The following is a 57671-nucleotide window of genomic DNA, read 5'->3' as shown; positions in this document are numbered from 1 at the left end:
CACCAGAAGGACAAGAGCTGAAAACAACCGGGTTTGTAGGAAAATCCACGCCATGGCGTGAGGCTGACTCAGCAAAAACTAAGGTTCCTTTTGATAGCGGTAACTCCGTATCTGTTATATCAGATGGCATATTGGTCAATTATCATTCCAAAGAGAGATACGATGGGCATCAGAGTGATAATGTCATTGCTGTAAAAGTATCCGATATGTCGGCATATTCATTGCCTAATGATACCTATAGCGGACATTCTTTTAACCAAAGCCTGATTTACAGCAAGAAGTCATCAAGTCTTCTGTTTGCCAGTCATGGTGATGCGTACGCCCGCGGGTTCAGAGTTAATAATAGCTCCGGAAAATATGGCGATGACTCAGAAATATTGTTCCATTTCTATCTTGAAGCAAATGCAAACTATGATATGTATATAGTGAATACAACGTTTGCCCAGCTTGGAGGGCTTGCAGAAACAAGTAAAGGTGTCGCCTTGGTTGGTGCGTCTGCAAAATCAATAAGCGAGAAGGCAAAGAGTGAGAAACAAAATTTATTTGTACAAATCTTTGACCCGCAAGCAGCCCAGGTCTCTGAAGCTATGTTTATAGGTGGAGAAGTTCGTAGTGGTGCGCTTTCAACAGATATAAATGACAGGGATAATTCACCGCTCGAAAGTGTGACAGACTACGGTGTGCACTGGCTTACTGATTATAACGATACAGATGTTATTGCCCCACAGGTTGTATCGGCTAATGACCGCATTGTTATATTATGGTCAACCAATGAGGATACCTTCTACATGGTTTTATCTGAAGATGGAACAGTTATCACCCCCGCAACCTCACTAGGCGGACAACCGTTAAACTCATTTGAGCGTCCGGTGTATTATGATGGAGCTGTGTATTGGGCAGCTGTCAAAAACGGGCGATTAAAGATCATGAGTATTAGACCTTAAGCCTGCCTAAAAAAGAGACCTCAACACGCTCTGCTGAGCGGAATTGAGGTCTTTTTTCATACCACGGCTGCGGACCTTACTGTGGCACCCCCTGCGTCACCCCATGCACATAAGTCTGCCAAGGGGAGTCGAGTGCTCCCTGGCCCGGGTTGTAGGTGAAGAAGTACTCCACCGTGTCGCCCTGCTGGAGGTTCAGCACAGGGTAGGTGAAGTTGCCGTTGCCGGTAGAGGTCATGGCTACATTGATCTGGCCGCCGCCGTTGATTTTGTAGTGCAGGTCGGCGAAGGTTGCGCCGTTGACGTAGAATTGCAGGTTATTGCCGGTCTTTTTCAGGCCGCGTACGCTATCGCCGATGACTACGGTGACAGGCGGCGGGGTTACGACGGTGATGGTGCTGGAGGCGGTTTTGCCGCCGTCTGCGGTTGTGGCGGTTACCATAACGGTGCCCGCCGCGAGTCCGGTTACGCTGCCGCTGGCATTAACGGAAGCAACCGCCGGGTTGGAAACGGACCAGCTGACTGCCTTGTTGGTAGCATTCGAAGGCGCTACATTAGCGGCCAGCTGAACGCTCTGACCGACTTCAATCTGTGGGGACGCCGGTGTCACTGTGACTCCGCTGACCGCAACGTTGCCGGGGTTACCCGGATTGCCGCCGGTGCCTTCCTTATACACGCGTACATAGTCCACTTGCATAGTAGCCGGAATGTCAGACGCTGCCGGTACCCGGCCGCCGTCAAAATGTCCGCCGACTGCCAGGTTCATGATCAGGTAGAACGGCTGGTCGAATGGTGCATTCGGATTGTTTGGTGCGGCTACCGAATACCACTGCTCGCGGGTGACCTTGAAAAAGAACTGGCCGTCCACATACCATTTCATATTGTCATCTTCCCATACCATCGTATAGACGTGGTAATCGTTCGCGAATGTCTGCCCTTGCGGGAAATGATACTCTCCTGCAATGTAGCGGTTCACCGGCCACTGACCGCCAAAGTGGATCGCGCCGCTGGTTGTACCAGGGAGCCGTCCTTTGGCTTCCATAATGTCGATTTCACCGGAAGCGGCCCAGGCGCCGTAGGCGGCATCTTCAGGCAGCATCCAGAGCGCCGGCCAGATGCCGTCACCGGTAGGCAGCTTGGCGCGGATGTCTACCCGGCCGTACTGGAGGGACAGGTTATCTTTGGTGTTGATTTTGCCGGAGGAATATTCCGCATACCGGTTAGGGTCCTGCGGGAACGAACGGTGGTCGTTCAGGGCGCGGATGTTCAGCTGGCCGCCGGACACGAACACGTTCTGCGTGCTGTTGGTATAATGCTGCAGCTCGGCGTTGCCCCAGCCCCAGCTGTTCACGTCGTTGCTGATGTAATAGCCGGTCTCATAATTCCATTTGCTCGTATCAAGCGCGGTGCCGCTGAATTCATCCTGCCAGATGAGGTTCATGCCGGCGATGGCCGGGTCGCTTGGCGTACCGATAGCAATGTCCTCCTGGTCAGATTCATCCGGGCGGGGAGCGTTAGGATTACCGATAAAGTTGTAATAGACATAGTTGGTGCCAACATTGCCGCCGGTCTGTCCGTTCAGCGGATAGCCGATGCGGATTTCCATGTTCTCCTGGATGGGCTGGAACCACAGGCCGTAAATATAGTCAGCCCAGTATCCCCACTGGTTGGCGGCGGACATGTTATTGTACCCGTTGCCTGCATAGACAAAGCCGCTTTGGGCGGAGCTGCTGAGATCAACCCATACGCCGGCTTTTTTAATCTGATAGACGAATTTATTCAGCTCGCTGCCGATCGGCGCGCCTCCGTCAATTTTCGGGAGCGGGAAGCCGATGGAGCCGCTGTTGTCAGCTGTGTAAGTCGTATTACTGTCGTAGGCGGACAGCGTATACGAATTGCGGACCGGCTGACTGAAATTGATCGTGTAGACCAGGCTGGCCCCTGAGGTTTTGGATTCCAGCTTCACGTTAATAGATTCCGTTACTGTGAACCAGTAGCCGCCGCCCCCTTCGGTGAACTGGCCGAAGTTGCTGTCATAGATCCAGTCGCTGGCCGCATTGTTGTCGATGTTAACCCACTGGCTGCTGCTGACCGGCTTAACGGACAGCTTCAAATCCTGGGCTACTGCGGCGTAGATGAGGTTCGGATCATTGTTGAACACCGGATACGTAAAGCCCGCACTGCCAGTAAAGCCTGCAGTAAGCACCGGCCCCTGTGTGGCAGCCATCGACGTAATGGTCGCCGTGTTAACGTTTTGGAACGCCAATGTGTAATTCAGTGTAACGTTGCTGTTGGCTTTGGAGTAGAGCTGAATTTCAGTGGTCGTGCTGAGCGTGAACCAGTAGCCGTTCGCGCCGCCGTCGCTCCAGTGCCCCCAGTTCTGGTTGTAGACGAAGCCGCCTGCGCTGTCGATGTCTACCCAGTTGCCATTTTTCTTCACTTTGACGCCGACATCGCCGGATACATCATTCCAGGTTGCAGCACCGCCATTGAATATTGGCATAACAAACCCGTAGCTGGCTTGTCCTACACCTGATTTGGAGATGACCGGCCCGTCTGCCGCCGAGAAATAAGCCATAGACGATACCGTAGTAGCCGCTGCCTGAACCTTAGAAGCCGGTAGCAACCCTATGCCCGATAACATTACGAGCGCGAGAAACAGACTCCAAACCTTACGCGAGAACCGGAGCTCAGCCTTATACAATCGTTTCATACTTGCCCTCCTTTAGAATAGTCTGGCATTATGGAAACCGCTTACAATAGAGTACATCTTCATTCTAGCGAATGGGCTGGCCCGGTAAAAGGTACAGGATTTTATATACAGGCCCAATATTTTGGTTTTGGGGAGCTATAGCCCCTCCCTATAGCCAGATATGACATTTAGATGTTATCGGCCGGCCTCAGCCGCATGCTACAATCACAGCACGAAGAATTTGATGTGAGCATAACGGAGGAGGATTCTATCATGTGTAATAAATTTCAAATTGTAGGCAGCCTGTTACGGCCGTCGGAGCTGTTAAAATATAAAACGCAGATCGAGCACCGGGATGATATCAGCTATCCGTTTTATCAGGATTTTGCGGGTTATGAGACTTGCGAGGCTGAGGCGATTAAGAATGTAGTGAATAAGGAAATCGAACACGGTCTTTCGGTAATCACGGACGGTGAGTATTCCAAATCGATGTGGCATCTGGATTTTGTCTGGGGCTTTGAAGGAATTGAGCGTTATATCGCGGATCACGGGTACTTTTTCCGGGATACAGACGGCACTTCTAAATATGAGACGCGCAAGGATATCGGCCTGCGGATTACAGGTGAGCTGAGCGGGAAGAACCATCATTTTATCAAAATATTCAAGGAGTTCCAGGAGCATGCCGGTGACCGTGAAACGAAGCTGTGCGTTCCGTCACCGTCGCATATTTTTGGAGAGCTGTCCTGGTCTGACAACATTGGCGGCAAGGATGCCGTTTACAAGAACAGACAGGAGCTGAAAGCCGGCCTCGTTAAGGCCTATAAGGAATTCGTGGGGGAATTTGCGGCTCTTGGCGGAAAAATCATTCAGTTCGACGACTGCCTGTGGGAGCTTTTTGCAGACGATAACCCAAACTCCCCGTATACCGGCGAAAATATCAATCAGGAGGAAGTACAGGCGCTTGCCACTGAATTCATTGATATTAACAACACCGTGATTGATTACGGACATAGCCTTGGCCTGAAGGTATGGACGCACAACTGCCGCGGCAATTATGATTCCCGCAACATGGGCGGGGGCTCGTACGTTAAGATCGCCAACCTGTTCCTGAAGCAGCTGAAGTATGACCGCTTTTTCCTGGAGTGGGATGATGAGCGCGCGGGTTCGCTTGAGGCTCTCGCTGTCTTCAAGGATCGCCCGGATACCGAGATTGTACTCGGCCTGCTGTCCTCCAAGACCAATACGCTTGATGATGAAGAGCGCGTAGTCAGACTGCTGAATGAAGCAGCGACGATTATTGATAAAGACCGGCTGTTCCTCTCCCATCAATGCGGATTTGCCTCCTGCGACGGCGGTAATGAGCTGACAGAAGACGAGCAATGGGCAAAAATCAACCAAGGGCAGCGGATTGCCAAGCAATACTGGCAGACCCAGTCTGTATAAAAAAAGATGGCCTTAGTCCAGCGCTTCGCTGGATTAAGGCCTTTTTTCTGTGAAAACCGTCCGCTACCCCTGCTTGCGCCGCACCATCTGCCGGTACTCCGTGGGCTGCATGCCCATGACCTCGCGGAAGGCACGGGTGAAGCTTTTGTAGCTTTCGTAGCCGACCAGCGGCGTAATCTCGACGATCTTATACTCCGTTTCGGCCAGGAGACGGCGCGCCTTATCCAGCCTGACATCGCGCAGGTATTCGGCGAAGCCCTTGCCGACGTTTTTCTTGAACAGGTTGGAGAAATAGGCGTAGTTCAGCGACACATGGTTGGATACCATCGCCAGATCGAGCGGTTTGTGGTAATTCTCGTGGATGAAGCGGATTGCCTCGTTTAGGTCCTGGGAGTTGCGGTAGCTGCACTTAAATTCGTGATAGAACTGGCTTAGCCGCAGCATCTGCTGCTGGAGCGCTTGAATATATTCGCGGATACCCGGATGATCATAGAGATTGCGCAGCGGATCGATATCCAGCGCATCCTCGCCCATGTAGGGGCGGATTACCCATTCGTACTCCTCCAGCATCTGCACCACCGCCCGGCATAGCCGTTCTGTATAGCCGATGTGATAGCGCTGCAGTACATTTTTATGAAAAAGCATAGAGATGCCTTCGGTGATCCGGCTGCCGCTATCCGCTCCGATGAACCGGAACAGGGCGTACAGCTCCTCATGGGGGAGCTGCCACTGCTGCACCAGCCCTGCCGTCTTCTCAGGCAGAATGCAGCGCAGCTCAGGAAACAGATAGCTGTGCTTATGCAGCTCCTGCACCTCGGTGTAGGCACCGGGCAGCGCCTTTAAGCCCTGCTGCGGCCCGGTTATGGCCGCTGTCGCCGCGATCTGCGCAGCCTTAAGCGCCTCGGGCAGCTTCCCCGTATCTGCGGCGGCGTCTACCGCCAGAATCAGATGCGGGCGGCGCTGCAGGCAGATGCAGCCTCCGCTGCCGTACACGCTGTAGGCTAGCGACTCCATGCTGTGGGCGCTGCTCGCGCCCGGCTGGTTGATCCGCCGCTCTTCGCTCAGCAGGCACAGCCGGTAGCTGGCCCACAGCTCCGGATGCTGCTGCTCCGTCCCGAAAGTCCACGCTTCGTCGTAGGCCGAGCCCTGCATGTACAGGCTCAGCTCCTTGCGGTCCGTCTCCCGGGCCATCCGGGACAGCTGCTCCATATCGCGGGATAGCGCTTGCCGGGTCATGATCTCCTGCCACACATGCTCCACCGAGGCCTGCAGATCCTCGCGGTTCACAGGCTTGAGCAGATAACCCTTTGCTCCCAGGCCGATTGCCTTCTGGGCATAAGCAAAATCGCCATAGCCGCTAATGATCAGGTAATCGACGGTCAGCTGCTCCTCCCGGGTCCTTGCCATCAGCTCAAGGCCGTCCATATCGGGCATGCGGATGTCGGTAATGACAAGCTGGATGCTGTACTGGCGGAGCAGCTGCAGCGCTTCAATACCGTTGGCCGCGCTAAAGATACTGTCCGGCTGCTGCGGGAACTGGCTCACCATTGCCTGCAGCCCGTCGCGGATATGCTTCTGGTCGTCCACAATCAGCAGGTTCATCAACTTCTACCATCCTCCCAGATTGACTTGCTCCCAAGGCAAACGTATGGTGACACTGGTGTAGGCACCCTGTACACTTTCAATCGAAAGCCCGCTGCCTTTGCCGTAATGCAGCTGCAGCCGTTTATGCACATTAGCCAGCCCCAGCCCGTTGCGGCTGGCGACAATCGGCCGGTCGGACTCATCGGCCATTTCCTCCTGCAGGCGGCTGAGTGTCTGCGGATCAATGCCGGTGCCGTTGTCACGGATTTCAATCAGCAGCATGAAGCTGTTCTCTACCCTCACGTTCATTTCGATGGCTACGCTCCCTCCCGGAGGCGCCGCATGATGCACGGCGTTCTCAACAATGGGCTGCATGCACATTTTGGGGATCGGGTAGCGCAGCACCTCAGGCAGAAGCTCGGCACGCAGCTCGAGGCTGCTTCCCTCCATAAAGTTAATGAAGCGGATATAGCTGTGAATATTGGCCAGCTCATCGCCCAGGCTGACGGTATCCCCGCGCCACTGCATGCTGTAGCGCAGCAGTGAGCCCAGCGATACCAGCGCTCCGGCGATGGCCGGCTGCCGCTCTACCTCCGCGCGCATCCGGATCGATTCCAGCGCATTGTACAGGAAGTGGGAGTTGATCTGCGAATGCAGGGAATGGAGCTGTGCATTCTTGGCTATTAGCTGCTTATCAACCACCTGGGTCATCAGCCGCTGGATTTCGTCCAGCATGCTGTTATAGCTGACAGCGACATAATCAATTTCATCACCGGAATCACTATCGCTAAGTCCGGTATGAATTTTGGCATCCAGCTGGCCCTGACGCACCTTGCGCATAGAGGCCAGCACCATCTCCAGCCGGCGAAAGATCCGCCGGGTCATATAGGAGATCATGACCATCATCATCAGCAGGACGCATAGCGTAATAGCCACCACAAGAAAATACCAGTTCCGGGGCCCCTTCATCAGCTCCTGATGGGAGGTGATGTCGACGATATAGGCGTTCAGCGGTGCGATATACCGGTACAATGCATAGTAGGTCTGATCGCCGGAAGTGATCTGAACGGGTTCATCATGCTGCAGCACATCCAGCCGGCTGTGAACGCGGGTAAGGATATCGTCCAGCTGCCCGTCTGCGACGAGAGCCGACGCATGGGCGGTATTAAATACGCTGCGGGAAGGCTGGCTTCCATCCATAACGACGGAGAAAAAGCTGCCGTCCCTCTCCTCCAGCAAATCGCTGAAAATCGCGCTATGCCGGGCCCGGATCTCCATAATGGTCGGCCGTTCGTTCTGCTTGCCCTGAAGCCGGACCAGTCTATAGTAAGATAAAGTGTGTTCCCCCTCCTGCAGGGAAAATAAGCGGAACGCCGCCCCGTTCTCCTCACGCAGCGTCATCCAGTAATCCTGCGGCCAGAAACGGTCATAGCGGTAGATTTCCGGCCATATCTCATGCAGGCCGGGGTTATCGACATAGAAGCTGAGCTGGCTGACCAGATCGTAGCTTTGGATGATATTATGCATCTGCTCATACTGGTTCTGCCGGAACTTTACCAGCTGCAGACCGTCAGCCTGCATGTCAGAGTGGATGAAATCCACGAAGCCTTTCTGTGTCAGCGCGGTTGAGGAAGCGTTCTCAAGCATCGTCAGCCGGCTGCGCAGCTGCCCCTCCAGGCGGGACACATGACTGCTGCCCTCGGCCATGGCATCCTTGTACAGCTGGGCCTCCTGTGTGCGGATGAACAGAAAGGATATTACAATGGCCGGGATCGCAATCATCAGGCTGAAGGCCAGAAACAGCTTCTGTGAGATCCGTGAATTGCGGTAAAGCTTCCTTATTGTTGTCTGTACGGCCTTCATTCCCATACCTCCCCATATTTGTAATATACCATGTATTACAAAAATACAGGCAGGCAATCAGCAAAATGCGCCTATTCACAGCAGACTCCACAGCAGGCGCTGCAAAAGGCTCTGTATAAGCAGGCAATACCGGCCGCCCTCGGGCAGCCGGCATCTCTATTAACTAATTCGCCATTTTGGTCTTCCGTGCATCCAGCTCAGCCTGGCGGAACTCTGTTACCTGCTGGAAGCCGTATTCGTCACGGCGCTCAAGGAAGCTTGCAAACACCTTGTCAAAAGCAGCCTCATCCTTGGCTGTAATCAGCTCCGGCAGCACTTCCTCCCAGTTCTGCGAAATCCGTGACCAGGCTACCGCAACCTCGGAATCGCCCAGCGGGTCAAGGCCCTTATAAATGCCGCTGTCAATATCAGCCTGGGCATTAGCAAAGTCCTCCATCTGCTTGATTACCGGTGCCTTCTCCGGTCTCCACTGGTTCACGATAACCGGGTTACGCATCATCCAGTACGTATCCAGCACACCGTATTGCTTCTCCAGTGTTTCGATATCACTTGCAATCAGGTTCACCATATCTGCCTTCAGCTGAGGCTTGCCGTCCACAGTCTCCCAGGTTTCGCCTTCCTTGCCGAGGAACAGATCCTGCTGCCCCTCTTCGCTGGCGAGATAGCTGAGGAAGCGGATCGCCCGTTCCGGGTTTTTGGTCGATTTGCTGATCATCGTGACCATCCAGCCGTCCATGTTGCCGGGGAACAGCTTGGCGCTGTTGCCTTTGCTGTTCTGCGGGCCGTCTACAGCGATATAGTAGGAATCCGGGTTGGCGCTTGCAGCCAGCAGCGGATTGACCGCCGTCATACCGGTCCATTCACGGATCATCATGAAATAGCGGGCATTGTTCGTTTTCTCCTCCACCTGTGTATCGGAATCCACGAGGAAGTCGACATTGATCAGTCCGCGCTCGTAAGCGGTGCGGAAGGTTTTCAGCCAGGTGAGGTATTCGGGATCGGTTACGCGGTCATACACCTTGCCGTCTTTTTCATGCGGAACAGCGAGCAGATTCTGCAGATACTCAGTCATCCCGTAGGGCACATTCCCTTGGGCAAAAAACGGGCTCATCGGCTGTCCCTTATATTCAGGATACTTATCCTTCAGCAGCTGTAATGCGCCAAGGAAGCCTTCCGGTGTGCTCAGGTCCGGGCTGCCCATTTCCTCATACAGGTCCTTCCGCACCAGGAAGGTCTGATTGGCCGCCGTCATGCCGGTCTCATGCATCAGATTCGGGCTATAGGAATCATTCGGAACCCCGTAGGTGTTGCCATTCTCCTGGCGGTACCATTTCAGCGTGCCGTCGCCGGCTACTTTGTAGAAATAAGGATCGTACTGGTCGGCCAGCTCATTCAGGGCGAAGACGTGATCGCCTTCCCAGAGCTTTTTGACAGCGGTTTCCCAGGAGCCCATGGAGATGAGGTCAGGCAGCTGGCCGGAGGTCATCATCAGGGTGATATGCTCATTCGCTTCACCGGAAGGCACTTCAAGCTTGACGTTGACGCCGGTTTTTTCCGTAACGTATTTCGAGGTCAGGCTCTCCCCCCAGGAATGGGCGTACCAGTTGGCTCCGACGAACCAGGTCAGGTCAATCGGGCTGGTGTCCAGCTTCCAGGCCGGCTCATCGGGATTCAGTGTGGCTTCTTCCTGCGGTGCAGCAGTAGCATCAGCCGGAGGTGCCGCCGTCGGGGCGCTTTCGTTATTGGCGGAATTGCCGCTGCAGGCGGCCAATGACAACGAGAGCATTGCCGTCAGCAGCAGGGTCAGGCTTCTTTTAACGGATTTACGCTTCATTAGAAGATCATCCTTTCGGTTTGGTTATCCCTTAATTGCGCCGATCATAACCCCTTTGACCAGATAACGCTGAATGAAGGGGTAGAACAGCAGGATCGGCAGTGTAGCCACCATCATGGAGGCGAACTTGATCGAGTTGCCGGGCAGCCTTGCCCCGAACTGGGCCATCGCCTGCTGCTGCATGAACGACATGGAGTTTTCGGCGATGATTTTGTACAGGATCGTCTGCAGCGGTAAAATGTCCTGCGAACGGATATAAATAACGCCCTGATAATAGTCATTCCAGTGATAAACGGCGGAGAACAGCGAGATGGTAGCGATTACAGCCATACTGTTGGGCAGTACAATCCGGAACAGCACACCATAATCCGATGCCCCGTCAACTTTGGCCGACTCCTCCAGACTATCAGGAATGGTGCGGAAGAAGCTCATGAAGATCACCATATTGAAAAAGCTGTACATGCCGGGAATGACGAACACCCAGAAGTTATCATACAGCCCCAGCTTCGTCATCAGAATAAAGGTAGGAATGAGTCCGCCTGAGAAAAGCATAGTCACCAGGGCCACCTTCATGTACACCTTGCGTCCGATCAGCGTCGTCTTGCTCAGGCCATAAGCGATAATGGCGGTGAACAGCACATGTGCCGCCGAGCCGATTATGGTACGCAGCGTGGTGATCAGGAACCCGTTCATCATCGTTTTATCATTAAAAACAACACTGTAGCTGGCCAGCGACAGCTGCTCCGGGAACCAGTTGACGGTGCCCAGCAGTGCCTGCTCCGGCGCGTTAAGCGAGTTAATCAGCACGAACCACATCGGGTACAGCGTCAGAAAGCATACCCCCAGCATTACTAGGGTGTTGCAGACTTCAAATACGCCGATGCTCCTTAAGCCTATGCGTCTTTTCACCGGTCTGCCCCCTTTCTAGAAGATACTGTCCCCGGTCAGTTTTTTGGATGTCTGATTCGCCATGAACAGCAGCCCCAGCGCCACGATGGAACGGGCAAACAGTACAGCTGTGGAGAAGGAATGCCGCCCTGACACAAGCCCCATGTTATAAATGTACAGGTCGAGGCTTTCCGCCATTTTCATGTTCATGTTGTTTTTCAGCATAAAAATCTGTTCAAAATTACTGCCCAGAATACCGCTCACCGCGAGAATGAACAGGATGGCAATCGTCGGACGGATGCTCTGCACGGTAATATGCCACATCCGCTGCCAGCGCCCTGCACCATCAAGCTCCGCAGCTTCATATAATCCGGGATCAATGCCCGAGATAGCCGCAATGTAGATAATGGCACTCCAGCCCGTTTCCTTCAGCGTATCGGTAAAAAAGGTAATCCACCAGAAGTATTTGGCATCACTGTTAAAAAGAATTTCGCGGTCCTGCAGCCCGATCGCCATCATCAGCTGATTGACCACCCCGCCTTCGCCGAGCCAGTTGAGCGCAATCCCGCCGAAGATCGTCCAAGCGATAAAATGCGGCAGATACGATATGGTCTGCACCGTACGCTTGAAGCGCAAGCTGCGGATTTCATTAAGCAGCAGCGCGAACAGAATCGGAATCGGAAAGCCTAAGATCAGCTTGATGCTGCTCATCCCCAGTGTATTGCGGATCGAACGCCAGAACCGGTCATCGCTCACGAAGGCCTCAAAATGCTTCAGCCCGACAAACGGTGACTCGAGCATGGGCTTAGCGATACTGTAGTCCATAAAGGCGATAACGAGCCAGAACATCGGAAGATAACAAAAAATAACCATCCAGACAATGCCCGGAATAACCATGCTTTGCAGCTGCCACTGTCTAAAAAACGCTTTCATTTGTTCCCCCCGGAATCGAACCATGTCTTATGTCCCCCCTTTCCTCTTCATCGTAAGAAAAAAGGCGCAGGAAAAAAAGGCCACCGTTTTTGCCGCCATCCCAATTTTTTGGATTCCGATATCCGTTTTACCGAAGTGCAGTATGCTGTGTTTACATGAGAGGAGTGTGCCAAGCGATGAGCAAGCTGGTGTGGGAACAGGATTTTGTAAAGAACGGGGGCGATCTCAGCCTCTGGAACATCCGGACGGGCAATGATCTGCTCGACCTGAATGATAAGCCCGTCTATCCGGGCTGGGGCAATAATGAGCAGCAGTTTTATACAGGCCGTGCCGATAATCTGTACTTTGATGAGCAAGGGCTGAACCTTCGGGCATGCCGTGAAAAAATAGAGCAGGACGGGCGGAGCTTCAGCTATACCTCAGCCCGACTTGATACAAGAAACCATTTCTCCTTCTGCTACGGAAAATTAGTTATTCGGGCCAAGCTGCCTGTCGGCCAGGGCCTGTGGCCGGCAATCTGGCTGATGCCGCAGGATTACGCCTACGGCCCGTGGCCGGCGTCCGGCGAGCTGGACATGCTGGAGGCCAAGGGCCGCCTGCCCCGGGAGATTGCCGGTACGCTGCACTATGGCAAGGATCTGGACAGCAAGGTAGTCGAGGAATTTACCCATGAGCTTGCGGACGGTACGATCAGCCAGTTCCGTGATTACGGCCTGGAGTGGAGTGCGGATTCCATCCGCTGGCTGGTGGACGGCCACTGCTTCGCCGAGCGCCGGCTGGAGCCCGGTATGCCGTTCGACCAGCCGTTTTATCTGATCCTCAACCTGGCCTTGGGCGGCTGGTACGACAACAATGTAGCGGTGGATGAGGACAGCCTGCCAGGGGTGATGACGGTGGCTGGGATTTGGCTGTATGAGTGAGGCCGGTGACCGAAATGAAGAGCAAAAAGGCCTCTGATTTCGGCCCGGACAGCCAAATGGCCGAAATGAAGGGCAAAAGTGCCTCTGATTTCGGCCCAGAAGGCCAAATGGCCGAAAGGAAAGGCAAAAGTGCCTCTGATTTCGGCTCAGACGGCCAAATAGCCGAAAGGAAAGGCAAAAGTGCCTCTAATCTCGGCGCTACCATCCCCGGGCTTGCTTGGCCCAACCAAAAAGGTACCCAACCGGGTACCTTTTACACTTCTCTGCACATCAAATCCTCACTCCAGCTCCCGCACCGTCTCCCCCTCCACCAGCACCGGCTGGTAGTAGGTGCTGTTCCTCAGGTCTTTCTTACCCTGCAGCTTCTTGATTACCCATTCGGCGGCGTCGCGGCCCATCTGCTCCTGCGGGTGGGTCAGGGTGGTCAGCCTGATGTTGGCATTCTTGGCAATGTAGGAATTGTCCTGGCCGATGATGGACAGGTCCTCCGGGACGGAGATGTCCAGCTGGCGGCATACATTTACTGCCTCCAGGCCGACCTCGTCGTTGTAGCAGACGATGGCTGTCAGCATGTCCCTATTTTCGCTCAGGAATGTCTTGAGGCTGCCCTGCAGCACCTGCTTCGTCTCGGTATCAAAGGACAATACCTGCTCGGGATGGAACCGCAGCTTCGCTTCGCCGAGTGCCTTGATGTAGCCCTTCATCCGGTATTTGCCCTGCAGGTCATCCATCTTGGCAATGATGCCGATCTGGGTATGGCCCTTGGAGATCAGCTCCTTGGTAGCCAGATAACTGGACTGCACATCATCGAGGCAAAAGAACGGCACCTCCAGCTCCTCATAATACGCATTGATCATGATGAACGGCACGTCCTGCTCCTTGAAGGACAGGTAGTAGGCGATGTTAGGATTGTACAGGTTACTCTTCGTAGGCTCCACAATCAGGCCGTCGACCCCGAAGGACAGCATCATCTCCAGCGCCTTCTTCTCCTGGGCTACATCATTATTGGTGCTGGCCAGCAGCAGCGAATAATTATCCTCATTCAGCCGCCCCTCAATCCCGCGGATAATAGAAGGAAAGATATAATCTGAGAGGTACGTGGTAATGACCCCGATCGTCCGCTTGCTGGAGCCGCCTGCCGCTTTGGAACGGAACTGGCTGCTGACATAGGTGCCGGAGCCCTTTTCGCTGCGTAAAAAACCTTCATTAGACAGCTCCAGAATCGCCTTGCGCACCGTCTGCCGGCTGACGTTATAAGTCTCCTGTAAGGCCAGCTCGGTAGGAATCTGTTCGCCCACACTATAGGCTCCGGATAGAATATTGCTTTTTATATCATCAAAAATAATCTGGTATTTTGTCTTCATCGGACTCACTTCTTTCGAGGTAGTTCAGAACGGAATGTAATACCCGTGTAAAAGTTGTACGTACATATTGTAACACAGATATTAGCTTATTATAGTCTATGAGCGCATATGTATAAACATAAAGTTAATTTGTATGTATATCTTACAAGTTGTATTGACAAATGTACGAACAAAAAATATACTGGAGCTGTTAAAGGGAAGCGCCTTCTTTTTATTGTTAAAATTATAACAGGTTGGCTTAGGGAGGAGTAACGTGGGCATGGATCAGAACATCAGGCAAGCGATACTTGAGGGAGGAACCTCACTGGGTATCGAATTTGGGTCCACACGTATCAAGGCGGTACTGATTGACCGGAAGTTTGAGACGGTTGCCTCCGGCAGCTATGAGTGGGAGAACCAGCTGGTTGACGGATACTGGACGTATGATTTGAATGATATCATCAAGGGCCTGCAGACTGCCTACAGTGAATTGAAGCAGGAAGTACAGCAGAAATACGAAGTCACCCTGAGCAAGGTGGGGTCGATCGGATTCTCGGCCATGATGCACGGATATATGGCTTTTGACAGCAAGGGAGAGCTGCTGGTTCCGTTCCGGACCTGGCGTAATGCGACAACCGGAGCTGCGGCCAAGGAGCTTACTGAGGCATTCCAGTTCAATATTCCTGAGCGGTGGAGCATTGCCCATCTGTATCAGGCGATTCTTAACAAGGAAGAGCATGTGCCGGACGTTGATTTTGTAACCACACTGGCCGGGTACATCCACTGGCTGCTGACCGGAACGAAGGCAATCGGCATCGGCGATGCTTCGGGGATTTTCCCGATTGATGAAGCGGCGCAGGATTATAATCCGGCAATGGTCAAGCAGTTCGATGAGCTGATTGCAGCTAAGGGCTATTCTTTGAAGCTTGGAGAGCTTTTGCCAAAGGTGTATCATGCAGGCGAGCAGGCAGGCGTACTCACTGAAGCGGGTGCTGCGATTCTGGACGTGTCCGGGGACTTGCAGGCAGGTATTCCACTGTGCCCTCCTGAGGGTGATGCCGGAACAGGCATGGTTGCTACCAATAGTGTAAGAAAACGCACCGGTAACATCTCTGTAGGTACCTCTGTGTTCGCGATGATCGTGCTAGAGAACGATCTGTCCGCTGTGTATCCGGAGATTGATATGGTTACTACGCCGGACGGCAGTCCGGTAGGGATGGTGCATGCGAATAACTGCTCCAGTGACATCAACGCATGGGTTGGCCTGTTCCGTGAGTTTGCGGAGGCTATGGGCTTCCAGGCGGATTCCGGCAAGCTGTTCAGCGTGCTGTTTGGCAAGGCGCTTGAGGCGGATGCCGACGGCGGCGGTCTGCTGAGCTACGGTTATTTTTCCGGGGAAAATATTACAGGCATCGAGAAGGGACGCCCTCTCTTCGTACGCTCGCCTGAGAGCCGCTTCAATCTGGCTAACTTTATGCGTACGCACCTGTTTACCGCTTTTGCCGCGCTGAAGATCGGGATGGACATCCTCACGAAGAAGGAGAATGTCGCAATCGACAGCATTCTGGCGCACGGCGGCTTATTCAAAACACCTGTGGTCGGACAAAAGATCGTGGCTGCCTCGATGAACGTACCTGTCTCCGTAATGGCAACAGCCAGCGAGGGAGGTGCCTGGGGGATGGCGATTCTGGCCGCGTTCATGCAGAACAGGGAGCAGCAGGAGCGTCTGGACGATTTTCTCGATAACAAGGTATTTAAGGATACGGAAGGACAGGTCATTCATCCGGATGCAGCTGACGTTAAGGGCTTTGAGCTCTTTATGGAGCGGTATGTGGAAGGACTGGCGATTGAGCAGGCTGCTGTAGATCATCTGATAGAGAACGGGAGGGGTTAATGTGTTAGAGCAATTGAAGGAAGAGGTATTCCAGGCCAATCTGGATCTGCCTAAGCAAGGACTTATCAAGTACACCTGGGGTAATGTCAGCGCGGTTGACCGTGAGCGTAACCTGTTCGTCATTAAACCAAGCGGAGTCAGCTATGAGAAAATGAAAGCCAGCGATATGGTCGTTGTCGATTTTGACGGTAACGTTGTTGAGGGCGATCTTAGACCTTCCTCAGATACACCGACCCATGCTGTGCTGTATAAGCATTACAAGGAAATCGGCGGCATTGTGCATACGCACTCCATGTGGGCAACCGTCTGGGCGCAGGCGGGCCTTGATGTTCCGGTTATGGGAACTACACATGCTGACACCTTCTACGGCGCTGTACCTTGTACCCGGTTCCTCACACAAGAGGAGATTGACCGCGGGTATGAAGCAGAGACAGGGCATGTAATCATCGAGACGTTTGAGCAGCGGGGCATTGATATTATGGCGGTTCCCGGCGTACTGCTGAAGGGTCATGGACCATTCACCTGGGGCAAGGATGCCCATTCCGCTGTTATGAACAGTGTGGTGCTGGAGGAAGTGGCTAAGATGAACCATTTTGCCCGTGAGCTGAATCATTTCGCCGAGGAGCTGCCGCAGCGGATTCTGGATAAGCACTATTTGCGCAAGCACGGCAAGGATGCCTACTACGGCCAGAAGTAATATTGGGTACGGATTACCCTACTATCACAATTTAAGAGAAGAGGATGAATATAAATGACAACAGTTAGTGACAAGCAGTTCTGGTTCGTTGTTGGATCGCAGCATCTGTACGGAGAAGAAGCACTCGGAGAAGTTAAGGCCCACGCCCAGGAAATGGTCGATGCACTGAATAACAGCGGCGTTCTGCCTTACCCGCTTGTATTGCAGGATCTGGCAGTCAGCGCGGACAAAATCACCACCATCATGAAGGAAGTTAACTACCGTGATGAGGTTGCGGGTGTAATCACCTGGATGCACACTTTCTCCCCGGCCAAAATGTGGATCCGCGGCACCAAGCTGCTGCAGAAGCCTCTTCTTCACCTGGCTACCCAGTACAATGAGAGCATTCCTTGGGCAACGATCGACATGGATTTCATGAACCTTAACCAGGCTGCCCATGGTGACCGTGAGTACGGCTTCATCAATGCCCGCCTGAACAAACAGAATAAAGTGGTTGTAGGCTACTGGCAGCGCCCTAATGTACAGAAGCAAATTGCCGAGTGGATGGACGTAGCGGTTGCTTACAACGAGAGCTTCAACATCAAGGTTGCCCGCTTCGGCGACAACATGCGCAATGTAGGGGTTACTGAAGGCGATAAAGTAGAAGCTCAGATCCAGTTCGGCTGGACCGTTGACTACTTCGGTATCGGCGACCTTGTTGCTTATGTAAACGAAGTAACGGAAGAAGAGATCAATGCCTTGTTCGCTGAATATGCAGAGCAGTACGATTTCGATTACGGCAGCTACAGCAAGGAAGCATGGGAAGCGAGCGTTAAGGTTCAGGCCAGCTACGAAATCGCCCTGAAGCGTTTCCTGGATAACGGCGGCTACAATGCCTTCACATCGAACTTTGAAGACCTGCACGGCATGAAGCAGCTTCCGGGTCTGGCTGTACAACGCCTGATGGCACAAGGCTACGGCTTCGCCGGCGAAGGCGACTGGAAGACGGCTGCCCTTGACCGCCTGCTGAAGGTAATGGCCCACAACGTGAACACCGGCTTCATGGAAGATTACACGTATGAAATGGCAGAAGGCAAGGAAGCGATTCTGCAGTCCCACATGCTTGAGGTTGATCCAAGCCTGGCAAGCAGCAAGCCTAAGGTGCTGGTATCACCGCTGGGTATCGGCGACCGTGAAGATCCGGCCCGCCTCGTATTTGACGGCAAAGCAGGCGAAGGCGTTGTTGTATCGATGGCAGACTTCGGCACACACTACAAGCTGCTGATCAATGAAGTGGAAGCATTTGAGCCAGAGGTTGCAGCTCCTAACCTTCCGGTAGCGCGTGTTCTGTGGAAAGTTAAGCCTAACTTCCAGGACGGAGTGAAGGCCTGGATCGAGAACGGCGGCGGTCACCACACCGTGGTTTCCCTGAACCTGACTACCGACCAGATCGTCAGCTACGCTAAGCTCGTAGGCTTGGAATATGTAATCATTAAATAATCTAATTATTCAGAGGAGCGGGTAAGCGTTGGCTTGCCTGCTTTTTTTGTCGCTTTTTTAGGTTTGACAGCTTCTGTTCCCGATGATAAGATACGGCTAACTATGAAAAGGAGGACTGCGGCTATGACCCCATCCATGCGCTTGAGATGAGTACCCGAAAGAGCAATTTTCACCATTAAGGTGGGCTTTTTTGGGTTGCTTATCTGTACGTATGGACATAGGCCGTAATCCTGACGGTTTATATGCAGAGCCTTATTTGGCTATGCCCTGTTCCGACGCGTAAAGCAAGCAGACTCAAGCCCACTGGACTTGAGTCTGTTTTTTTTGACTAACGGCTTGGCTGCTTCAGAAACGAAATCCATTTACTTTTGGGAGGTACAATTTATGAATCATATGCACTGGAAGAGGACATTCGCTTTTATCTTTAGCGGTCAGATTTTCTCGATTCTGACTTCATCGATGGTGCAGTTCTCGATTATCTGGCATCTGACAGAAACGACAGGGTCAGCCTCTGTGCTGATGATCGCCGGGCTGGTCGGCTTCCTGCCGCAGGCCATCCTGGGGCCGTTCATCGGCGTCTGGCTGGACCGCTGGAACCGCAAGCGGACCATGATCATCTCCGACAGCATGATTGCTGTCACCAGCCTGATCCTGGGCGCTTACTATTTATGGGGCGACCCGAGCCTGTGGGTTGTGTATGTCGTACTGTTCATCCGCTCCGTGGCCTCTTCGTTCCACGCGCCGTCTTTCCAGGCGGCCGTCCCGCTGATTGCCCCGGAGGACCAGTTAACCCGGGTAGCGGGCTGGCAGCAGATGGTCTTCTCCGCTTCCAGCATCCTGGGACCGGCGCTTGGGATCGCCGTATACTCGGCTACATCGCTGGGAACCGTGCTGCTGCTTGATGTGGCGGGCGCACTGATCGCTAACGTCATGCTGCTGATGGTGAAGATTCATCAGCCGAAGCCGGAAGTGGTGCAGGCACCGTCCTTCCGGCAGGAGTTCATTCTCGGCTGGCGGACCTTTGTTTCCTCTAAGCAGATTGTCTTTATTACGATTGCCATGGCAGGCTTTAGTGTTGTCTTCATGCCGCTGGCCATGCTGTTCCCGCTGATGACGCTGGAGCACTTTGGCCGGGGCGGATACAGCGCGAGTGTTATAGAGGCGGTATTCGGCATCGGCATGATCATCGGGGGCGTGCTGCTGTCGGTATTGTCCTCCAAGTGGCGTGACTCCACCTATATGAGCGTAAGCCTTGTTATTATCGGCCTGACCTGTCTGCTGAGCGGAGTTGTCGGCAGCGGAGCCTTCGTGGCCTTTGCTGTGCTTTCCTTCTTCATGGGCGCTGCTGCGCCGCTGTTCAACGGCCCTTATATGGCTATGATCCAGAAGGCTTACGAGCCGGAAACGTTAGGGCGCGTCATTTCGCTCGTTTCCAGCATCGGGATGCTGTCTTCTCCAATCGGGCTGGCCCTGGCCGGGCCGGTTGCAGACCGGTACGGGGTGCAGGTGTGGTTTTTCTGGTCGGGCATCGTTGTAGCGGTGATCGGTATCATTGTTTTTCTCAAGTTTTACGGAAAGGCTGAGGAGGAGCAGGTACAGGGTTAGGCGCACGTTAAGTATAAAATTGGCAATGAGACTTTTTTCACAGCTCTAATACTCACACCGCGAGTAATATGTTAGAATATCAGAATGCATTAACGCTTCACCAACTTAATACACTACAGGCTATGAATGCTATGGATCACACTATAGCAGGAGCAGCTTCTGGAGAGACTGCGGGCTACCGCAGCGCCGAAGGGTTCACAATCTCAGGCAAAAGGACAGAAGAGTACTGAATATTTATCTGCCTTGCGGGCTGCTGCCCGCAGGGCGGGTAGTGTTTGATATTCTTATGAGCCGGGAGATTGGATGATCGTATCCAGTCTCTTTTTTTATTGGCAGCAGCAGGCTGTAATCATAAGGGGGAAACAGGCATGGCAGAGTTAAAGAGAGAGCTGGCTAACCGGCACGTACAGTTAATCGCAATTGGAGGAACGATTGGAACAGGGTTATTCCTGGGATCAGGGCGGGCGATTGAAAAGGCGGGTCCGTCGATCATGTTCACTTATCTGATTGTGGGAATCGCTGTGTTTTTTGTAATGAGGGCACTGGGGGAACTGCTGCTGTCCAAGGCGGGGTACCAGTCCTTTACGGATATAGCTGAGGATTATTTAGGGCCTAAGGCCGCTTTTGTCACAGGCTGGACGTACTGGTTCTGCTGGATTATGACGGCGATGGCCGATGTCATTGCGGTAGGGGTCTATGTGCAATACTGGTTTGATATCCCGCAGTGGATACCTGCCGTCATCTGTCTGATTATTCTGCTGGGACTTAATCTGCTGACCGTCAAAAGCTTCGGCGAGCTGGAGTTCTGGTTCGCATTAATCAAGGTGGTTACGATTCTTGCCCTGATCGGGCTCGGGATTGTCCTGCTCGTCATGGGCTTCAAGACAGATGCAGGAGCGGTAACGGTCCGCAATCTGTGGCAGCATGGCGGAGTATTCCCTAACGGCATCACAGGCTTCCTGTTCTCCTTCCAGATGGTCGTGTTTGCTTATGTCGGTGTAGAGCTCGTAGGGGTGTCGGCGGCAGAAACGGCTGATCCTGAGAAAAATATCCCGTCAGCGATTAACAAAATCCCGCTGCGGATTCTGTTCTTCTACGTTGGCGCGCTGTTCGTTCTGCTGTGCGTTAACCCGTGGACCCAGCTCAGCCCGGCGGAGAGCCCGTTCGTAAGAACCTTTAGCCTCGTGGGTATTCCGGTTGCTGCCGGGATTATCAACTTCGTCGTCCTGACCTCAGCTGCGTCGGCCTGCAACAGCGGGATGTTCTCGACCAGCCGGATTCTCTACAATCTGAGCCGCAAGGATCAGGCTTCTGCCCGGTTCGGCAAGCTGAACAAAAATCATGTGCCGGCCAATTCGCTGTTCATTTCTACACTGGTTGTTTCAGCCGGTGCGCTGCTGAGCAAGCTGGTTCCGGAGCAGGCCTTCGGCATTGTGACTACGGTCAGCGCCATTTGCTTTATTTGGGTCTGGGGCGTAGTGCTGGTATGCCACATCAAATACAAGCGGAACCGTCCGGACCTGCAGGCTGCCTCCAAATTCAAGGCACCGTTCACTCCGGCAGTTAACTATATGGTTCTGGCGCTGTTCGCAGCAATCCTGATCATTATGCTGATTGCCGAGGAGACCCGTCCGGCGCTGCTGTTCACTCCGGTCTGGTTCATCCTGCTGTTCGTCCTGTATCTGGTGAGAAGCAGGAAGCAGAAGAGCCGCGGGGAGACCGGAATTAATACCGGTGCCGGGAACCATATCCAGCTGTAGACACAATAAAAACCACTCCGTTAACCGGGGTGGTTTTATTTATATCGGGCTATCTGTATCCGCTAAGGAACAGGCACATAATCGGCGTGATAGCGTCCCTTGGGCACGATCATCGGCGAGCCGGCAACCGGGTCCTTGATTACCGCGCAGTCCAGTCCGAAGATGTCTTTGACCAGGGTGCTCGTAATAACCTTATCCGGTGTGCCTTCAGCAACCAGCTTGCCTGAATGAAGGGCAAAGATATGGTCGGCATACCGGGCCGACAGGTTAATATCATGCAGCACCATGACGATGGTAGTGCCGTGCTTGCGGTTCAGATCGGTCAGCAGGTCCAGAATCTCTACCTGGTAGGTGATGTCGAGGAACGTTGTCGGTTCATCAAGGAACAGGATATCGGTCTGCTGCGCCAGTGCCATGGCGATCCAGACGCGCTGGCGCTGGCCGCCGGACAGCTCATCAATATGATGATTGGCGAATTCCGTAATCTTCATAATCTCCATCGCTTCGGCAACGGCCTCATAGTCCTTTTTGCTCCAGCTGCCGAAGAGCGACTGGTGCGGAAATCTGCCCCGGCCGACCAGATCAGCTACGGAAATTCCCTCCGGAACAATCGGCGACTGCGGCAGCATTCCGACCGTGCGGGCCAGGGGCTTAGAGGCGATTTTGGCAAGCGGCTTTCCGTCAATCGTAATGGTGCCGGAGGAGGGCTTGATCAGCCGGGCCATCGTCTTCAGGAGCGTGGACTTGCCGCAGCCGTTGGAGCCGATAATGACGCTGATTTTGCTGCTCGGCAGCACAAGGCTGACATCCTGGATGACCGTTTTATTCTCATAGCCTGCTACGAGGCGTTCGACTTTAAAAGTATGCGCCTGATTCATTATAATTCTCCCTTCCGGTTCATCTGGATCAGCAGGTATATCAGATACGGCGCTCCGAGCAGCCCGGTGATTACACCTACCGGGAAGCGGGTCACGAAGGCGAACTGGCCGATCAGATCTGCCGCCAGAACCAGAACAACGCCAACCAGTCCTGAAGGGACAATGCCGGAGAAGCCGGCCCCGGTCAGTCTTTTGGCAATCGGTCCCGAAAGGAAGGAGACAAAGGCTATCGGACCTGTTGTTGCAGTGGCTATAGCAATCATGCAGACAGAGCCGACAATCAGCAGGATCCGGGTCTTGTCCGTATGTACGCCAAGTGAGGATGCAGATTGTTCCCCAAGCTCCAGAATATCAAGGTGCTTGCCCAGCAGAATTAGGATAGGCGCACAAATGATTACTGTAAGCACAAGCGGAGGCAGCTCACTCATCTGCGAGCCGTTGAGACTGCCGGTCAGCCAGCGGATAGCTGTAGGTACATCCTTCTCCGAGCTGATCAGCAGAAGATAGGAGATTATGGCATCGAGCATCGCCTGTACGCCAATACCAACAAGGATCAGACGCCCGATGGAAAAGGTTCTTCCTCTGGACAGGATATAGATCAGAATGACAGTAGCCAGACCGGCAAGGACAGCGGCCAGAGAAACCACAGCCCCGCCGGCATGAAGGATAACAATACAGAACACAGCAGCCGCACTGGAGCCGGACGTAATCCCGATGACATTCGGATTAGCCAGCGGGTTACGCAGCATCGTCTGGAAGGTGTAGCCTGCAACGCCAAAAGCAAATCCGGCAAACAGGCCGGCCAGCATCCGCGGCAGACGGATTGTACTCACAGCAAAGGAAACGCCCTTAATCTGCTCTCCCGAAAGGGCCCGGATTACCTCCGAAAGCGGATAGATGGTATTTCCGAGCAGCAGCATAGCTATACAGAGTGCACAGGCAAGAACGCCCAAAAGGCTGGTAACCAGTATCCAGCGGCGGCGTCTTTGCCGTCTGCCAGCCATGATAAATTCGGTTGAAGGTAGATGATTTGTCATAAGGACCGCACTTTCGATCTCATAGCTAATATGATTAATATCGGTGCTCCGATGAACGCTGTCACAACACCGACTTCAAGCTCTCCGGGGCTGCCGAGCAGCCTGCCGCCGACATCGGCTACGGTAAGAATAATAGCTCCGGCAACCGCCGACATGGGAATGACAAAACGCAGATCAGGGCCCAGAATAAGGCGGATAACATGGGTGGATAAAAGGCCGATAAAACCGATCGGGCCTGCAAGCGCCGTTGTTGCACCGCAAAGGACAACTCCTGCGAGAGCGGCGGTAAACCGCAGAAAGCCTGTCTTAACACCGAGTCCGGTGGCGACATCATCGCCCAGGGCCAGCGCATTCAGCGCAGGCGCTGTCAGCACGGCAATCAGCATGCCGGCGATCAGAAAAGGGATGAAGGTGGAGATGTTATCCCAGCTTCCTGAACCGACGCTGCCCACCTGCCAGAACCTGAATTTATCCATAACATAGGAACGCGGGATCATGATGGCAGTGACGAGAGACGAAAGGGCCGCGCTTGTCGCAGCACCCGCCAGAACGAGCTTAATGGGGGTGGCTCCGCCACGCCCCATTGAACCTATTCCGAATACGAATACTGCAGTAAGCGCAGCTCCGGCCAAAGCCAGCCAAATGAATTGGCTGGCTGAGCTTATGTTTAGAAAGGCAATTCCGCACACTACGAACAAGGCAGCGCCGGTATTGACTCCCAGTATACTCGGGTCCGCAATAGGATTGCGGGTGACCGATTGCATAAGCGCCCCGGATACGCCGAGCGCTGCACCGCACATTATGCTGAATACTGTCCGGGATATCCGCTTGCGGACTACGTTGGCTCCGAAGGACTGCACGTCCGGATGAAATAAACCGTCGAGCAGCTCTCTTAAGCTGGTCACACGCGAGCCCAAGGCCAGCGAGGCGACAATGCATAAGCCAAGCAGGATGAAGCAGAGGATCAGGACCAGCGTGAAATTCCGCGGGGTATGCAGGGCTGGCTTTTTATATTCAGAAGTCTCAGAACTATTCATTTATCTTGTCGATAGCTCCGCCGATCAGCTTCAGATACTCATCAATAGTGTAGGCAATAGGCAGCGGGTTAGGCGTTCCGGCAGCAACAAGCGGTGTATCGCTGTCGATGAAAGCAACTGAACCGCGCTCAATCGCAGGGATTTTGCCCAGCAGGGAATCTGCCTGAAGAGCCTTCAGTAGTTCGTCATTGCCATATCCGATAATCAAATCTGCATCGTTGAGTGCTTCTACGTTCTCGGAACTCAGGCTCAGAGAGTAGCTTGTCGGATCCGTAATCTGGCTGGTGATGCTTTCCGGATATTCCATTCCCAGCTCGTACAGGAAGGAGACGCGGGAATCAAGTGGCGCATAGATATGCAGCTTGGACAGGTCGTCAGCGGAGAAGTTAACCCATACGACTTTTTTGCCGGCGATTTGCGGATAGGCAGTCAGCTTTTCGTTCACCAGGTCCTCGGTGTCCTTGATCAACTGCTCGCCTTCGGCCTTCATGCCCATGCCTTCAGCAATCAGGTTAACCTGCTCACGCCATGTGGTGGTCCAAGGGGAGACCGGGTAAGCGACCACCGGAGCGATCTGGCTCAGTGTGTCGAAGTCTTCTTGTGTGATGCCGGAGTAAGCGGCAAGAATGACATCCGGATCAGCATCGGAGATCGCTTCGAAATCAAGGCCGTCTGTATCCTGGAATACGTTTGGATCGGTTACGCCCAGCTCGTCCAGCTTCTGTTTGGTCCAAGGGAGCAGACCGCTGTCGTCCTGAACGCCGAAGTTTGCTGCCGAGAAGCCCACTGGAACAACACCCAGCGCGAGGGCAACGTCCTGATTACCCCATTGAATGGTAACTACACGCTCAGGCTTGCTCTCAAGTACAGCCTCGCCCAGTGCAGTTTTGATTGTAACCGGATATTGAACGGCATCTGTAGCAGCCGGTGCTTCTGTAGCAGCTGGTGCAGTGGTAGCCGCAGCGTTTGTCGGGGAAGCCGCACTATTTGAAGCATTGTTGTTACCGCAGCCTACCAGCGCAAGTGTAAGCGCAAGCGGAGCAAGCAGCGTTCTGAAAGTATACTTTCTTGTTGTGTTCATGTGTTTCATTTGTGTGACCCCATCCTTTATATTGTGTATTTAACAATACTTGATAACGATTCTCATTATCGAACAATATATATGCAATCGGGACCGGTGTCAATAAAAAAATGGTAAATAAAATTTGGATTGCCCCGGCCTTTGGTATATTTAGATTGTCAATATCATGCGCAGCATTTAGCTCTGGTTGTCCGGGCATAGTATAATAAATGAGGATATTTCCAAGAAAAATAGAGAGGAGCCTGCTTACATGGCACAATCACTGCAAGGAAAAACAGCAATCGTAACCGGAGCTGCAAGAGGAATCGGAAAGGCAACGGCTATTGCGCTTGCCAAGGAAGGCGTAAATGTAGGCCTGCTGGCCAGAACAGAATCGCTGCTGAAGGAGCTGGCTGCTGAAATCGGGACCTATGGGGTTAAGGCTGCTTATGCGGCTGCAGATATCTCCTCAAAAGAGCAGGTAGATGCGGCGGTTGAAGCACTCAAGAATGATCTGGGTGCTGCGGATATTCTGATTAACAACGCGGGGATTGCTACATTCGGCACACTGCTGGAGATGGACCCTGAAGAGTGGAAGGGGATGATTGACGTCAACCTCATGGGGACCTATTATGTTACCCGTGCTGTGCTGCCGCAGCTCATCGACAAGAATGCCGGTGATATCATTAACATCTCCTCGACTAACGGACTGAACGGCGCAGCTACCTCCAGTGCTTACAGCGCCTCCAAATTTGCCATGATCGGCCTGACCGAATCCCTGGCCCAGGAGGTCCGCCGCAACAACATCCGTGTATCGGCGCTGACCCCGAGCACGATTGCAACAGATCTTGCACTGGATCTGAACCTGATCAAGGAGAACAATGACGCGAAGTTCGTCCAGCCTGAGGATATCGCAGAGTTCATTATCGACCAGCTGAGATTGAACCCGCGTGTGTATGTGAAGACGGCGAGCTTTATTGCTACGAATCCGTTCTGATCCGCGGACAATGAATAAGAGGCCATCCCGGGAGGGGTGGCCTTTTCCTTGTCTGCTGCAGGCTAACGGTCAGCCGGATAGCTCAGCCTACCCCGTCCTTTTCTAATAAGGTGTAGAAATGATCACGGTCCTTATCATCGAATTTGCCGAGCGTACCCACTCTGACGAACTCATGCCCGCCATAGATATCCATTTCCTCCCCATCCTTGGTGTATAGCGCAATCATATTGCCCTCCCGGTTGAGTTCCATATAGCCGAAGCTGTCTGTTTGGGGGGGGTCACCATAAAAGAGCGTAAATCTGATTTTGTCCACACTATGCATGCGGGCTCTCCTTTCCTGCCGTATATCAGCATTCCGGGATTAATTGTACAGGAAGATGACGGGGCTTGGAAAAAGCGGCCAGGCCGCACAAGCTGCGGAATAACTTCTTCTTGAGCAGCTCTAATGGGGAGTTGCCGGCTCTGCCGCCTAATTACGAAATATTTCTTGACGGGAGGAGATTTCGCGGTTAATATACCTTGCTGGATTAGCAGCCGCTTTGCAGGCTAGAGGCACCGATTAGATCAGCTCCGTGCTTTTTTCGGCCGAAACACTCAGCGTCACTCTCCCTCCGCCGGAAGGCGCCGCATTCTCCAGTTTCAGCGTTCCACCGTGCTGCTGCGCGGCCGATTCGGCAATGTACAGGCCCATCCCGTGATGCTTGCCGGAGCTGCGGCTCTGGTCGCCCATGTAGAATTGGCTTGCCGCCTCCCGCAGCCCGGCCGGAGAGAAGCCGCAGCCCGTATCTGTAACTGTAAAATATACGGTACCTTCACCGTTCCGCCCGGCCTCAAGTGTCACCTTGCCCTGCAGTGGCGTATGCTCTGCCGCATTGGCCAGAATATTGACGATTCCCCGCTGGAGCAGCTCCTTATCTATAAATATCCTCTCAGGCAGCGTCTCTTTTGCAATGACCTCTACCGTAATGTCCTTGCCTGAGGACGAGGATAAGGCCCGCAGCTGGCTCTCCAGCTCGGCAAGGAAATCCGTCAGCCGTACCCGTGCCTTCCGGTGCCGGGGGGCTGCCTGTAGACTGGACAGATCAATGACCTCCTGCACGAAGGCTTCAATATCCCCGGCACTTTGCAGAATATATCCGTTATACTCCCGCTGGTGCTTATCCTGGGCAGTTTCCTGCAGCAGCTCGGCATTGCCCCGGATAATGGTGAGCGGGGTCTTGATGTCGTGGGCGAGCGCTGAAATCTGCTCCCTGCGGGACCGCTCCAGCTCCCACTGGCGCTTCAGTGAAGCCTGCAGCGCTTCCTTCATCCGGTCCAGCGAGGCCAGCATGTCGTCAATTTCCCTGATTCCGCTTGGCTGGACGGTGAACTCCAGATTTTCCTGCCGGATGTTGTCGGTCGCTTCCTGCAGGCCGGCCATTTTCTGCGATAGCCTGCGACCAAACCGGGCGGCTAGCACGGCTGCCAGAGCGAGTATACCAAGAATGAAGAGTAGTATGCCCAGCAGCTGCGGATTTGGCAGACTGCTGCGCAGCAGCGGAGAAGCAAACTGCGGCGTTAGCGTATAGCGGAAGATCCAGAGCTCCTCTCCGTTAAGGGCAGAGCTATAGAAATAGGAGCCCTGGTTCTTGCCTTGCTGAATAAGCTCCCGGGCAAGAGCTGCGTCGTCCGGATTTAGACTGCCTGTAAGCAGCTTCCCTCCGGCTGTAAATATAGCGAAGTCCGCCAGCTTCGGAATGGCAGCAGCTGCACCTTCGTTACCCGCTTCAAGCGTAGCCTTAACAGCCTCAATCTCCTTCTCCGCATAATTGGCGGGCAGAATAACACCGGCCGAAAAAGCAGCTGTAAACAGGCCGAGCAGCAGGACCAGCAGCACAATGGTTCCCCCGCTTAAAATTAGGAGATATTGCAGAAAAAAGGTGCGCAGGCGCATCCCGGGTGCTCTTTTTACAGCTTCCACTTGTAACCAATCCCCCAGACTGTCTCAATGGCCTCAATGTCCGCTTTGTTCAGCTTGGCACGGATATTCTTGATATGCTCTGTGATGGCGCTGCTGTCACTTTCCCCGTCAAGCCCGAAGACTGCCTCATAGATATGCTCCTTGGAAAAGACCTGCCCGCGGCTCCGCGCCAAAAATTCGCAAATGTCATATTCGCCTTTGGTCAGAGGAATTCTGCTGCCGCGGGCGAGCAGCTCCCTGCCGGAGAGGTTGAAATGAACGAGCTCGGAGTACAGCACCTTCCTCCGCTCGCGGGTTTCCCGTCTGAGGTGGGCATTGATCCGCGCCCGCAGCGCGCCGATACTGAACGGCTTCATAATATAATCGTCCGCACCCAGCCCGAGCCCGTACATCAGGTCGCTCTCCAGCGTCTTGGCGGTCAGAAAAAGAATCGGACAATCCACCGCCGCGCGGATCTCCCGGCACAGTGTAAAGCCGTCTATACCGGGCATCATCACATCGAGCAGTATGAGATCATATGAACCCAGATCGCTCCGATGCACGGTGGTGGAGTCCTGAATGGTTGTTACCAGATGACGGTCGGCGCCCAGGGCACTGCGGATCAGTGCAAGGATGGCGGGCTCGTCGTCGACGGCGAGTATGTTGGCCATATGCATTCCCTCTATTTAATAATAGTTGTTTATCTAAAAACGATATCTGATCTAATGATCAGCTGACCGCCCTTCCCAGCGCTGGAACCAGAGGCAGGAGAGGGCGGCAGCCAGCAGTGTTGCCGCTACACATAGAAGGCTTCCGGTATCGGCCTGCGATAAGGCAGGTGATAGGGGAGTCCCCGAGCTGGCAGCTGCCCATATGGAGGTGAACCGGGCTGCCCAGGCAAAAGGGACATACGGCCAGATGCCCTCACCGAGTCCGGTAAGCAGCAGGGCTGCGATCAGACTGCCTGTAATGCCCATTCCAATCGACGGGCCCCGGCCAAACCGCAGGCTGATGAAGCCGTGCAGCAGATAGAGAAATACAGTGCTTCCTGACAGAATAAAGGCGCTGCTCCAGTAAAAAGCCATACCCGGGCCATCCTGGCCCAGGACATACCGGAACCCGGCGCCAAACAGGACGGCGGCAAGCAGAATGGCGCCAAGGCCGTAGAGCAGCAGAAGCAGCAGCTTGCTGGCGTAGACCTTGGTCCGCCGGGCGGGCAGCGCCAGCATTCCCTGAAATCGCCCGGCCAGCGCTTCCTGCTCCGCTGCCATTGAACAGACCAGAGCAATCAGTGTTGGCAAGGCACAGCCCAGCACCTGGAGATAAGCCAGCACCTTGTCGTCAGCACTCCATGGGGAGTAAGAGTAATACGCCAGGAATACCGACACTGCGATGAGCGGGGCCAGCAGATGAAGAAGCAGAAACGGTGTGCGGCGGGTTTTGAGCAGGTCGGCCTTGAACAGTCCGAGTAAAGAGGCCATTCTAATGCGCCTCCTGTCTGCGGAAGCTGCGCGCTGTCAGGAAGAACAGGCTGCCAAACCAGGCGAGGGAGGCCAGCACATCCCGGAGGATCGTGTCGGTGCTTCTCAGCGGACTGCCCTCCGGGACCGGCAGGCCGTTAGGCAGGATATGCAGCACCGGGCACATCAGCCGGAAAGGAATGGTGTAAGGCATGAAATCCCAGAGTCCGCCCATATCAAAGGTGACCACGCCTGCAATATTAAGGGCCATATTAATCAGAACGGCGGCAAACAGGCCGAGCCGGGCCGCGAGGAACAGGCAGAGCGGAATCTGCCACAATAATGTGACGAAGATCAGCAGACTTCCGGCCGCACTGTTCAGCAGCGGCAGCGTTGGACCGAACAGCCAGCCGCTGGAAGTAACACCGGTGAAGAACAGCAGGCAGGTCCCCAGCAGCCAGCCTGCGACGGCGGCGACCTTGGCCGACCAGAGTGCCTGCGGGCGGAGGGGCAGCGCCAGCAGGGCGCGGTACTTCAGCTTGGCATCCTTCTGCACCGCGAGTGAGCAGACCAGGGTCAGTGCGCCCGGCAGAAGCATCGTATACCACCAGTTATAGGCTCCGGTCTGAAAATACCGCCCGCCCATCAGAAGGGCGCAGAGCAGCAGGGTGAGCAGCGGGGTAATCCATACCAGCTGCGGAATAAAGGTGCGCCGCCATTTCAGCTGCTCCGCGCTAATGAGTCTAAGCACCTGCCTCACCCGCTCTCCGGCCTGCGGCAGCGACCTGCATGAACAGGGCTTCCAGCTCCGCCCCATGCGGCGCAGCCCCCTGATACCCCAGCCGTCCGCCGGCGATAATCCCGATCTGACCGGCCACCTGCTCCACCTCGGAGAGAATATGGCTCGACAGAATGACAGTGATCCCCTGCCCCGGGAAGGAACGGATCAGCTCCCGCAGCTCCTGAATTCCGATCGGGTCGAGCCCGTTCGTCGGCTCATCCAGAATGAGCAGCTTCGGCTTGTTCAGAAGTGCAATTGCGATGCCGAGTCGCTGCCTCATGCCCATCGAGAACTGGCCGGCCCGTTTCTTTCCGGTATGGGACAGATCGACGATGGCGAGCGACTCGGCTATCCGCGATTCCGGCAGCCCGAGCGCCATTGTCCGCACCTGCAGATTCTCCCGGGCCGTCAGATTGTCATACAGCGGCGGTGATTCAATCAGGACGCCGATTTCGCTCAGATCCTTCCGTGCCCATTCGTGCCCCTGATAGGTAATGCTCCCTGAATCCGGCCGCAGCATCCCGGCGATCATCTTCAGTGTCGTCGATTTCCCGGCACCGTTCGGCCCAAGCAGCCCGTAGACTGTGTTCCGGGGTACGGAAAGCGACACATTGTTTACGGCGGGCTGTTTTTTGAAGCTCTTACACAGATTAATGGTTTCTAAAATAATGTCCGGCATATTATATCATCCTTTCCACTTAGACAGTGTAAAGGGGAGTTATAAGGAATTTGTAAGGAACCCGGAACTGGCCTGCCCGGACCAATAAAAAAGATGCCCCAGGCCGTCGTTACGGCTAAGGGGCATCAGGAGCTGCAGCTTATTCCCCGGCAATGCCGGAGCGTTCCACACTCTCTACGAAGTGGCGCTGCACGAACAGGTAGAGAATCAATATCGGCAGGATGGTCAGAATACAGCCGGCCATTACCTGATTGAGCCCGGTCGGTGCCATCCCGATGGAGCCGGAGGTCATCTGCGACATCGTCTCTGCAGCCTGGTTATTTGTACCGTAGAACATCGCCAGACGCTGGGACAGATTATAGAAGTTCGGCGTCGTCAGGAAGGTGTTCGGCTCAAAGTTATCGTTCCAGTGCCATACCACCGAGAACAGGAAGACCGTCAGCATGGCCGGCTTGGCCAGCGGGAACATGATCTGCCAGTAGGTTCTGAACGGTCCCGCGCCGTCGATCCGTGCCGCTTCCTCCAGCACGTTCGGCATTCTGCGGTAGAACTGGATAAAGATCAGGACGAACAGCGCACCCTTCAGGCCGTGGCCGAACATGGACGGCACCACAAACGGCAGGTGCGTATTGATCCAGCCTAGATCGCTGAAGAACAGATACAGCGGAACCACGATTGTCTGCGGCGGCACGAGAAAGGTGAACAGCAGCAGCACGAAGCACAGCGTATAGCCGGGGAACCGGTATCTGGCAAAGCCGTAGCCGACCAGCGAGCAGCTGATAATCTGCAGCGCCGCGCTTCCGAAGGAGATAATCGCACTGTTGGTGAAGCCGCCCCAGAAATTAAGCGAGCGCCAGGCCAGGCTGTAATTATGGAAGCTGAGCGCCTTCGGAATCCATTGCACCGTAGCATCCGCCACATCCTGGGCCTGCATCATCGACTTGGACAGCATATACAGCAGCGGGTACAGGAAGACGAAGGTCAGGCTGAGAATCACCAGATAATAAAAGGCGATATTGACCACCTGCAGCGACCGCTTGATGATTCTGTCCACTCCGCCGCTTTTCTTCAGACGACCCGATACCGCTTCGAGCGGGGCAGTCCGGGCAGGGCTTACGCTTTCTTTTAACATCGTCTATTTCCTCCCTTCAGTGGTGCTGAGCGATTTGCGGAATAAGAGGAATACCAGACCGAGAATCAGGAAGATAATGACGAAATAGATCCAGCCCATAGCCGAGCCGTAGCCGAAATCATTGGTTTTAAAGACGACGTTCAAAATATGGGTCATCATCTGGTTATCCGCCTTGGTAAAAGAACTGACGATACTGAAGAGCGTGTTGACCAGCATCATGGGCATAATCATCGGAAATGTGATTTTCCAGAAGCCCTCCCAGGCGGTTGCACCGTCACATTTGGCGGCTTCGTACAGGGTGATGGATATCGTCTGCAGGCCGGCCAGGAAAATCAGAATCTGAACCCCGGAATCCCACATGACCAGCGTCAGCGATTCTGCATATTGCAGCAGTGTTTCCAGCAGATCACCGGGGATAAAGGCGCTCAGCTTGCTGTACAGGTTCTCGTTATAAAAGATTGGCAGATTCGCCGCACCCTGGTCCATCAGCTTGCTGAGGATCGCCCCGGAAGCAATGATGACCGGGAGGAAGAAGATGCCGCGGAAAAAGGTTTTGCCGACCAGCTTGCGGTTCAGCAGAATGGCGCAGAACAGCGAGAAGATCAGGATCAGCGGCACCTGGGTCAGCATGGACACCATGGTATCCTTCAGCAGCGGCAGGAAGTTAACATCCGTGGTGAACGCCGCGCGGTAATGATCTGTTCCTACAAAGGAGGCGATCAGGCCGTTCTGGCTGACCTGCAGCTTTTGAAAGGAGTAGTAAAGGGAGCGCCCGAGCGGGATAGCCATAAACAGCAGGAAGCCGATCAGCCACAGGGAGATAAAGGAGTAACCTTCCATATAATAGCGTGCGCGCATTGATAATCTTGATTTTTTCACTTTATCATCCTCCTGTCACCGCATATCCGTAGGCCGCCACCTGCTGCCCTCCGGCGTTGACAGCGTAATCGTTGTAGTTGGTAATGATGCTTACGCCGCCTTCATAGGTGGTTTTGAACACCTGCGCCTCCAGCTGCTCATGACCGGTCATTTGCCGGCCGGCCACACGGCCGAACAGTTCCTTCATGTCCAGATAGGTCTGTGCAGAAGGCTTAAGCCAGTCGTCCACACTGGAGGTGAACAATCCGTTTTCGAGCGTCCGCTGAAGATCGCTGGTTGCCGCATAAGTCAGCTTATAGCTCGGCAGTGCCCCGTACTCAAGTGCGCGGAGCAGCTGCTTGCGGGAATCGTCGAACAGGTTGACCGGAGCTGAGGTATACGGGATCAGGCCATGCACCACAAGCTGATAGAACGGGATAGCGCGGTCGGTATAGACAAAGCCGCTGTAATCCAGCGGTACCTGATCGATTCGGTCCGCTGATTCAAGCGCATAAGCATATCCGTAATCCACGGCAGTACGGAGACCTTCCTTGCGGTATTGCTCCAGTGTGCCGGTGTATACCTCTTCTGTCTGGCGCCGGTCCGACAGTGAGCTGTTATCTTCATCGGAGTAGAGCAGGCTGCCGAAATGCTCAAAGGCAACACCGGCTACTCCAAGCTTGCGGTAGCTGTCCAGCTCGGAGGATGCGCGCCCGGCAATGACATCCGGCTTCAGCAGGTAGAAGTGGTCGTCAGTGTTCCAGCCGGATGATAGATAGTAGATGTACTGCTTCAGCACCTCACGGTTAATCCCCCGGACCGCTTCCTTACCGGCTTTGACGGCGCTGCTGTCCTGATAAGGCTTGACGTAATTGGATTTCAGATACAGGCGGACGCCTTTTTCTGCGACATAGGCCTGAAGCTCCTCTAGGCCTTTGCTGCCCCCCAGATGCTTATCCGCCGGAAAGTGGTCCGGCTGGTTGCCAAGCAGTCCGTTCTTGGACCAGCCTGTTACTGTAATTTCGAGCTCGCTGACCCCCTCAGCCTGATAACGGTCAATGATTTCCTGCACCTGCCGGAAGGTAGTCATTTCAACAAAGGTGGAGCCGATGATTTCATCACGGGAAATGCCGCCGAGCACCTCCAGATACAGCGGGACCGCCGCAGGGGCAGACTCCTGAATCTGCTGGCTGTTAAGGAGATATTGGCGGTACTCCTTGGCCATGCCCACGTAATCCGCATTGTCCCCCTGCAGCAGCACATAGCGTACAGCCCGGCCGCTGTCGATCAGCTTGCCCTGATAATACGGGATCTGGCCGGAGCTGCCGACGAAGATGACGTCATCCTTGCGCAGCGTAAACTCACAGGAGGCCCGGTAGAGCGGGATGGCGCGGATGCCTGACGGCACGCCGTTGATTTTGGCGTCGGTATCGCCTTCGGTGACGATCGCCAGATAACCGGTGCCGCCGTGATACATCCCGAAGACAGGCAGGGCAATGTTCTTCTTCAGCGGTGCCGCCTTCTGCCAGTAGCTGTCGGTGATTTCATGATTTTGCGTGATGAAGGTCTCGTCCCCGCCGTAAATATACTCGGAATAGCCCTTCAGATAGGTCGGATGGTCAGGGCGGAATTCCAGCAATGCGCCCGAACCGTCGGGCAGCATCATGGCTCCCTCCGCCTTTTCCCCGGCGGCATGAAAGAACGGCAGCACCTCGAGGCTTGTAAACTTGGCGCTGCCCGCCTCTTTCAGATATTCGCGCGGGATGGTGGCCTCGAAGCCGTCCTCTGTCAGGCGGTACTCCAGCGCGAAGCCAAGCTGCAGGCTGGCAAAAGCAAACTCCGCCCGCACCACATCCTGCTCCAGCGTCACCTTTACACTGGAGTCCTCGTCCTTGAGCGGGTAGATTTGAGTAATATCAGCGCCTTGGGTATACCGGGCGTAGACCGGCGCTGCCGTGTATTTAATATTGTTAGGCATAGCTGTCTTCTCCAGCTGCGGAGCACCCAGCCACTCTGCGCCGGTCACCTTATCGGTAATCCGGATGTTGCCTGTCTGCTCATTTACATAAAGCGTGTAACGGTCGTTCTCGAGCGCTTTTGTCCCCGGTGCCACTGGCAGCAGCTCCGGTTCAGCCGTGGAAGCAGCGGGCGCTTCGGCCGCGGCTTCGGGTGCTTCCGCTGGCGCTTCAGTCAACGCCGGGACGGCAGCCTCTGCCTCGGCGCTGCTCCCGGCTGCCGCAGGCTGCACGGCAGACCCGCCGGAGGCCTGGCTGGCGGAGCCCTGCAGCGGCCGTATACCTACAGCTGCCGTTACTAACACCAGCAGGATAACGAGGATGCCGCGCAGCTTTTTATTTATTCTCATTGTGCTTTCTCCCCCTTACGCGCGCAATCGCAGCTCTTTGAGCAGATCGATCATAAATGAAACGAATTGGTTGGAAATGCCGAACAGCAGTATCCCTACGAACCAGATGATGCCGATGCCGGCAATGCTGATTAATGTGATCATAACGACCTTACGCAGCTCAAAATCATGCAGAATCTTAACCTTGAGCAGATACAGCCAGGCCACCCATAGAATCAGGGACTGATGCAGAAGGTTATAGGTGGATGCTTCATCAAGCGCCAGCACCTGTGTCAGCAGCGTCACCGGGACGGCCAGCAGCATATAAGGCGCGAAGGCAAAGGCGCTGCCCACGAAGATCTCCTTGAATTTGCCTTCTCCGTCCAGAATCGTGCTGACGCCCCAGTTGGAGATGCACCAGGTCAGCCAGGGAACCGCCAGCCAGATAAACTCATGAAATACAGAAATCTCATGCGGCTCCCGGGTTTCGAAGGCATAGCCGGTAATCAGGATGGAGAGGGTTTTGGCAGCAAAGGTCAGGAGCACCATGAGAATGCCCTGATACCAGAAAATCCGCCGTCTGCCCTGAATGTCCTGATAGAACTGATAAGGGTGGGTGACCACCTGATGAATCATTTGCAAGGTGTACATTACAGCTCCCCCTTTGCCGCAGCAGCCTTAACCGCCGCTTTTTGCCCGTACAGCCATGCCAGGAACCGGCGGTATACCTTGGGCATTCCCCAGTACAGCAGGAGAAGCAGGGCGATGGTCCCGGAGAAAAACCAGGTGAAATGCTCGCGGATAAACACCTTGCGGTATTCGCGGAACGCCGAGGAATAGTCGGCTCTGGAATTCGAGAGCTTGAAGTAATCCATCGCCTCCTGATAGTTCTCCGCTTTGTACAGCGCCTTGCCGATAGCCTGGTAAGCCATTTCGTAATTGGCATTGAGGCGGAGAACCTCCTGCCACAAGGCTTGTGCCTCTTCATACTTACCGTCCACATACAGCAGCGAAGCCTCGTGGACCAGCTCGGCGAATGGAGTAGCCCGGAACCGGTCAATTCGGCCCCGGCCTTTATCGATTACGTAAAGCAGCCCGTCAGAGGTCTGATCCACGGCGGAGGGCGTCACGAACAGGCCGTTCTGCTCGCCGATTCCGCCGAAGCTGAACAGCAGATTGCCCAGCTTATCGTATTGAAATATTTTACCTGTCTGCAGATCAAGCGCGGTGATGAACCCGTTCCTGTCAACACTGATTCCGATAAAAGAAGCCATGCTGAACGGGCCGTCGGTATAAAAATCGCCGTAACGGCGGTTCCCCGTGTTGAGTGTATCGACGCCGACCGGCGAGAGCCGCTTGATCTGGTTGTTCTCTTCACCGAGCGTAGTGCTGTAGATAAAGCCCTCTTCGTCGATGTCGACATTCGAGAATTCGGAGGGGCGCACGGCCGCGAGCTGGCTTTGCTGCTCCTTGGTTGCCACCAGCCTGATCAGCAGCCGGCTCCAGGAGAACCCTACATGGTTAGCCCCGTAGAAGCCTTTAAATTTACCCGTCGAATCAATCTGCATCAGACCCTGGGTATTTCCGTCACTGACCACATACATGTAATTGCGTTTATCTACGATAAGCTTGGAGGGGGAGTAGGAGAAGTTCGCTCCCAGCAGTGTGCTGTCCGGCTTGGGAAATTCCTGCACATATCCGCCCTCTGGATTAAACACTGCGATCCGCTGATTCTTTGTGTCGGCCACATATACCGTCCCGTCAGGCTTGACGAAGATTCCCTTCGGCTCCTGCAGCTTGCCGCCGCCCTCGGCATCTCCGATGATCTTGATCGGCTCACCGTTCTTATCCAGATGAATGATCCGGCTGTTGCCTGTATCGACAATATAGAGCGTATCGTCTTCGGCAATGAACAGCGACTCGGGGTTTTTAAGCGCCCCGGCTGCGGTACTGCCGGGATCGATGGATGAATCATACATATATCCGTTGATCGAGCTGACCTCGCTGCCGGAACCGGTCCATGTATATCCCCGGTAAGGGGCATCGGCGGAAGCCGTTCCCGCGCATGCCAGAAGGGGAAGGAGCAGTGTGAAGACCAGCAGGGCAGCCAGCCTGCTGCTTAATCTGTTGCTTCTGTTCATCATCTCGCCCCCTATTCCTTCAGCCCGGAGTGGGCCATTGTCTGCAGCACCATCCGCTGTGTGATCACAAAGACCAGCAGCGTCGGGATAATCATCAGGAAGCTCGCCGCCGCCAGGGTACCGACCCGGGCGACTACACCGGCTCCGCCGCTGATGGTCTGAATCGCCAGCGGCAGGGTTTTCATTTCCTGCACGGTCGTATAGACCATGGAAGGATAAGGGTCGTTCCAGGCCGCGATGAAGCTGAACAGGGCGAAGGTAGCGATGGCCGGCTTCAGCATCGGCATGACAATTACCCAGAAGACCTTCCATTCCGAAGCGCCGTCAATCCGCGCAGCCTCCAGAAGCGCGTCGGGCAGCTGGCGCAGAAACTGCGTCATCAGGAACATCCCCATCGGCGCAGCCAGGTACGGAAGAATCATCGCCCAGTACGTATTCATCAGTCCGCTGCGGCTGATCAGCAGATACTGCGGAATCTGCAGCACGAGCGGCGAGAACATGAGCGCGGCGACGATCATATTAAAGATCGCGCTTTTGAAAGGCATATTATGTTTGGCCAACGGATAGGCCGCCATAGCGGAGATGACCACCCCGCCGAGCACGATACCGGTGGTCACGATTACACTGTTGAAAATAAACCGTGAAAACGGCACCGCAGAGGTTCCCGTAATGAGCAGCAGGTCGCGGAAATTGATCAGCGTCGGATTGACCACGAAAAACCGCGGCGGGAACAAAAATAGCTCACTGGTCGGCTTAAATGCCGTTACGGCCATATAGATAAGCGGCAATAGCATCAGCAGACCGAATATTGTAAGGAACAAATAGAGGGCAATGCCTCCGAAATCGATCCGCCGCCTTTTGAATTTGAACATCCTAATCCCTCCCCAGCACTCTGAAGATGAGGCGGTTCAGTCCGAACATCAGGAAGAACAGCAGCACGGCAATGGCCGAAGCATAGCCCATTTCAAAGCGGGTAAATGCATAATCGAACAGATGGGCCATGATTGTATGCCCTGCGTACAGCGGGCTGGGAAACCCGACCAGCCGCATGCTGACATCAAACACGGTAAGCGAGCTGACCACCTGCATAACAGCCCCGAACAGCAGCTGCGGCTTGACCGACGGAACCGTAATGTACCACAGCTGCTGCCAGCGGTACTTAATCCCGTCGATGGAGCCCGCTTCGTACAGATCGCCGGGGACATTCTGCAGTCCGGCAAGAAAGGCAAGGAAGCCTACGCCCATGTTCATCCATAAGGAAACTATGATGATAACCGGGACGATGGAATCGACATTTTGCAGGAACAGGTACGGCTCATTCAGAATGCCGAGCTGGATCAGCCAGTGATTAAGCAGCCCCTTGCGGTCGCCGGCAAAGAAATAGAGCCACACAACGGACATCGCTACCGCGCTCGTAATGGAGGGCAGGTAGAAGCACAGGGTATAGAAGAACCTGTACTTCTGGGGTATCTGGCTGATCAGCCAGGCCAGCAGAAAGGCCATGATGTAACCTACAGGCCCGGTGATGAAGGCGAACTTCAAGGTAATGCCGACGGCCTTCAGGAAGATGTCATCATCCACGAACAGCAGCTTGTAATTGGAGAAGCCGATAAAGTGGGGGGCTTCAATAATGTTGTAGTAGGAGAAGCTGAGAATGACAGACATGACGATCGGCACAATGGTAAAAATGGTAAACAGGAGCAGGAAAGGGGCGAGAAAATAGTAGGACACCTTGTTTTTCTTAATATCGCCCCATAGCCGGGCCCATTTTCCCGGCGTCCGGGAAAGCTGCAGACCCGCATCCCCGTGCTCCGCAGGCACAATAATTTCACTGCTCACTTCTGCTCTCCCCCTCCTGAGTCGCCGGAAGGCTTGGTTACATCAAGCCCGAATTCCTCGCGTTTTTTGTTCAGCTCTTTATTGATCTCACGTACGCCCTGTTCCACAGCTTCACGCGGATATCTGCCGTTAAGCACAATTTCATTCCAGATATTAGCGATATAGCGGGTCGTATAATATCCGCCGAGCACAACCTCGCGCTCCTTGAACCATTCCCATTGCTCCAGAATGGCATCGATATCCTGCTGCTGCCACGGCAGCCGCTTTAGCGCTTCAATATTGGCGGTGTTCCAGCGGGCCTCAACCCCCAGCAGCGATTCCAGCTCGGAGCCGAAGCTCTCCTGGGCATCCGCACCGGTCCACCATTTCAGAAACTCCCAGGATTCCTCCTGCATCTCGGAGTCACTGAAGATCATGGCTGTCTGGGCCAGCCCGCCGGTGGAACGGTTAACCCGCCCGTCCTCTTGTTCAATGCCCGGCATCGGCTTCATGCCCCACCAGCCGGTTAGCTCCGGAGCCGCTGTAGAGAGCAGGATGTAGGTGGAATAATCGGCCACCCCGATCGGCATCTCGCCGGAACGGAAGCGGTTATAGAAATCCGCCTGCTTCTGCAGCTTATAGTTGGTAAAGAGGCCGGTCCAGGTCTTCATGGCCGTCAGTGCTTCCGGCGAATCCAGCGCCGACTGAGTGCCGTTATTCTTATAGAAATCACCGCCATACTGGAACAGGAACGGTGCAAACTCATTGATCGCCAGTGCAGGATTGTTGGGAGCATGCGGATAATAGAAATCCATCCCGTTCTGCTGAAGCAGCGGAATCAGCTCCATGACCTCCTGCCAGGTGTCGGGAATATCCTCATCGGTGATCCCAAGCTGCTCCATAATATCCTTGCGGTAAAAGAGCATGCTGAAATTCTGATTCTCCGGCAGCGCATAATCGCCGTCGCTATACTTATAAGGAATAAGTGCGCCTTCTCTGAACCGGGAGGCAACCTCATCATAATCCGCGAAATCATTCAGATTAACGAGTGAATTACGGACGGCAAAATCAATGGGCACTTCGCCCTCTACGCCAAGCGCCACATCGGGCGCCAGTCCTGCCGTGCTCGCCAGCAGCAGGATCTGCTTCTGATCTGCGGCCACAGTAGGGATGACATTCACATTGACCTTGATGCCGGAATTCGGGGTGAAATCCTCATCAATCATCTGCTTGATAATCTCAGCCCAGTCACGTCCGCGGGAGACCCATACCTCAAGCACCTTTTCATCCTTGTAGGTATTGCCGATGCCGCTGTAGTCCTTGGTGAACGAGCTGGCGAAATCATAAGCCATCGTTCCAACCCGTGTATACCAAGGAGCTGCATCCTTCGGCCATGGCTGGTCTTCCGACTTCACAACAATGTAGTCCATAACGATGCTCTGCTTCATCAAGCCGTTGACCCATGTGCCGAGCGAGGACTGCAGATCAGTAAATTGCTGCAGACGGCCCGGAATGGAGGAGGGCTCCTCAGCCATCTCCAGAAACCGGTCGCGTGCCTCATACAGTGTGCTCAGCTCCGAGCTGCCCTGCTCAACACCGAAGTCGTACATGGCCTGCACAGCTTCATCCAGTGTCCGGGCCATCAGATGCAGGCGCGGCACCAGATTGGGTATATTCTGTTCAAGCTTCCAGTCTCCGTTCGGGTCCGGATTCGTGCCGGTCACCTGTGTGATTTCCCGTGACAGAAGCGACATCTTCTGTGTCGTACTCAGCACATCCTCAATCATCGGGCCGACGCTGGACACCTGGACCTCCATGCGCAGCGTGTGTTTGCCTTTCTCCAGGTAGAAAGCATAGGCTCCGTCATCATTGCCAAGCCGGTTCACCTGCCATTCCGCCTTGTAAGGGAACTTTACGGCATTCATCTCCTGAAACGGCACCTGGCCGTCAATCATAATCCGCCGTTCAACGGGAATTCCGTTCAGGAACCATTGTCCGAACCGGATGCCGATGTTATATAAGCCGCTCTCCGGCACCTCCATTTCCCATTCGGCCCACTGCCCGCCCGTGCGCCAGCCCACGCCGCCGAAGCTGTTGAGCACAATTGCGTTTTTGTCGAAGGGCTCGGTCAGCGGCTCACGGTCCTCAATCCGTTTGAGTGTCGGGTCGGAGCGCAGCACGGACGTTTCCGCCTGCACCTTTATGACCTGGTTCTCTGCAGATTTGTAGCCCTTGGCCTGATATTCCTGTTCGACCTCTGCATAGGACGGAAGGGCTGCAGGCGAGAAGATCCTCAGCTCGCTGAGTGCGGCAGGCTCACGTATGGCTTCCAGCCTGAGCGTGTGCTCTCCCTTAGTCAGATAGAAGCGGAACGGCTCTCCCGTACGCGCCTCGGCATCACGGAATTCGCGGTACTGCCAGCCGCTGACCTCGACACGCTTCGGATTAAATTCATTTCCCTGGTTATCGCGCCAGGGCTCGCCGTCTTCCGCCCACATGCGCTGGAACTCCATTTTCTTAACCTGTGAGAACAGATACTCGCCGTCTACCTTCAGACTGCGGATTATAGAGGAACGCTTGCCCGGCAGCGCGTAGTATTCCATTCCCATCTGATAGAAGCCGTCCGCCGGAACGGTAACTTTATATTCTGCCCAGCTGTCTTCTGTCTGCAGCGCCAGTACGGGTCCTGTCTTTCCGCCCAGTCCGTCCATCAGCTCAGTACCGCCTGAGCTCACAGCAGAGTAGCCTGCTGCAGGCAGTACAAGGGCGAAATTTCCCGCATCGGCAGCTTCGCTGCTCTGAAGTTCCGTGTAGTAGCTTGAATAGGACGGCTCCAGCTTGGAATTGACACTGTCCAGCTCAAGAACGGAGCTCTCGTCTACACCGGTATACTCGGGAATGCCGGCCATTGCAGCATTATCAAAGCCGCGAGACTCATTCCACCACACCAGGGAGAGTGCCAGAACTACCAGAACCGACAGACTTACTTTATATTTTCGCAGTATGCGCAGCACGCATCCTTCTCCTCCCATCGTTACAGGCTGTCCGGAGCACCCGGACAAATGCAGGGGGACAGCTCCGGCAAATGCAGGCTGCCCCCTGATATCCTCCTGTTTATTGCTGCATGGCTTGCTTAAAGCCGGCGATTTCCTTGGCAGCCTGTGCCGCTACGTCATCGCCGATCTTTTGTATAACGGTTTTGGAATCCGTATTTTTGGCGAGTGCATCGCCGATGGCGGTGATGAAGATCTCCCAGCTCTTATTGTCTACCGGAGTCAAATGCTTGATAGGAATATCATTGCTGAGCTGCTCATACAGCTTGAATTCCTCCTGGCCGCCTAAATATTCGTTTTTGGTGTTGGCATACCAGTCCAGGCCGGAAATATCCTTGTAGCCAGGCTGAATCGAATGCTTGGTCCAGATTTTCCAGGCATTCTCGCTGCGCATGGACCACTGGATGTAGGCCCAGGCAGCTTCCTTGTTCTTGCTCTGCGCAGGAATGACGAAGCTTGATCCGCCCATACCGACGTTAATGCCTACCGGCAGACGGGTTGCCCGCCACTTGCCGGCCAGTTCCGGGAAGGTCTCCTGCAGTCCGCGCGCACCGAACGAGCCGGATACGATGCCGACCATGTCGCCCTTCAGCACCAGCTGCTTGCCTTCATCGGTGGTGTAGCCGAGATGCGGAGCCCATCCGAGCTGCTGCCCGCGTTTGGTAATATCGAGCACCTTGACCATTTTGTCTGTGTTGCGCAGCCAGTTCATATCCTTATCAAAGTAGCCGACCTCATCCCCGGCCCAGACAATCGGGCCGTCGCTCCATTCCATGAAGTACTTGCCGTTTGCCTTGAGAATCTGCACCAGGTTCAGGAAGTTCTCTTCATCCTGCATGTATTCGCCAAGCTCGGCAGGTTCGCTGGGCAGGCCCAGCTCTTCAAAAATATCAGCACGGTAATAATACACACCAGGCGTCATATCCCAAGGCATACCAAGCAGCTCGGAGCTGTCCGGTGTCATCCAGCGCTCCCAGTTGAAGGGATGGACGAGATCCTTGTACTGGCCGGCATTATAGGGCTCCTCCAGCAAATTCTCCAGAACGTGGCCGGTCATATAGCGGTGAAGCTGGTACATTTCCACCTCCGCCACATCCGGTGCGCCGCTGCCTGCGGCAATGGTGGTCTGCAGCTTGTCATGCAGATCTCCAAAAGGCATAACCACGGTGTTCAGCTTGATGCCGGGATATTCCGCCATAAAGGCCTGGCCGATCTCATCAAAGACCTGCTCATTGAAGGCCCAGACCGTTACTTCACCGGTGATATCCTTGCTTGGCAGGGCGTCAGCGGCGCTGTTTCCGGCGGCGGTGTTATCACTGGCAGCCGGAGCTGCGGTAGCTTCACTCGCAACAGTATTTGTTTTATTTTGGGTGTTAGATGAATTATTGACTGACGATGTGGCAGGCGCGCTGCTGCAGGCTGACAGAAGCATCATTCCCGTCAGCAGTACCGGCAAAGCGAGATTTCCCCTTTTTTGAATCATCAAACAAACCTCCCCTTATAATGTGCTAATCATTGCAAAGTCTATATTAAACGAGCTGCTTCCCCTGATAAGTCACTGCCCTCCTTCCTTGAATCTGAGTACCGTTACTGAGAATTTAGGGAATGCATACTCCAGACTGCCGTCTGTTACGGTTACTTCACTGGTTTTGGGAGCTATGAGGCCAGGCTCCGAAAAGCTGTTCTCGTCAACGGGCTGGTTGGCGGCAAGGACGAGGGCGCTCCCCTGGAGCTGACCTGTAGGCACTCCTGTTAACGCAAGCGCTGCTGTCAATGCGTTCCCGCTGCTGTTAACTACCTTGACAATAATATCGCCGCTGGCCAGCTCGCGGCTCGCCGCCGTGAAGAGCGGTCCGGTGGAGAGCTGATCCTTTATTTCATGCACCAGCTTGCCGTCGAGGTAGGCGCGGATGGTGGTGCCGGACAGCTCAATGCGGATATCGTACCATTTACCGGAAGCGATGCTAACCGGAACGCTCTGTCCGATTACGGACCGGGTGCCGCCAACCGATTTCTCAATAGCGCTTACCGTATTGCCCCAGCCGCCGATATTCCACCAGTAGAAGTTGTCATTCTCCTTCGCGCCGAACATGATCAGCATGCCTTCGGCCCCGTCGGCTTTCCTGGCCTTGACTGTAAGCGTGTAGTTGTTCCAGGAGGATTCGCCTGCCATTGCACGGGCATCGATCGCGCTGCCGGTCTGACGCAGGAGTCCGTCACTGTGCTCCCAGCTTCCGCTCTGCATCTCCCAGCTGCCGGTCTCCTGATCCAGGCTGTCCTCAAGAAGCGTCACGCCGTTCTGTGAGACGAGCAGGTCGTTATACTCAACCTGCGTTGACCAGGCCCCCAGGCCAATGGCACCTTCAATGACTGCCTGCTCAGCTTCCGTCTGACCGTGTGTCTTCAGAGCGGAGGGCAGAACAACATCGCCTTTATTACTGCCGAACATCTGCTGCACATGATAGGAAGGCGTCCCGTAGCTGGCTGCCGAATTAAAGACAATGGCATCGGGATTCCAGGTCCGGTCTTTATCATGCACAAACAGCGGGGCATAGGAGGACATCAGGACAATATCGGAATTGCGCTCCATACCCAGCATGAAGGCAGCTTCACCAAGTGCCGCATTCATATTTCCCTGGCCGGCACCCTTGGTCACAGCATACTCACCGACATATATGCCAGGACCGCTGCGGTCATAGGAGTCATAACGGTTCGCATTGCTCATGAACCACTCCGAGGATTCATAATAATGCTCATCAATGATTTCTATCGGCTCACCCTGCACCGCCATATTGGCAATAATATGGATCTCAGGATATTTCGCTTTGATGGCATCATAGAACAATCCGTACCGTTGTCTGTATTCCGCAGGCTGGAAGTTGTTTTCGTTGCCGATCTCCACATAATTCAGGCCGAAAGGCTCCGGATGGCCGTTCGCCGCCCGCTTGGCGCCCCATTCGCTGCTGACCGGCCCGTTGGCATATTCGATGGCATCAAGCACATCCTGTATCCACGGCTGGATTTCGGCAAGCGGAACGGTATTGGCCTTGGCTACCGGATCACCGTCATGGGAGATTCCGATATAAGCTACGTATAGAGGCTCTGCCTCTAAATCCTCAGCCCACTGCAGATACTCATGGAAGCCGAGCCCGTCTGAGGAGCGGTAATTCCAATAGCCCTGATGGCCGGGACGTGTCTCAAGCGGGCCGATCGTCGTCTTCCAGCGGTAGGCGCTCTCCGGTGTTTTGCCTTCTACAAAGCAGCCCCCCGGAAAACGGACGAACGACGGCTGCATGGCCGCCACCTTCTCCGCCAGATCGATTCTTAAGCCGTTCTCCCGGTCCTTCCAGGTTGCAGGGAACAGCGAGACCATATCCAGATACACCGTTCCTTGCTCCGATGCCGAGATGAGCATGCGCGCATTGGCCGTAGTGCCTTTGGCTACCAGGGTGTAGCTGTATTGGTTCCACCCTTCCTTAAGTGCCGGTACCGGCTGAGCGGCGTAGACCTCTGTACCGTCCGGACTTTCCAGTGTGATATTGAGCGGCAGCTGTGCCCCGGGCTCGGGCCGGGCATAAAAGGATAAGCGGTATTCTGCCCCTTCCTGCAGAGCGATTCCCCAGTAGCCGTTATTTACGGCTGATACCTGGCCGCCTTCGGCCGCAGCCGCTACGGTCAATACCAGCGCCCGGGTCTGTGCATCATTCAGCAGCTGTGTGTCACTTAGGGTTACGCTTCCCCGGCTCCCGCCGCGTTCTTCTGCCCACCAGTTAAACAGGGTGTCGGGATGATCCTCAAAGGAACGGTTGGAGATCAGCTCGGCATACAGGCCGCCGTCTCCGGCATGGTTAATCTCTTCAAAAAACGCCCCGTAGAGCATCGGGCTGATAACCGCCCCGGGGTTCGCCGTATCCACGGTCAAGCTGTATGCGGCAGGACCGCCGCCCGGCGGGCTGTCCGTTTCCTGCGGCTGCTGCGCCTCCCGTTCATCCGGCTTAGCCTGCTGTCCGGCGGACTGCTCTGCCGGCGGTGCACCTGAGCTGTTTGCGTAATATAGCGCTCCGCTGGCAAGCAGCAGGACAACCAGCAAGGATAAGGCTGGTATGTGCTTTTTATTCTTCAGCGTTGCTCCCCCTTTACTCCCTGGCTCTCTGTTCAATTAGACCACTTGTTTTAAATACATCTAAAACCATTTCCTTAAAAAACCATTTGAATCCGTTTCCAAAGCTAAATTAACACAATAAAAACCAGTTGTAAATGAATAACACTAAACCATTTTATACTTTAATGAATATAAATCGTTGGGAAAGCTGATAAATCTGTGGAAAATATATGCTTTTTTAAAACAAAGAAGTGACAATAAAAATATGCTTTTAGTTAAATTTAAAATAAAGGGTTATTTTCCAGTGAAACCGCTTTAATTTGTCCAACAAAATTTCTTTTGCTTTAGCTTTCTTTTTTTTATTCAGTTCATTTAAAAATAAAAAAAACTTTGAACTTTATGGGCAGACGCTTCCCTAATTTTCCATTGTCGTAATACTTCCGCCCTGTTTGTACGTACCGCCGTATGCGATGATAAGGACATCAGACGGCCGGGATCATCAGAATCCGGGACGCTTGAGCCTTCAGGCTATTGCGGTCCTTCCTTCTAACTCACTGTAAATGATTTAGGGCCGCAGCTTTCCTGAAGGATGCTTATCCGGAGAGGAGGCGTCCAGGCTATCGTATTTCCTTCCTTCTAAACCCAGAGGATGATCTAAATAGGGATACGGCTTTCCTGGACACTTTAAAATGAACATAAACACGATTTATTTACGTAGAGCGCGCAAGATCATTGTGGAGAAGCACACCGGAAACGGGCGGCTGGCAGACGGATATTTGGCGGCGGCGGCCCGTAATTTGGAAGCATTGGGCTTTGCCCTGTCTCCTGACCTGTTCCGTGCGGTGAGCGTGCTGCCGAAGGAAGATTTTGAGGTGCTGTATGATCAGCTGGCTGCGGATTTAAAAGTGATGCTGGGTGCGCATGTAGAGTATGAACCGATGTATCCCGGGTTTCCGGAGCAGGTCATGCTGGAGCATGAGGCTATTCTGTATTTAAATGCGATGTACCATTACTATACTTGGGATCTTCCGGCATACGACGGGTCTGCTGAGAGAGAGCCGCTGCAGGAGCAGGTGAAGCTGAAGACGGTTGGGCTTGGGGACAGAGAGGATTTCTCCCTGATGCTCCGCCGGCTTATTCAGGCTAAAGGCTCGATTTCCGCAGCCGATAAAGAGGATATTGATGCCGTAATAGCGGCGCTTGAACCAGAGGAGCTGGAGGAGATTCTGCCGGCAGACATTCCGTTCAAGGAAAATACCGCGTTCGTGGCGTCATCGCTCCTTAAGCATGACAAGGCTAACCTGGCGCGGCTGGGGCGGTATTTCAAAACGGCTACCGATGTGCTGCGCCTGGCCGCAGCCTGGTCGGATGGTGATGTCAGCCTGGCGGCCCCGGTGCGTTTCCGCAAATTCAAGCGCAGCGAACGCCGTCTGCTGCTTGGCCTGCTGGAGCAATGCCAGCCGCTGACAGAGGATATGCTGAGATATAAGGACCGCTGGATCCGCCTGGGCGAGATTCTGCACCCGTCCGAATATAAGCAGCGGTATGCGCGCTGTGAGGAAGCCTGGGATATTCTGCGGAACAATAAGCCGTGTACAACCTTTAACAGCAGTGTGGAGCTGGCGTTAAAATATAAGCAGGTATGGATGCGCTGGATCTGCTGATCCAGCGTCCGGGTGAATTGGCACGGAGACTGGACCATCTGCTGCGCGGAACGGAACACACGGATTACGTTGTGCTGGCCTTTGGCGAAGCGGCGGAGCAGGTAGCGACTCCTGTGCTGCTGCAGGTGAAGAACCATTTTGCCCATCGTCTGGAGGAACGGGAGCTGCGGGTCTTTTTCCCGAAAGGAAATGTAGCCAAAGCCTTTGCTGTGCCTGATACGCTGCCGGAGATTGAGGCCGGGGTCTGTCAGAATATCGTAAGCATATGTGAGCAGGCGTTAATCAGACGTTTTGCAGAGCTGCCGCCTTTGGGCAATACGTACGTGGATGAGCGGCTTAAAAGCTACCATGTACCGTTCTCTCAGAGATCAGCCAGCAAAGCACTGCATACCCTGGTCCGGGGAAGCCGGCTGCCGATGGGGGAGGGGGATACGATCCGCTTTTTCAGCTGGTGGAAGGAGGGAAAGGCCGGCGGGGTGTCTACGGGACGGGTAGATATTGATCTGTCTGCGGTCATGTATGACTCTAACTGGAACTATGTAGAGCATATCTCTTACACAAATCTGCGCTCGACGAAGTATCTGGCTGCACACAGCGGGGACATCGTGTCTGCGCCTCACGGGGCCTGCGAGTTCATTGATCTGCATATTCCTTCTATTATCGAGTATGGCGGAAGATACGTGGTGGCGTCGCTGAATTCCTTCACAGAGCAGCCTTATTGTAATCTGCCGGAATGCTTTACCGGCTGGATGATGCGGAAGAAGCCCGGTTCGGGGGAGGTCTTTGAGCCTTCGACCGTTGCGAATAAAGTGGATGTCACAGCCGATACGCAGATTGCCATCCCAGTCATACTGGATCTGGTGGAACGGACGGTGATCTGGACCGATCTGTCGCTGACGAGAGACCCTAATTATTATAATAATGTGGAGGGCAACCGTAAGGGAATGGTGCTGATCGGCAAAGCGATGACCTCGCTCAAAAAGCCGGATCTGTACGACCTGTTCATGCTCCATGTCAAGGCCCGGGGGCAGCTTGCCGGATCGCCGCGCCATGCAGATACTGTATTTTCGGTAGAGCAGGGGCTGACTCCGTTCGATATTGAGCAGATTATGGCTGAGTATGTGGTGTGAGCGCAGACGCATTCGCCTCCCGCAGCACCCCGGCTCCGCCCGCCGCCATAAATTCCTTAACAAAGCTGTCGAACTCCTCAAGCGGTCTTTCACCGGTGATGAAGGCGATATAAGCCTCGTTGCGCAGCCGGATCAGCTCCGGCCCGCTCTTGACCAGCGCGGGCGTTGCGACCTCCAGGGCATTATAGATGCCGTCCTGCTCCAGTCCAAGTGTAGCCGCCCACTGCTCCCTGCGGTCGTCAGGCATCACCGGTACCGTCATGCCAAGGCTGGCACCAATGGTATTCTGGTAGCTGAAGGTCCGGTCATACGGCGGCAGCACCACCACTTCCTTGTTCAGGCTGTCCGCCCAATCCCAGTGCTCCCCCTGAATGCCGAACTTCATCGCAGTATCCTCCTGCCGGTCGGGGTTGGCGCTGACGTAATCAAGAATCTGCAGGATGGTCTCCAGCTTGCCCGGCTCCTTTACAGCATCTATCCCGATAGCGGTGAAGCTCATAAGCATATCGTAGGCTTTGGAGCCCCGCTTGCCCTCCGGTCCGCTTACCGGACGCCCGAATACGATCCGGGCGTCCGGGTTTTTGGCCGTCAGCTCCTTTGCGTTAAAGGTGGCTGCAACCGGCATCTCCACGGTTTTTCCCAGCTCATCTGTCGTCCATGTGGAATAATCACCGTCCTGAATCCAGTGGTAATAATTGCCCATGGAGGTCATGCCAATCCGGCTGCCTGTAAAGGCATGGGACAAGTGCTTATAGCCGCCCTTATTCTCCCCGGTAACAAACTCCGGATCAATGACCCCATCCTCATACCATTTGCGCAGATAACGCAGCGCTTCCTTCATTTCCGGCTGCAGGGCACCGATGACCAGCTGCTGGTCCTGCCTGCTGAAATAGAGCTGGTCGGCAAAAACAATCTGCCCGAACGCACCAAAGACCACATTCATCCCCTCGAGCGACAGACCGTAGGTGTCCTTGATACCGTTGCCGTCCGGGTCGCCGTTCGCGAAGGCATAGATGACCTTCTCAAAATCAGCCAGCGTATCAGGCACAGTCAGGCCGAGCCTATCCAGCCAGTCCTGGCGGTAGACAACCGGGATACGATAGATATTGGTAGGGTTAACAACGGGTATGCCGTAGTAAGCCCCGTCAATGATGCCGGAATTCTGATAAGCAGCGGCGTTCTCCCGGATTGATTTCATAATATTTGGCGCATAGGTGTTAAGCAGCTCCTGCGGAATTTCCGCCAGCACGCCCTGCTGCCGGTATTTCAGCAGATCCTGGGTCTGCCTGATCCGGAACAGATCGGGAATACTCCCCTGAACGAGCTTCAGATCAAGCAGCGGTTCATATTTATTATTTTCCAGATTCCAGACATCGAGATCGACGCCGAATTTCTGCTCGACTTCACGGACGACTGCCGCATCCTCAGGAACCGGGAGGTTCTGGTGCATCGTCCAGGAGATGGTGTAGCCGGGAGCCGGAGAAGCCTGAGCCGGCGGCTGGTCTGCCGCGTCAGCGGACGGATTGCCCGGTTTCAGGCTGCAGCCGCTGAGCAGAGCCAGGCCTGCGGCAATGACCGGTGCTGCAATCAGGGCGGCATACCGCCGGTAACTCACACTCATTCCATTATCCTCCTTATCAGCTGCAGACCCTCAGGCTGAAGGCTGGCCTTCCTTGACCGTGCGCAAATAGTTCCCCGGAGTGCAGCCATACCTCTCTTTGAACCGTTTGATAAAATAAGCCGCCGTCCCGTAGCCGACAGTGCCGGCAATCTGCTCGACAGTCATGCTGCTGCTCTCCAGCAGCGTTCGGGCATGCTCCATCCGCTGTGCAGTGACATAATCCGTATAGTTGATTCCGAGCTCTTCTTTGAACAGCCTGCTTAAATACTTGGGGCTGATAAATACCCTGGAAGACACGGCATCCAGCGACAGATCGCCGGACAGATGCCCGGCAATATATTCCTTGGCGGCTTCAATGGTTGATACAGCCCGGTCACTGTTGCGTTTATCCGTCTCTGTGATGAAGGCGGTCAGCGAACGGGTAAGCCAGTCCTGAAAATCAAGAATGCTGGACATTCCGATATATTGGCTGTACAGATCGGGATACCCGCCGTTTTCGGGCTTATAGCGGACGCTCTTCAGATAATCGGAGTAGACGAATACGGTATTGCCCAGAATGAAGTGGCAGTAATCAGCCGGGTAGGGGCCTTCCCGCATCGCAGTAATCAGCTGTCCGGCTGTCGAGATAAGCTCATCCAGCTGCCGTGAATGCAGCTTATCCTTGAATTTCACAAGCAGCGCCTGCGGAATCTCATCCAGGCTGTTCTCACGCTCCAGCAGACCGGGAGCATTAAGGACCGGCTGCTCCGGCAGAAAATAAGCATACTTCATGAGCGTCTGCGCCTCAGAAAAGCTGCTGTGAAGCTGCAGAATCTCCGCAGCCCAGCTGCCCCAGGCCTGCTGGCCTCCCTCAGCTGACAAAAGCTGCGAGAGCTGCTCCTGCAGCGGGCCGGCCGGCCCGGCGGCACAGACAATAGCCGCAACCTGCCTGTCCGGCAGCTCCTCAGCAATAATACGGCAGCCGGGCAGTCTTAGGTCTTCGAGCTGCTCAATGATTCCGCCCACCAAGGACTGAATATGAGCGGAGCTCATGTACATCCATGCTTCCCGCGGGCGGACGAGCAGGCAGCAGAACCGGCTGTACTGCGGGGTAATGCCCAGGAGCTGCAGCGCTTCAGCGGTTTCCCCGCGGGTCAAGCCGCCGTCCAAAAGGCTTAGAACGGCATTGCGCTTGATGGCCGGAGCGCTGGCCTGCAGGCTCTCCTCCAGGCTGCTGACCTGCTGGCTCAGCCGGGTGAAGGCGGTATCGATCAGCCTGTAATCATTGGCGGCCGGTTCCGGAACAGGACCGGATAGATCCCTGATCTTGGCGGTGAGGCGCTTGACCGGCTTGTAGTTGACCTTGGCCAGTACGCCTGACAACCCAATGCCCAGCAGAAGAGTGAGCAGGCACAGGCCGAGGATCAGCTGCTGCATTACATTAGACGATGCATAGAAGAAGCTGGCAGGCACAGCGCTGACGATCGTCCAGCCGGCAGAGGGCAGGGGCTGATGGGAGATAACATAGGAGGTATCCCCGATCCTGCTACTGAAGCTTCCGGCCTCTTCTGCAGCCTCCGGCAGCCCGCCTGTACCGAAGCCGGCGCTGCCGGCCTGTTCCAGGGCTTCTCCGGCAACGAGGGCGCCGGAAGGGTCGATGATATAGGTATCTTCATATTGCAAAGGCATCATATTCTCGATAATAGCGCTGATCGCGCTTTGTTTGATATCTATGGCCAGAATCAGATCGCTGTCAGCGCCTGAAGACTGGAAGGGGTAGCTACGGGCATAAGTAATCAGAGTGCTGTGCTTGCCGCCCGGCACGCTGGAGTAGATGTCCTCGGGCACCTCGCGGGCCGGGGTCCACAGGTTGCTGTGCGGGTTATTGCGCATTCCGCCGATCCAGCCGGCAAAATAAGCGGCGCTCTCCCCCTGGTCTGCATCGTATCTCAGACCGTGAAGCGATGAGAGCATAACCTGCTGCTTCGGTGCGTACAGATGCACGGCCTGCACAATATCCGAGTTGCCGGCTACCTCTGCCTTCAGCAGATTCTGCAGCTCGCTTACTTTACTGAGATTGTGCTGAAAGGAAGCATCGCTGAACAGGCGCAGGGCGGAGGTCCGGTCGAGGGACAGCTCAAGGTAGATCTGCTGCACGCGCTGGAGCACCGAGGCCTCAACCGTGCCTGCCGTGTTCTCCAGGATCAGCCGGCTGCTGTTGCGCAGCTCCTCCTTATAGCGGCCCGAGAAATAAATCGAGAACACGGAACAGAGCAAAAGGACAATAACCAGAACGACAGACAGATAGGAAATGGCCAGGCCGGTAAATGCTGAGTTCCATTTTTTCACGGTGTATTCTCCTCCCAGGCGGATTATACACTACCCTCTGACAAGCTTATTCACGATTTGTGTTAACAGAATATTAAATCAGCGAAATCGCCCGTAATGCTCCTAAAGTGATAGAAAGGAGAAATCGTCTTATTGCCGGTCTGCGCACCCTGATGCTACATTGAGACCGATTCGAATCGACTACAAATGATGATAGGAGCTACCCACTTGAACACAAAGACTGCCAAAAAGCTATTATCTGTTGCCGCCGGTTTCGCCATCCTCTCCACTTCGGTTGCCATGCCGCCTGCATCGGCTGCACCCGCGGATTCTTCAGTCCCGGTCCCTGCCGCCCCGGAGTGGGGACATTTCGTTGACAACTACAAGAACAGCACTTCCGTTAATATGGCGGTTTACTCCAACCCCGTTATCGGTGTTCTGTCCGGCTTTCTGAAGCTGTGGACACCGGGGAACTCCTGGGATAACGGCACCAAGCTGAACAGCAGCGTGCTGGATGCCAACATTCAATATGTAGCAGACGTTGCAGCCAAGCGGACCAAAGCAGAGGAGGATATGGCTTACTTCGATGACCGGAGAGGCCAGACCTACGGTGCCGTCGACGGGCTTGGCTCTTTGTCCGAAGTCTACCGCACCATATCGGAAACCTACACCTCGATTAATGAGATTCCGGCTGACGCGACCAAAGTGAAATACAACGATGAAAAAGGATCGAATAAAGGCGGGAATTCCGATTCCGAGCTGGGCGCAATGGTCGATCTGATCGGAAAGCTCCGCGGTAATTATGCTTCAAGCAATCCGTCAAAAGCGTTCTATAACTATATGCGTCCGTTCCGCTGGCTGGATACCTCGGTAATTGTGCCGACGCTGGTTCCGGCGATGAGCAGTACGCCTGCTACGGACGGCGGCTTCCCGAGCGGTCATACCAATGCCTCCTATCTCGCTGCCCTGTCACTGGCCTATGCCGTTCCGGAGCGGTTCCAGGAGCTGCTGACACGCGCTTCGGAAATGGGCAACAACCGGATTGTAGCCGGAATGCACTCGCCGTTTGATGTGATGGGCGGCCGGGTGATGGCGACGGCGCTGGCAGCAGCAACGCTTGCCGATCCTGAGAACGCCGGGCTGAAGCAGAAGGCATACGATCAGGCCCATGAGGTGCTGCTGAAGCAAACCGGAACAGCAGAGGACCGGTTCAGTGATTATGCCAAGAATAAAGCGGAGTTCAACCAGAGACTGACGTACAGCTTCCAGCAGATCGGCTCTGTTACTGAGCCAGCTGCGGTTCCCAAAGGCGCAGAGGTATTGCTGGAGACCCGCCTGCCTTATCTGAGCGCAGAGCAGCGCCGTGCGGTATTGGCAACAACTGCGATTCAGTCCGGCTATCCGCTGCTGGATGATCCCGAGGGCTGGGGCCGTCTGAACCTGTTCGCCGCAGCTGACGGCTACGGCGCATTCAACTCCGATGTGACGGTGTCCCTGGATGCCGGCAAGGGCGGCTTCCATGCAGCAGACCGCTGGCGGAATGACATTTCCGGCTCCGGCGGGCTGACCAAGGAAGGCAGCGGTACATTGACGCTGGCCGGCAGCAATTCTTATACGGGCGGCACGGAGATTAACGGCGGTACGCTGGAAGGCAATACAGCTGCAGCCTTCGGCAGCGGCGATGTGGTGAACAGCCACGGTACCGTAGTTGAGAATGTGTACGGTAAAATCACCATAGGCGGAGACTTCACGCAGGCTGCCGACGGCAAGCTGGAGCTCAATGTTACCGGAGCCGGCGATGTGCTTGAGGTTAAAGGAAAGGTAGCGGCAAACGGAACGCTGCAGGTGGATTTTGAGAACAGCTATGTGCCGGCAGCCGGAGTGCTTCCGCTGATCACGTATGCAGACAGCCAGCGGACCGGCCAGTTCGCCTCGGTTGAGATTAACGGGCTGCCAAGCACACGCAGCGCCCAACTGATCTACCAGAATAACAGCATCGCTCTGGTCGTTACCGACACAACCGTAAGCAACCCGGGCAACGGCGGTACTCCTTCCGGCGGCACGAACAATAACACAGGCGGCACTACGGGCGGAACTGTAGGCGGAACGACTCCGGTAACTCCGGGTGAGCAGCCGGGTACACAGAGCCCTGGAGCAGCTGTGAATCCGTTCCAGTCAGCTGTAATCAGCCAGGAGACCGTACTGAAGACGGTGAGCGATGCCATCGCTGCTACGAAGAATGTGAACACGTCATTCAGCGATACCGACGGACACTGGGGCAGCAGTGCCATTACAGCTGCAGTGAAGCTGCAGATTATCAGCGGGTATGAGAACGGCTCCTTCCGTCCGAATGCCCAGGTTACCAGAGCCGAGTTCTCGGCTATGATTGCCCGTGCCTTCGGGCTGGCTGCAAGTCCGGCAGCAGCTGATTTCACGGATACCGGCTCAAGCTGGGCAGCCGGCTATATCGGCGCTTTGGCGGATAAAGGAATCGTAACCGGCTATGCGGACGGCAGCTTTAAGCCGGGTGCCACCATTACCCGCGCCGAAATGGTAACCATTCTCTCCCGTGTGCTGAATTTCGGCGTGCTTGAAAGCGGCGGGTCAGCTGATTTTACAGATGTAAGCAGTAATTATTGGGCAGCGGCGGCAATTAAGCAGGCAGCCTCAGCCAGGTTGGTTCAAGGTGTATCTGCTTCCTCGTTCGCGCCCGGCCACAATGCGACCCGTGCCGAGGCCGTGACGCTGATCATCCGTGCACTGGAGACAGACAGCTCGGTCAAGGCGCTGATTGATAATTTGTAACAGGTAAAGTGCCTGATAATAACACGGCGCGGCCGAGAGCAGCACTTCCTCTTTTTACAGGGGCGGTGCTGCTTTTCTGTATGTAAATCTGCAAGTATGGGCTATATAATGTAGCAGAGAGGGGATGCTGAACCTGTGAAACCTATAGATTATGTGAACCATATCGAACAAATTGAAATAGAGCTTACCCGGCTGAATGCTGCACGCTCCCTGGTTAATGTCCCGCGGAGGCTGGAGATTACATCCTCAGGCCGGACTACCCTGCTGCGTGACCATACGGAGCCGGCATCGGCTTACTATAACCGGATCAAGGGCTTTGGTCCGGATGATCTGAGCCTGCTCGATACCTTGCTGAGCCATTATCCGGATGTTGCCCCGTGCTTTGATCTGTCTCCGGATCATATGACGGAAGAGGTGGCCCGGGCGCTATGCAGCCGAGGTTACCTGCCTGCTGAACAGCTCGCTTTTCTGTATGTGCACTTGGAAGAGCATTCTGCGGTAGCGGCAACGGATTTTCAAATTGAGCGGGTAACGGAGCAGACGGCTGAAGCGTTCATCGAATGGATCAGGAAATCAGCGGGCGGGCTTAGGGTTACCGGGGAAATGATCGCGCGGTCCAGGGAGTATTTTTACAGGGAGGATTTCCTGAATTATATGATAAGTATCGACGGAAGGCCTGCATCGATGGGCTCGATGTTCCTGAGCGGGGAAGAGGGCTATCTGGCCAATGACTATACTTTCCCGGAATACCGGGGCAGGGGCTGCCAGACCTCACTGATTAACAAGCGGCTGGCTGAGGCCGCCGGACTTGGCATCAAGAGAGTATACACCGATGTGGAATTCGGTTCAGCCAGCCATGCCAATATGGAACGGGCCGGATTCAGAACTGCTTTTCTGAACACGTACTGGACAGCCGCCAGATCAGGCCTGAAATGAGGCTGCAACCTAAGGT

The 57671-nt window shown here is 54.6% G+C and carries 40 protein-coding genes, 1 pseudogene and 1 riboswitch (1 of these 42 cut by a window edge); of the genes and pseudogenes, 12 read left to right on the top strand and 29 right to left on the bottom strand.

The window, feature by feature from the left end; all coding sequences use genetic code 11:
* Positions 1–944: the 3' portion of a copper amine oxidase N-terminal domain-containing protein gene (locus R70723_RS32660; protein ID WP_063837780.1), read on the top strand. It extends 721 nt beyond the left edge of the window; the window shows 944 of its 1665 coding nt (coding positions 722–1665); the start codon falls outside the window, past its left edge; its stop codon occupies positions 942–944.
* Between the two features lie 76 nt (positions 945–1020).
* On the opposite strand, the gene R70723_RS31050 is transcribed toward R70723_RS32660, so the two are convergent.
* Positions 1021–3654 (bottom strand): family 16 glycosylhydrolase, encoded by a 2634-nt coding sequence (locus R70723_RS31050; protein WP_039877992.1) that lies wholly within the window; start codon positions 3652–3654, stop codon positions 1021–1023.
* 252 nt (positions 3655–3906) lie between these two features.
* Here R70723_RS31050 and R70723_RS31045 point away from each other — a divergent pair, with 252 nt between their 5' ends.
* Complete coding sequence (locus R70723_RS31045) at positions 3907–5076, top strand: cobalamin-independent methionine synthase II family protein (RefSeq protein ID WP_039877991.1); 1170 nt, start codon at positions 3907–3909, stop codon at positions 5074–5076.
* 63 nt (positions 5077–5139) lie between these two features.
* On the opposite strand, the gene R70723_RS31040 is transcribed toward R70723_RS31045, so the two are convergent.
* The 5 genes from R70723_RS31040 to R70723_RS31020 all read right to left on the bottom strand — a co-directional run bounded on the left by R70723_RS31040 (position 5140) and on the right by R70723_RS31020 (position 12178).
* Positions 5140–6678, bottom strand: coding sequence for a response regulator (locus tag R70723_RS31040; RefSeq protein ID WP_039877989.1), 1539 nt, complete (start codon positions 6676–6678; stop codon positions 5140–5142).
* Positions 6679–6684: 6 nt separating this feature from the next.
* Complete coding sequence (locus R70723_RS31035; RefSeq protein WP_039877988.1) at positions 6685–8523, bottom strand: sensor histidine kinase; 1839 nt, start codon at positions 8521–8523, stop codon at positions 6685–6687.
* Positions 8524–8686: 163 nt separating this feature from the next.
* On the bottom strand, positions 8687–10357 hold the full coding sequence (locus R70723_RS31030) for an extracellular solute-binding protein (RefSeq protein ID WP_039877986.1): 1671 nt from the start codon (positions 10355–10357) through the stop codon (positions 8687–8689).
* Positions 10358–10381: 24 nt separating this feature from the next.
* Complete coding sequence (locus tag R70723_RS31025; RefSeq protein WP_039877985.1) at positions 10382–11266, bottom strand: carbohydrate ABC transporter permease; 885 nt, start codon at positions 11264–11266, stop codon at positions 10382–10384.
* A gap of 15 nt (positions 11267–11281) precedes the next feature.
* A complete protein-coding gene (locus R70723_RS31020; protein ID WP_231574805.1) occupies positions 11282–12178 on the bottom strand; it encodes an ABC transporter permease in 897 nt (298 codons plus the stop codon).
* A 176-nt stretch (positions 12179–12354) separates the two neighbouring features.
* Here R70723_RS31020 and R70723_RS31015 point away from each other — a divergent pair, with 176 nt between their 5' ends.
* The gene (locus tag R70723_RS31015) at positions 12355–13098 is read left to right on the top strand and encodes a glycoside hydrolase family 16 protein (RefSeq protein WP_039877982.1); all 744 of its coding nucleotides are present in this window, start codon (positions 12355–12357) and stop codon (positions 13096–13098) included.
* A gap of 278 nt (positions 13099–13376) precedes the next feature.
* Here the strand turns inward: R70723_RS31015 and R70723_RS31010 are convergent, their stop codons facing one another.
* Entirely contained in the window at positions 13377–14462 is a 1086-nt protein-coding gene (locus R70723_RS31010) for a GntR family transcriptional regulator (protein WP_039877981.1), read from the bottom strand.
* A gap of 259 nt (positions 14463–14721) precedes the next feature.
* Between R70723_RS31010 and R70723_RS31005 the strand changes: the two genes are divergently transcribed.
* From R70723_RS31005 to R70723_RS30985, 5 genes are all read left to right on the top strand, one after another.
* Complete coding sequence (locus tag R70723_RS31005; RefSeq protein ID WP_039877980.1) at positions 14722–16335, top strand: xylulokinase; 1614 nt, start codon at positions 14722–14724, stop codon at positions 16333–16335.
* 1 nt (position 16336) lies between these two features.
* Positions 16337–17032 (top strand): L-ribulose-5-phosphate 4-epimerase, encoded by a 696-nt coding sequence (locus R70723_RS31000; RefSeq protein ID WP_039877979.1) that lies wholly within the window; start codon positions 16337–16339, stop codon positions 17030–17032.
* Between the two features lie 54 nt (positions 17033–17086).
* On the top strand, positions 17087–18511 hold the full coding sequence (araA, locus tag R70723_RS30995; protein WP_039877978.1) for an L-arabinose isomerase: 1425 nt from the start codon (positions 17087–17089) through the stop codon (positions 18509–18511).
* Between the two features lie 384 nt (positions 18512–18895).
* Positions 18896–20116 carry an MFS transporter gene (locus R70723_RS30990; protein ID WP_039877976.1) on the top strand — a complete coding sequence of 407 codons (1221 nt, stop codon included), beginning with the start codon at positions 18896–18898 and terminating at the stop codon, positions 20114–20116.
* 149 nt (positions 20117–20265) lie between these two features.
* Positions 20266–20345: riboswitch (glycine riboswitch) on the top strand.
* 139 nt (positions 20346–20484) lie between these two features.
* Complete coding sequence (locus R70723_RS30985) at positions 20485–21876, top strand: amino acid permease (RefSeq protein ID WP_047171283.1); 1392 nt, start codon at positions 20485–20487, stop codon at positions 21874–21876.
* 62 nt (positions 21877–21938) lie between these two features.
* On the opposite strand, the gene R70723_RS30980 is transcribed toward R70723_RS30985, so the two are convergent.
* Genes R70723_RS30980 through R70723_RS30965 form a run of 4 tightly spaced genes read right to left on the bottom strand, consistent with a single transcriptional unit; the run spans position 21939 to position 25918 of the window.
* The gene (locus tag R70723_RS30980) at positions 21939–22754 is read right to left on the bottom strand and encodes an ABC transporter ATP-binding protein (protein ID WP_039877975.1); all 816 of its coding nucleotides are present in this window, start codon (positions 22752–22754) and stop codon (positions 21939–21941) included.
* Positions 22754–23791: a FecCD family ABC transporter permease gene (locus R70723_RS30975; protein ID WP_039877973.1), complete on the bottom strand. Its 1038-nt coding sequence runs from the start codon at positions 23789–23791 to the stop codon at positions 22754–22756. The genes R70723_RS30980 and R70723_RS30975 overlap by 1 nt, the downstream gene beginning before the upstream one ends.
* Positions 23788–24828: a FecCD family ABC transporter permease gene (locus tag R70723_RS30970; RefSeq protein WP_039877972.1), complete on the bottom strand. Its 1041-nt coding sequence runs from the start codon at positions 24826–24828 to the stop codon at positions 23788–23790. The genes R70723_RS30975 and R70723_RS30970 overlap by 4 nt, the downstream gene beginning before the upstream one ends.
* Positions 24821–25918 (bottom strand): iron-siderophore ABC transporter substrate-binding protein, encoded by a 1098-nt coding sequence (locus tag R70723_RS30965; protein ID WP_372238254.1) that lies wholly within the window; start codon positions 25916–25918, stop codon positions 24821–24823. Before R70723_RS30965 ends, R70723_RS30970 begins: the two co-directional genes overlap by 8 nt.
* Positions 25919–26159: 241 nt before the next feature.
* Between R70723_RS30965 and R70723_RS30960 the strand changes: the two genes are divergently transcribed.
* Entirely contained in the window at positions 26160–26885 is a 726-nt protein-coding gene (locus R70723_RS30960) for a 3-ketoacyl-ACP reductase (protein ID WP_039877971.1), read from the top strand.
* Positions 26886–26967: 82 nt separating this feature from the next.
* On the opposite strand, the gene R70723_RS30955 is transcribed toward R70723_RS30960, so the two are convergent.
* The 16 genes from R70723_RS30955 to R70723_RS30880 all read right to left on the bottom strand — a co-directional run bounded on the left by R70723_RS30955 (position 26968) and on the right by R70723_RS30880 (position 47249).
* Positions 26968–27207, bottom strand: a complete 240-nt coding sequence (locus tag R70723_RS30955) for a hypothetical protein (protein WP_039877970.1) — start codon at positions 27205–27207, stop codon at positions 26968–26970.
* A 237-nt stretch (positions 27208–27444) separates the two neighbouring features.
* Entirely contained in the window at positions 27445–28845 is a 1401-nt protein-coding gene (locus R70723_RS30950) for a HAMP domain-containing sensor histidine kinase (RefSeq protein ID WP_039877969.1), read from the bottom strand.
* Positions 28833–29495, bottom strand: a complete 663-nt coding sequence (locus tag R70723_RS30945) for a response regulator transcription factor (RefSeq protein ID WP_039877967.1) — start codon at positions 29493–29495, stop codon at positions 28833–28835. Before R70723_RS30945 ends, R70723_RS30950 begins: the two co-directional genes overlap by 13 nt.
* A 51-nt stretch (positions 29496–29546) precedes the next feature.
* Entirely contained in the window at positions 29547–30305 is a 759-nt protein-coding gene (locus R70723_RS30940) for a lantibiotic immunity ABC transporter MutG family permease subunit (protein ID WP_039877966.1), read from the bottom strand.
* A 1-nt stretch (position 30306) separates the two neighbouring features.
* Complete coding sequence (locus R70723_RS30935) at positions 30307–31101, bottom strand: lantibiotic immunity ABC transporter MutE/EpiE family permease subunit (protein ID WP_231574804.1); 795 nt, start codon at positions 31099–31101, stop codon at positions 30307–30309.
* Positions 31028–31744, bottom strand: a complete 717-nt coding sequence (locus tag R70723_RS30930; protein ID WP_039877964.1) for a lantibiotic protection ABC transporter ATP-binding protein — start codon at positions 31742–31744, stop codon at positions 31028–31030. Before R70723_RS30930 ends, R70723_RS30935 begins: the two co-directional genes overlap by 74 nt.
* Positions 31745–31883: 139 nt before the next feature.
* The gene (locus R70723_RS30925; RefSeq protein ID WP_052421534.1) at positions 31884–32876 is read right to left on the bottom strand and encodes a carbohydrate ABC transporter permease; all 993 of its coding nucleotides are present in this window, start codon (positions 32874–32876) and stop codon (positions 31884–31886) included.
* A 3-nt stretch (positions 32877–32879) separates the two neighbouring features.
* Positions 32880–33755, bottom strand: coding sequence for a carbohydrate ABC transporter permease (locus tag R70723_RS30920; RefSeq protein WP_144027102.1), 876 nt, complete (start codon positions 33753–33755; stop codon positions 32880–32882).
* 4 nt (positions 33756–33759) lie between these two features.
* Entirely contained in the window at positions 33760–36099 is a 2340-nt protein-coding gene (locus R70723_RS30915; RefSeq protein WP_039877963.1) for a DUF5696 domain-containing protein, read from the bottom strand.
* A 15-nt stretch (positions 36100–36114) separates the two neighbouring features.
* Positions 36115–36729 carry a Yip1 family protein gene (locus R70723_RS30910; RefSeq protein WP_039877961.1) on the bottom strand — a complete coding sequence of 205 codons (615 nt, stop codon included), beginning with the start codon at positions 36727–36729 and terminating at the stop codon, positions 36115–36117.
* Complete coding sequence (locus R70723_RS30905; protein WP_144027101.1) at positions 36729–38222, bottom strand: hypothetical protein; 1494 nt, start codon at positions 38220–38222, stop codon at positions 36729–36731. Before R70723_RS30905 ends, R70723_RS30910 begins: the two co-directional genes overlap by 1 nt.
* Positions 38223–38230: 8 nt before the next feature.
* A complete protein-coding gene (locus R70723_RS30900) occupies positions 38231–39091 on the bottom strand; it encodes a carbohydrate ABC transporter permease (protein WP_039877958.1) in 861 nt (286 codons plus the stop codon).
* Between the two features lies 1 nt (position 39092).
* Positions 39093–40058 carry a carbohydrate ABC transporter permease gene (locus R70723_RS30895; protein ID WP_231574803.1) on the bottom strand — a complete coding sequence of 322 codons (966 nt, stop codon included), beginning with the start codon at positions 40056–40058 and terminating at the stop codon, positions 39093–39095.
* Positions 40055–43051 carry an extracellular solute-binding protein gene (locus R70723_RS30890; protein WP_052421533.1) on the bottom strand — a complete coding sequence of 999 codons (2997 nt, stop codon included), beginning with the start codon at positions 43049–43051 and terminating at the stop codon, positions 40055–40057. The genes R70723_RS30895 and R70723_RS30890 overlap by 4 nt, the downstream gene beginning before the upstream one ends.
* 100 nt (positions 43052–43151) lie before the next feature.
* Complete coding sequence (locus R70723_RS30885; protein ID WP_039877955.1) at positions 43152–44573, bottom strand: ABC transporter substrate-binding protein; 1422 nt, start codon at positions 44571–44573, stop codon at positions 43152–43154.
* A gap of 72 nt (positions 44574–44645) precedes the next feature.
* Complete coding sequence (locus R70723_RS30880; protein WP_052421532.1) at positions 44646–47249, bottom strand: alpha-L-arabinofuranosidase C-terminal domain-containing protein; 2604 nt, start codon at positions 47247–47249, stop codon at positions 44646–44648.
* Positions 47250–47881: 632 nt separating this feature from the next.
* On the opposite strand from R70723_RS30880, the pseudogene R70723_RS31755 reads away from it, so the two are divergent.
* Positions 47882–49986 (top strand): annotated as a pseudogene (locus R70723_RS31755) (cytoplasmic protein).
* Here the strand turns inward: R70723_RS31755 and R70723_RS30870 are convergent.
* A complete protein-coding gene (locus tag R70723_RS30870) occupies positions 49964–51607 on the bottom strand; it encodes a type 2 periplasmic-binding domain-containing protein (protein ID WP_039877954.1) in 1644 nt (547 codons plus the stop codon). The pseudogene R70723_RS31755 and the gene R70723_RS30870 overlap by 23 nt on opposite strands.
* A 30-nt stretch (positions 51608–51637) precedes the next feature.
* A complete protein-coding gene (locus R70723_RS30865) occupies positions 51638–53935 on the bottom strand; it encodes an AraC family transcriptional regulator (protein WP_039877953.1) in 2298 nt (765 codons plus the stop codon).
* Between the two features lie 189 nt (positions 53936–54124).
* Between R70723_RS30865 and R70723_RS30860 the strand changes: the two genes are divergently transcribed.
* Together R70723_RS30860 and R70723_RS30855 are read left to right on the top strand one after the other, a co-directional pair.
* Positions 54125–56719 carry an S-layer homology domain-containing protein gene (locus R70723_RS30860; protein ID WP_039879552.1) on the top strand — a complete coding sequence of 865 codons (2595 nt, stop codon included), beginning with the start codon at positions 54125–54127 and terminating at the stop codon, positions 56717–56719.
* Between the two features lie 135 nt (positions 56720–56854).
* Positions 56855–57655 carry a GNAT family N-acetyltransferase gene (locus R70723_RS30855; protein ID WP_039877952.1) on the top strand — a complete coding sequence of 267 codons (801 nt, stop codon included), beginning with the start codon at positions 56855–56857 and terminating at the stop codon, positions 57653–57655.
* The last annotated feature ends 16 nt before the right edge of the window (positions 57656–57671 follow it).

It is taken from the genome of Paenibacillus sp. FSL R7-0273, from assembly GCF_000758625.1.
In the GTDB taxonomy this organism is placed as follows: Bacteria; Bacillota; Bacilli; order Paenibacillales; family Paenibacillaceae; genus Paenibacillus_AQ.
The sequence above is the reverse complement of the archived record's forward strand: the minus strand, read 5'-3'. Positions and strand labels throughout refer to the sequence as shown.

Bases quoted from the DNA above. Each gene is read 5' to 3' on its own strand.
- R70723_RS30945 (WP_039877967.1), bottom strand. From the start codon at position 29,495: ATGGCCAACATACTCGCCGTCGACGACGAGCCCGCCATCCTTGCACTG.
- R70723_RS31045 (WP_039877991.1), top strand. From the start codon at position 3,907: ATGTGTAATAAATTTCAAATTGTAGGCAGCCTGTTACGGCCGTCGGAG.
- R70723_RS30885 (WP_039877955.1), bottom strand. From the start codon at position 44,573: ATGATTCAAAAAAGGGGAAATCTCGCTTTGCCGGTACTGCTGACGGGA.
- R70723_RS30970 (WP_039877972.1), bottom strand. From the start codon at position 24,828: ATGAATAGTTCTGAGACTTCTGAATATAAAAAGCCAGCCCTGCATACC.
- R70723_RS30915 (WP_039877963.1), bottom strand. From the start codon at position 36,099: ATGAGAATAAATAAAAAGCTGCGCGGCATCCTCGTTATCCTGCTGGTG.
- R70723_RS30985 (WP_047171283.1), top strand. From the start codon at position 20,485: ATGGCAGAGTTAAAGAGAGAGCTGGCTAACCGGCACGTACAGTTAATC.
- R70723_RS30860 (WP_039879552.1), top strand. From the start codon at position 54,125: ATGATAGGAGCTACCCACTTGAACACAAAGACTGCCAAAAAGCTATTA.
- R70723_RS30900 (WP_039877958.1), bottom strand. From the start codon at position 39,091: ATGTTCAAATTCAAAAGGCGGCGGATCGATTTCGGAGGCATTGCCCTC.
- R70723_RS31040 (WP_039877989.1), bottom strand. From the start codon at position 6,678: ATGAACCTGCTGATTGTGGACGACCAGAAGCATATCCGCGACGGGCTG.
- R70723_RS30910 (WP_039877961.1), bottom strand. From the start codon at position 36,729: ATGTACACCTTGCAAATGATTCATCAGGTGGTCACCCACCCTTATCAG.
- R70723_RS30925 (WP_052421534.1), bottom strand. From the start codon at position 32,876: ATGTTAAAAGAAAGCGTAAGCCCTGCCCGGACTGCCCCGCTCGAAGCG.
- R70723_RS30905 (WP_144027101.1), bottom strand. From the start codon at position 38,222: ATGATGAACAGAAGCAACAGATTAAGCAGCAGGCTGGCTGCCCTGCTG.
- R70723_RS31035 (WP_039877988.1), bottom strand. From the start codon at position 8,523: ATGAAGGCCGTACAGACAACAATAAGGAAGCTTTACCGCAATTCACGG.
- R70723_RS30870 (WP_039877954.1), bottom strand. From the start codon at position 51,607: ATGAGTGTGAGTTACCGGCGGTATGCCGCCCTGATTGCAGCACCGGTC.
- R70723_RS30935 (WP_231574804.1), bottom strand. From the start codon at position 31,101: ATGGGGCGGAGCTGGAAGCCCTGTTCATGCAGGTCGCTGCCGCAGGCC.
- R70723_RS30930 (WP_039877964.1), bottom strand. From the start codon at position 31,744: ATGCCGGACATTATTTTAGAAACCATTAATCTGTGTAAGAGCTTCAAA.
- R70723_RS30960 (WP_039877971.1), top strand. From the start codon at position 26,160: ATGGCACAATCACTGCAAGGAAAAACAGCAATCGTAACCGGAGCTGCA.
- R70723_RS30965 (WP_372238254.1), bottom strand. From the start codon at position 25,918: ATGAAACACATGAACACAACAAGAAAGTATACTTTCAGAACGCTGCTT.
- R70723_RS30975 (WP_039877973.1), bottom strand. From the start codon at position 23,791: ATGACAAATCATCTACCTTCAACCGAATTTATCATGGCTGGCAGACGG.
- R70723_RS31030 (WP_039877986.1), bottom strand. From the start codon at position 10,357: ATGAAGCGTAAATCCGTTAAAAGAAGCCTGACCCTGCTGCTGACGGCA.
- R70723_RS31020 (WP_231574805.1), bottom strand. From the start codon at position 12,178: ATGAAAGCGTTTTTTAGACAGTGGCAGCTGCAAAGCATGGTTATTCCG.
- R70723_RS30940 (WP_039877966.1), bottom strand. From the start codon at position 30,305: ATGGCCTCTTTACTCGGACTGTTCAAGGCCGACCTGCTCAAAACCCGC.
- R70723_RS30980 (WP_039877975.1), bottom strand. From the start codon at position 22,754: ATGAATCAGGCGCATACTTTTAAAGTCGAACGCCTCGTAGCAGGCTAT.
- R70723_RS31015 (WP_039877982.1), top strand. From the start codon at position 12,355: ATGAGCAAGCTGGTGTGGGAACAGGATTTTGTAAAGAACGGGGGCGAT.
- R70723_RS31010 (WP_039877981.1), bottom strand. From the start codon at position 14,462: ATGAAGACAAAATACCAGATTATTTTTGATGATATAAAAAGCAATATT.
- R70723_RS31005 (WP_039877980.1), top strand. From the start codon at position 14,722: ATGGATCAGAACATCAGGCAAGCGATACTTGAGGGAGGAACCTCACTG.
- R70723_RS31050 (WP_039877992.1), bottom strand. From the start codon at position 3,654: ATGAAACGATTGTATAAGGCTGAGCTCCGGTTCTCGCGTAAGGTTTGG.
- R70723_RS30955 (WP_039877970.1), bottom strand. From the start codon at position 27,207: ATGCATAGTGTGGACAAAATCAGATTTACGCTCTTTTATGGTGACCCC.
- araA (WP_039877978.1), top strand. From the start codon at position 17,087: ATGACAACAGTTAGTGACAAGCAGTTCTGGTTCGTTGTTGGATCGCAG.
- R70723_RS30990 (WP_039877976.1), top strand. From the start codon at position 18,896: ATGAATCATATGCACTGGAAGAGGACATTCGCTTTTATCTTTAGCGGT.